Origin of the sequence: Acinetobacter sp. CWB-B33 (assembly GCF_039655955.1) — a bacterium.
Lineage (GTDB): Bacteria > Pseudomonadota > Gammaproteobacteria > Pseudomonadales > Moraxellaceae > Acinetobacter > Acinetobacter bouvetii.
Genome location: NZ_JAGFEU010000003.1, coordinates 287151 through 344821 on the forward strand (window position 1 = coordinate 287151; position 57671 = coordinate 344821).

The 57671-nt window shown below is 46.3% G+C and carries 55 protein-coding genes and 4 tRNA genes (2 of these 59 cut by a window edge); 27 read left to right on the top strand and 32 right to left on the bottom strand.

Annotation, left to right across the window (positions count from 1 at the left end; all coding sequences use genetic code 11):
• The 7 genes from JZ784_RS10695 to JZ784_RS10725 all read right to left on the bottom strand — a co-directional run.
• On the bottom strand, positions 1-37 hold the start of the coding sequence (locus JZ784_RS10695; RefSeq protein WP_346314861.1) for a DnaJ C-terminal domain-containing protein. The gene continues 938 nt to the left of window position 1, outside the view; the window shows 37 of its 975 coding nt (coding positions 1-37); its start codon is at positions 35-37; its stop codon lies off the left edge, out of view.
• 160 nt (positions 38-197) lie between these two features.
• Positions 198-662, bottom strand: coding sequence for a DUF2147 domain-containing protein (locus JZ784_RS10700; protein ID WP_005007069.1), 465 nt, complete (start codon positions 660-662; stop codon positions 198-200).
• A 174-nt stretch (positions 663-836) separates the two neighbouring features.
• Entirely contained in the window at positions 837-1295 is a 459-nt protein-coding gene (locus JZ784_RS10705; protein WP_346314862.1) for a DUF2147 domain-containing protein, read from the bottom strand.
• Between the two features lie 284 nt (positions 1296-1579).
• Positions 1580-2032: a DUF2147 domain-containing protein gene (locus JZ784_RS10710; protein ID WP_346314863.1), complete on the bottom strand. Its 453-nt coding sequence runs from the start codon at positions 2030-2032 to the stop codon at positions 1580-1582.
• A gap of 225 nt (positions 2033-2257) precedes the next feature.
• The gene (locus tag JZ784_RS10715; protein WP_346314864.1) at positions 2258-3133 is read right to left on the bottom strand and encodes an Hsp33 family molecular chaperone HslO; all 876 of its coding nucleotides are present in this window, start codon (positions 3131-3133) and stop codon (positions 2258-2260) included.
• 50 nt (positions 3134-3183) lie between these two features.
• The gene (locus tag JZ784_RS10720) at positions 3184-5028 is read right to left on the bottom strand and encodes a monovalent cation:proton antiporter-2 (CPA2) family protein (RefSeq protein WP_346314865.1); all 1845 of its coding nucleotides are present in this window, start codon (positions 5026-5028) and stop codon (positions 3184-3186) included.
• A 67-nt stretch (positions 5029-5095) separates the two neighbouring features.
• Positions 5096-7318: a primosomal protein N' gene (locus tag JZ784_RS10725; RefSeq protein WP_346314866.1), complete on the bottom strand. Its 2223-nt coding sequence runs from the start codon at positions 7316-7318 to the stop codon at positions 5096-5098.
• Between the two features lie 151 nt (positions 7319-7469).
• Between JZ784_RS10725 and gspF the strand changes: the two genes are divergently transcribed.
• The 4 genes from gspF (at position 7470) to JZ784_RS10745 (ending at position 10467) form a co-directional block, all read left to right on the top strand.
• Positions 7470-8675, top strand: a complete 1206-nt coding sequence (gene gspF / locus JZ784_RS10730; RefSeq protein ID WP_346314867.1) for a type II secretion system inner membrane protein GspF — start codon at positions 7470-7472, stop codon at positions 8673-8675.
• Positions 8676-8757: 82 nt separating this feature from the next.
• Positions 8758-9261, top strand: coding sequence for a type II secretion system major pseudopilin GspG (gspG, locus tag JZ784_RS10735; RefSeq protein ID WP_130143811.1), 504 nt, complete (start codon positions 8758-8760; stop codon positions 9259-9261).
• A gap of 283 nt (positions 9262-9544) precedes the next feature.
• Complete coding sequence (locus JZ784_RS10740; protein ID WP_005007086.1) at positions 9545-9880, top strand: hypothetical protein; 336 nt, start codon at positions 9545-9547, stop codon at positions 9878-9880.
• Positions 9881-10128: 248 nt separating this feature from the next.
• On the top strand, positions 10129-10467 hold the full coding sequence (locus JZ784_RS10745; protein ID WP_346314868.1) for a tRNA-binding protein: 339 nt from the start codon (positions 10129-10131) through the stop codon (positions 10465-10467).
• Between the two features lie 81 nt (positions 10468-10548).
• Here the strand turns inward: JZ784_RS10745 and lnt are convergent, their stop codons facing one another.
• Positions 10549-12108: an apolipoprotein N-acyltransferase gene (gene lnt / locus JZ784_RS10750; RefSeq protein WP_346314869.1), complete on the bottom strand. Its 1560-nt coding sequence runs from the start codon at positions 12106-12108 to the stop codon at positions 10549-10551.
• Positions 12105-12944 (bottom strand): CBS domain-containing protein, encoded by an 840-nt coding sequence (locus tag JZ784_RS10755; RefSeq protein ID WP_005007094.1) that lies wholly within the window; start codon positions 12942-12944, stop codon positions 12105-12107. The genes lnt and JZ784_RS10755 overlap by 4 nt, the downstream gene beginning before the upstream one ends.
• A 276-nt stretch (positions 12945-13220) precedes the next feature.
• Between JZ784_RS10755 and tusA the strand changes: the two genes are divergently transcribed.
• Entirely contained in the window at positions 13221-13478 is a 258-nt protein-coding gene (gene tusA, locus JZ784_RS10760; protein WP_005007096.1) for a sulfurtransferase TusA, read from the top strand.
• Positions 13479-13580: 102 nt separating this feature from the next.
• Here tusA and JZ784_RS10765 read toward each other — a convergent pair whose 3' ends face one another.
• Positions 13581-15293, bottom strand: coding sequence for an electron transfer flavoprotein-ubiquinone oxidoreductase (locus tag JZ784_RS10765; RefSeq protein ID WP_346314870.1), 1713 nt, complete (start codon positions 15291-15293; stop codon positions 13581-13583).
• A 191-nt stretch (positions 15294-15484) separates the two neighbouring features.
• Between JZ784_RS10765 and JZ784_RS10770 the strand changes: the two genes are divergently transcribed.
• The 5 genes from JZ784_RS10770 to JZ784_RS10790 all read left to right on the top strand — a co-directional run bounded on the left by JZ784_RS10770 (position 15485) and on the right by JZ784_RS10790 (position 19950).
• Positions 15485-16096, top strand: coding sequence for a DUF1285 domain-containing protein (locus JZ784_RS10770; protein ID WP_346314871.1), 612 nt, complete (start codon positions 15485-15487; stop codon positions 16094-16096).
• Positions 16097-16144: 48 nt separating this feature from the next.
• Positions 16145-17014, top strand: coding sequence for a glutamate racemase (murI, locus tag JZ784_RS10775; protein WP_005007103.1), 870 nt, complete (start codon positions 16145-16147; stop codon positions 17012-17014).
• A gap of 166 nt (positions 17015-17180) precedes the next feature.
• A complete protein-coding gene (locus JZ784_RS10780) occupies positions 17181-18209 on the top strand; it encodes a DUF4062 domain-containing protein (protein WP_346314872.1) in 1029 nt (342 codons plus the stop codon).
• A 64-nt stretch (positions 18210-18273) separates the two neighbouring features.
• The gene (hemH, locus tag JZ784_RS10785) at positions 18274-19287 is read left to right on the top strand and encodes a ferrochelatase (protein WP_346314873.1); all 1014 of its coding nucleotides are present in this window, start codon (positions 18274-18276) and stop codon (positions 19285-19287) included.
• An 18-nt stretch (positions 19288-19305) separates the two neighbouring features.
• On the top strand, positions 19306-19950 hold the full coding sequence (locus JZ784_RS10790; RefSeq protein ID WP_346314874.1) for an MBL fold metallo-hydrolase: 645 nt from the start codon (positions 19306-19308) through the stop codon (positions 19948-19950).
• A 365-nt stretch (positions 19951-20315) separates the two neighbouring features.
• Here the strand turns inward: JZ784_RS10790 and JZ784_RS10795 are convergent, their stop codons facing one another.
• The gene (locus JZ784_RS10795) at positions 20316-20489 is read right to left on the bottom strand and encodes a DNA gyrase inhibitor YacG (protein ID WP_346314875.1); all 174 of its coding nucleotides are present in this window, start codon (positions 20487-20489) and stop codon (positions 20316-20318) included.
• A gap of 84 nt (positions 20490-20573) precedes the next feature.
• Here JZ784_RS10795 and JZ784_RS10800 point away from each other — a divergent pair, with 84 nt between their 5' ends.
• The 3 genes from JZ784_RS10800 (at position 20574) to JZ784_RS10810 (ending at position 22916) form a co-directional block, all read left to right on the top strand.
• Positions 20574-21218 (top strand): SAM-dependent methyltransferase, encoded by a 645-nt coding sequence (locus JZ784_RS10800; RefSeq protein ID WP_346315041.1) that lies wholly within the window; start codon positions 20574-20576, stop codon positions 21216-21218.
• Positions 21219-21223: 5 nt separating this feature from the next.
• Positions 21224-22423, top strand: a complete 1200-nt coding sequence (locus tag JZ784_RS10805) for a TIGR03862 family flavoprotein (protein WP_346314876.1) — start codon at positions 21224-21226, stop codon at positions 22421-22423.
• 79 nt (positions 22424-22502) lie between these two features.
• Entirely contained in the window at positions 22503-22916 is a 414-nt protein-coding gene (locus tag JZ784_RS10810; RefSeq protein ID WP_346314877.1) for a GFA family protein, read from the top strand.
• A gap of 55 nt (positions 22917-22971) precedes the next feature.
• Here JZ784_RS10810 and JZ784_RS10815 read toward each other — a convergent pair whose 3' ends face one another.
• Together JZ784_RS10815 and JZ784_RS10820 are read right to left on the bottom strand one after the other, a co-directional pair.
• A complete protein-coding gene (locus tag JZ784_RS10815) occupies positions 22972-23553 on the bottom strand; it encodes a hypothetical protein (protein WP_346314878.1) in 582 nt (193 codons plus the stop codon).
• A gap of 7 nt (positions 23554-23560) precedes the next feature.
• Positions 23561-24343 carry a class I SAM-dependent methyltransferase gene (locus tag JZ784_RS10820; RefSeq protein WP_346314879.1) on the bottom strand — a complete coding sequence of 261 codons (783 nt, stop codon included), beginning with the start codon at positions 24341-24343 and terminating at the stop codon, positions 23561-23563.
• A 119-nt stretch (positions 24344-24462) separates the two neighbouring features.
• Here JZ784_RS10820 and JZ784_RS10825 point away from each other — a divergent pair, with 119 nt between their 5' ends.
• The 3 genes from JZ784_RS10825 to JZ784_RS10835 all read left to right on the top strand — a co-directional run bounded on the left by JZ784_RS10825 (position 24463) and on the right by JZ784_RS10835 (position 27159).
• Positions 24463-25734 (top strand): hypothetical protein, encoded by a 1272-nt coding sequence (locus JZ784_RS10825; protein ID WP_346315042.1) that lies wholly within the window; start codon positions 24463-24465, stop codon positions 25732-25734.
• A 120-nt stretch (positions 25735-25854) separates the two neighbouring features.
• The gene (locus JZ784_RS10830) at positions 25855-26046 is read left to right on the top strand and encodes a hypothetical protein (protein WP_346314880.1); all 192 of its coding nucleotides are present in this window, start codon (positions 25855-25857) and stop codon (positions 26044-26046) included.
• Positions 26047-26205: 159 nt separating this feature from the next.
• Entirely contained in the window at positions 26206-27159 is a 954-nt protein-coding gene (locus JZ784_RS10835) for a 2-hydroxyacid dehydrogenase (RefSeq protein WP_346314881.1), read from the top strand.
• Positions 27160-27189: 30 nt separating this feature from the next.
• Here JZ784_RS10835 and JZ784_RS10840 read toward each other — a convergent pair whose 3' ends face one another.
• The 9 genes from JZ784_RS10840 to JZ784_RS10880 form a co-directional block, all read right to left on the bottom strand.
• Positions 27190-27684, bottom strand: coding sequence for a hypothetical protein (locus JZ784_RS10840; protein WP_346314882.1), 495 nt, complete (start codon positions 27682-27684; stop codon positions 27190-27192).
• A 211-nt stretch (positions 27685-27895) separates the two neighbouring features.
• On the bottom strand, positions 27896-28462 hold the full coding sequence (locus JZ784_RS10845) for a hypothetical protein (RefSeq protein WP_346314883.1): 567 nt from the start codon (positions 28460-28462) through the stop codon (positions 27896-27898).
• A gap of 263 nt (positions 28463-28725) precedes the next feature.
• Positions 28726-29268, bottom strand: coding sequence for a hypothetical protein (locus JZ784_RS10850; protein ID WP_346314884.1), 543 nt, complete (start codon positions 29266-29268; stop codon positions 28726-28728).
• 290 nt (positions 29269-29558) lie between these two features.
• Positions 29559-29948, bottom strand: coding sequence for a hypothetical protein (locus JZ784_RS10855; RefSeq protein ID WP_346314885.1), 390 nt, complete (start codon positions 29946-29948; stop codon positions 29559-29561).
• A 79-nt stretch (positions 29949-30027) separates the two neighbouring features.
• On the bottom strand, positions 30028-31014 hold the full coding sequence (locus tag JZ784_RS10860; RefSeq protein ID WP_346314886.1) for a DUF4062 domain-containing protein: 987 nt from the start codon (positions 31012-31014) through the stop codon (positions 30028-30030).
• Positions 31015-31096: 82 nt separating this feature from the next.
• Positions 31097-31570: a hypothetical protein gene (locus JZ784_RS10865; protein ID WP_346314887.1), complete on the bottom strand. Its 474-nt coding sequence runs from the start codon at positions 31568-31570 to the stop codon at positions 31097-31099.
• A 106-nt stretch (positions 31571-31676) separates the two neighbouring features.
• Positions 31677-33746, bottom strand: a complete 2070-nt coding sequence (gene glyS, locus JZ784_RS10870) for a glycine--tRNA ligase subunit beta (protein WP_346314888.1) — start codon at positions 33744-33746, stop codon at positions 31677-31679.
• Positions 33746-34720 (bottom strand): glycine--tRNA ligase subunit alpha, encoded by a 975-nt coding sequence (glyQ, locus tag JZ784_RS10875; RefSeq protein ID WP_005007135.1) that lies wholly within the window; start codon positions 34718-34720, stop codon positions 33746-33748. The genes glyS and glyQ overlap by 1 nt, the downstream gene beginning before the upstream one ends.
• A gap of 69 nt (positions 34721-34789) precedes the next feature.
• Positions 34790-36145 carry a hypothetical protein gene (locus JZ784_RS10880; RefSeq protein ID WP_346314889.1) on the bottom strand — a complete coding sequence of 452 codons (1356 nt, stop codon included), beginning with the start codon at positions 36143-36145 and terminating at the stop codon, positions 34790-34792.
• Positions 36146-36322: 177 nt separating this feature from the next.
• Between JZ784_RS10880 and JZ784_RS10885 the strand changes: the two genes are divergently transcribed.
• The gene (locus JZ784_RS10885; protein WP_346314890.1) at positions 36323-37435 is read left to right on the top strand and encodes an HPP family protein; all 1113 of its coding nucleotides are present in this window, start codon (positions 36323-36325) and stop codon (positions 37433-37435) included.
• An 89-nt stretch (positions 37436-37524) separates the two neighbouring features.
• Here JZ784_RS10885 and JZ784_RS10890 read toward each other — a convergent pair whose 3' ends face one another.
• Positions 37525-37785 carry a PspC domain-containing protein gene (locus JZ784_RS10890; protein ID WP_005007143.1) on the bottom strand — a complete coding sequence of 87 codons (261 nt, stop codon included), beginning with the start codon at positions 37783-37785 and terminating at the stop codon, positions 37525-37527.
• Positions 37786-38085: 300 nt separating this feature from the next.
• On the opposite strand from JZ784_RS10890, the gene JZ784_RS10895 reads away from it, so the two are divergent.
• Complete coding sequence (locus JZ784_RS10895; RefSeq protein WP_346314891.1) at positions 38086-38760, top strand: hypothetical protein; 675 nt, start codon at positions 38086-38088, stop codon at positions 38758-38760.
• Between the two features lie 51 nt (positions 38761-38811).
• Here the strand turns inward: JZ784_RS10895 and JZ784_RS10900 are convergent.
• The 6 genes from JZ784_RS10900 to JZ784_RS10925 all read right to left on the bottom strand — a co-directional run bounded on the left by JZ784_RS10900 (position 38812) and on the right by JZ784_RS10925 (position 44873).
• Positions 38812-38887 (bottom strand) — tRNA-Lys (locus JZ784_RS10900).
• 227 nt (positions 38888-39114) lie between these two features.
• A tRNA-Lys gene (locus JZ784_RS10905) sits at positions 39115-39190 on the bottom strand.
• 49 nt (positions 39191-39239) lie between these two features.
• A tRNA-Lys gene (locus tag JZ784_RS10910) sits at positions 39240-39315 on the bottom strand.
• 20 nt (positions 39316-39335) lie between these two features.
• Positions 39336-39411 (bottom strand) — tRNA-Lys (locus JZ784_RS10915).
• Positions 39412-39542: 131 nt separating this feature from the next.
• Positions 39543-41384 (bottom strand): long-chain-acyl-CoA synthetase, encoded by a 1842-nt coding sequence (locus JZ784_RS10920; protein ID WP_346314892.1) that lies wholly within the window; start codon positions 41382-41384, stop codon positions 39543-39545.
• Between the two features lie 189 nt (positions 41385-41573).
• Entirely contained in the window at positions 41574-44873 is a 3300-nt protein-coding gene (locus tag JZ784_RS10925; RefSeq protein ID WP_346314893.1) for an Rne/Rng family ribonuclease, read from the bottom strand.
• A 759-nt stretch (positions 44874-45632) separates the two neighbouring features.
• Between JZ784_RS10925 and JZ784_RS10930 the strand changes: the two genes are divergently transcribed.
• The gene (locus JZ784_RS10930; protein ID WP_346314894.1) at positions 45633-46601 is read left to right on the top strand and encodes an RluA family pseudouridine synthase; all 969 of its coding nucleotides are present in this window, start codon (positions 45633-45635) and stop codon (positions 46599-46601) included.
• 232 nt (positions 46602-46833) lie between these two features.
• The gene (locus JZ784_RS10935; protein WP_346314895.1) at positions 46834-47502 is read left to right on the top strand and encodes an HAD-IA family hydrolase; all 669 of its coding nucleotides are present in this window, start codon (positions 46834-46836) and stop codon (positions 47500-47502) included.
• 49 nt (positions 47503-47551) lie between these two features.
• On the opposite strand, the gene JZ784_RS10940 is transcribed toward JZ784_RS10935, so the two are convergent.
• Positions 47552-47776: a hypothetical protein gene (locus tag JZ784_RS10940; protein WP_346314896.1), complete on the bottom strand. Its 225-nt coding sequence runs from the start codon at positions 47774-47776 to the stop codon at positions 47552-47554.
• Positions 47777-48376: 600 nt separating this feature from the next.
• Between JZ784_RS10940 and mhpD the strand changes: the two genes are divergently transcribed.
• From mhpD to JZ784_RS10965, 5 genes are all read left to right on the top strand, one after another.
• The gene (gene mhpD / locus JZ784_RS10945) at positions 48377-49174 is read left to right on the top strand and encodes a 2-keto-4-pentenoate hydratase (protein WP_346314897.1); all 798 of its coding nucleotides are present in this window, start codon (positions 48377-48379) and stop codon (positions 49172-49174) included.
• A gap of 37 nt (positions 49175-49211) precedes the next feature.
• The gene (locus JZ784_RS10950) at positions 49212-50114 is read left to right on the top strand and encodes an acetaldehyde dehydrogenase (acetylating) (protein WP_346314898.1); all 903 of its coding nucleotides are present in this window, start codon (positions 49212-49214) and stop codon (positions 50112-50114) included.
• An 11-nt stretch (positions 50115-50125) separates the two neighbouring features.
• Entirely contained in the window at positions 50126-51145 is a 1020-nt protein-coding gene (gene dmpG / locus JZ784_RS10955; protein ID WP_346314899.1) for a 4-hydroxy-2-oxovalerate aldolase, read from the top strand.
• A 516-nt stretch (positions 51146-51661) separates the two neighbouring features.
• A complete protein-coding gene (locus JZ784_RS10960) occupies positions 51662-52903 on the top strand; it encodes an OprD family outer membrane porin (protein ID WP_346314900.1) in 1242 nt (413 codons plus the stop codon).
• A 290-nt stretch (positions 52904-53193) separates the two neighbouring features.
• On the top strand, positions 53194-54051 hold the full coding sequence (locus JZ784_RS10965; RefSeq protein ID WP_005007156.1) for an alpha/beta hydrolase: 858 nt from the start codon (positions 53194-53196) through the stop codon (positions 54049-54051).
• A 74-nt stretch (positions 54052-54125) separates the two neighbouring features.
• On the opposite strand, the gene JZ784_RS10970 is transcribed toward JZ784_RS10965, so the two are convergent.
• Positions 54126-54803, bottom strand: coding sequence for a DUF1345 domain-containing protein (locus JZ784_RS10970; protein WP_346314901.1), 678 nt, complete (start codon positions 54801-54803; stop codon positions 54126-54128).
• A 303-nt stretch (positions 54804-55106) separates the two neighbouring features.
• On the bottom strand, positions 55107-56012 hold the full coding sequence (gene hcaR, locus JZ784_RS10975) for a DNA-binding transcriptional regulator HcaR (RefSeq protein WP_005007160.1): 906 nt from the start codon (positions 56010-56012) through the stop codon (positions 55107-55109).
• Between the two features lie 280 nt (positions 56013-56292).
• Between hcaR and hcaE the strand changes: the two genes are divergently transcribed.
• Positions 56293-57660 carry a 3-phenylpropionate/cinnamic acid dioxygenase subunit alpha gene (hcaE, locus tag JZ784_RS10980; RefSeq protein ID WP_005007162.1) on the top strand — a complete coding sequence of 456 codons (1368 nt, stop codon included), beginning with the start codon at positions 56293-56295 and terminating at the stop codon, positions 57658-57660.
• Positions 57657-57671, top strand: the 5' end (the start) of a protein-coding gene (gene hcaF, locus JZ784_RS10985) for a 3-phenylpropionate/cinnamic acid dioxygenase subunit beta (RefSeq protein WP_346314902.1). The gene runs 504 nt beyond the window's last position; only the first 15 of its 519 coding nucleotides appear in the window; it begins with the start codon at positions 57657-57659; its stop codon lies off the right edge, out of view. The genes hcaE and hcaF overlap by 4 nt, the downstream gene beginning before the upstream one ends.

The window sequence follows — 57671 nt, forward strand, 5'->3', positions numbered from 1 at the left end:
GCGATACGCCAAGCACCTCATAATAATTTTTTGCCATATTCTCTACTATGAACTCTGCTTAATATTGATAATCTTTTAATCAATATATGGGCCTTCATAGAAATGAAACAGTGTTTATTTGATGCATATTGTTTCAAAGTATAACAATAAAAAAAGGCCTCTAATTTTGAGGCCTTTTTTTAAATGCTGTTAAAGTATTAATATTTAACCCATGTCACGCTGCGGCCAATAACAGAAATGCCAATATAGCCGCGCAATGTCAGGCGCTTTCCTGTTGCGTTCAGTTTTGCCTTGCCTTTATAAATTTTGCCGCCGATCGGATCCAGTACTTTTCCATCTACAAATTCATTTGGATTATTTTCACTGGCTTTAAATCCCCATACGAACGGCAGGCCGATAAATGGCTTGCCTTTCAGAGCGCCAGGGCAATTTGAGCAATAGACTGCTTTTTCAGCGCCAGGCAGACTGCGGGTTTCAACAATAACGCCTTCATAAGTTCCATCCGGTTTTTTGCGTATTTCTACATCAGCCCGGGAATATCCTGAACGGTCATCAATGGTTTTCCATTTGCCGATCAGCGGATCATGAGTGACAGCCATGCTGAACATAGAAACTGAAGATAAAAATAATCCAGTCAGTAGACTTTTATAAAGACCCTGCATGCTTTTCCCCATAACAAATTTATAATTGATTTTAGAGCAGATGCACTAATCTATAGTAATTTTTTTAAAAATCAAATGGATAAATTGATAATTTCATCACGGTCCTGGCATTTTTGTGATTTTTTCCTCAATCCGGCAGGCTTTTATCTAAAAATCTGGCGCATTCAATCCGGTTCAGTATTTGACCCACGTTAAATTGCGGCCAACTGCAGCGCCATCAGCCCGGCTATGGATCAGCAAATGTTTGCCGCTGTTCATGAGGCGGGCGCGGGCTGCAGAGTGCTGGCCGGAATTCAGATCCAGCATTTTTCCGCCGGTATATTCATGCTGATGCGCTGGATCGGCGCTTAAACCTGACAGCATGGTCATGCCAATCACGGGCATATTTTTCTGAGCGCCTGCGCATTTGATACAGGTGTCCTGCGCAGCGGTTCCAGGAACTGAACGAGTACTGATAATTTTGGCGGAATACTGATTATTTTTATCCTTGCTGATCACGACATCGGATAGCGAGTAGCCTGTACGGTCATCAATCGTTTTCCATGTTCCGAGCAAAGGGTCGGTTGCAGCCCATGCAGCAAAGCTGAAGCTGTAAAGACTGAGAAAGAGGGCAGTAATTAAATTAAATTTCATGAAAATGAGCTCAAACAATAAACCGTTAAAATTAAAGGCATAAAAAAAATAAGGATTTAATATATAGTGAAATATAATTTGAACACCAGCGTTATTTATCAATAAAGCTAAATTATTTCAATGAATTGCGAAATTTGTATGGCTGGAGGTGTTTGCCTAAATCAAAATTGCATAGCGCAAAAATGAGGACGGAGGAAGGCCATTGTGGCCTGATATTGAATAATAGGTTTTTGAGCTAAGCGCTGCATCAAATGCAGCAGCTTAAACGAAAATAAAAGCTTTGATTAGTCGATACGAATCCAAGAAACTGTTCGGCCCAGTAAGGTGGTGCCGACATAGCCACGAATGGTCAAGACATTGCCGCGCGCATTGAGCTGGCCTTTGCTTTGATAGGTATTGCCTGAAAGTGGATCAATAATTTTTCCATTGATGTATTCATTGGTCCTTGATGCATTTTTTTCAAAACCTGAAAGAATGGCTAAGCCCAGTAGAGGCGCATTTTTTAAATTGCCTTCGCATTTTTCACACTTAGAAATGGCTGGACGGTTGGGGATGGCGTGAATTTTAATAATTTTTCCTGCGTAGCTGCCATCTTTGAGTTTGCTGATTTTGACTTCGGCGCGGGCATAGCCAGTTTTGTCATCAATTGTTTTCCATGTGCCGGCAATATCTGCGGCATAGGCTTGAAAACTGAGGGCAAAAAAGGCGAATAGGCTGAAGATAACGGTCTTATTCATTTGGAGGATCCATATATTTTTAATTTTTTGTATTGTTAAAAACAAAGCTGTTTTTACTGTTGTTGCTTTATTTCCGCGCAGAGTTTACAAGATCAATTTGAGATAGCAAGTTTATTCATCGAATTGTTAAGTGCTCATTTATGTGAAATTCAGATGGTTTTTCTTTGGGCTTTTCCCGTGCATAAAAAAAGCATCCCGAAGGATGCTTTTTAAAGTGTAATGTGCTTAGCTGAGATGCTCACCAAACAAGCCCAATGCTTCTTCTGCGGTGAAGGTGTATTGGGTATTGCAGAATTGGCAATCCATGGTAATTGGATTTTGATGTTCCAGCGTCTCACGGACTGCAGGCGCACCAATTTGAATCAAAGCAGTGGCACAGCGTTCTTTAGAACAGGTACAGCCAAAATGCAGTTTTTCAACTTCTGGCAGACGAACTTCTTCTTCATTATATAAACGGTAAAGAATTTCATTGCTGTCCAGCTCTGTGAGTTCTTCTGTTTTTAAAGTTTCAGTCAGCATGGTGATACGTGGCCATAGGTCTTCATCAACCATGCGCTGTTCATCTTCGCTATTACGCGGCAGCAGCTGAATCAGCAGACCGCCCGCGCGCTGTGCTGTACTTGCCAAGACAATACGTGTTGGAATTTGTGCAGAAAGATCATAGTACTGCATTAAACAGCCTGCCAAAGTTGGCTGATCCAAAGGCACGATACCTTGATAGCGTTCGCCGTGTTCTGGTTCAATATTAATAAACAGTACAGGATTTTGCAGTGTTTTCAACACGGTGCTACTATCTTCGGCTTGAAGAAAATGCGGATCTTCTTCATAGTCCGCCAAAGCGCGTACTTCACCTAAGTGATTGCACTCCGCCATACCCCATTTAAAAGTACCTGATGCCTGAATTTGCAAGCTGATACGGCCTTTGATTTTTAATGTGCTGGCCAGCAGCGCAGTTGCGCTCAGCATTTCGCCTAATAAAATCTGCACTGCAGGAGCATAGCTGCGCTGTGCAAGAATAGTCTGAAGGGCTTCTTCAAGGTGAACAATCTCACCGCGCACAGGGCTATTTTCAATAAAAAAACGTTGGCGTAAATCAGACATAAAATTCTCCATAACCCTGCATTAATGGTGACACTATTGTAAAACACAAGTCATTCAAGATCATCTCTTGTGACATCAATGCGGCTGCGTTCTAAACCGCGCTGTAAATCAACGCCTGTTGTCGATTGGCGGATTTGCGTATCACTGGCAAATAAATGTTCCAGCTCGGCTAAAGCGTTACGATGTGTTTCATACACTTTTTGTTCATCGGTATAAATGTGCTGCTGCTGCGCCAGCAATTCTTCATCAAAATTACGGAAAAGCTCAATGCTTTTATAGGCATCATCTTCATTTACGCCCACATCGCGCAGCAGATGATAAGCCATGCCCAGTGATGATAAATAGGTTTCACGCCAAATATGCTCTACACCAATATCCCGCAGCAGATGCACATGATGGCGGTCGCGTGCGCGTACCAGCAGTTTTAGATTGGGATAATTCAGGCGGATATGACGCGCAATATTCATTGAATCTTCAATATCATCAATCGCCAAAACAAAGGCTTTGGCATGTTCAATACCTGCCGCCCGCAGTATGTCAGGCTGTGCTGCATCGCCATAATAAAGCTGACCGCCATACGTTCGGACAAAATCAACCTTATCTAAATTGCTGTCAATTGCGGTAAAAGGCTGATGCTGAATATGCGCAACACGGGCAATGATTTGTCCAAAGCGGCCAAAGCCTGCAATGATAATGGGAGGGTGCTGGTCTGGAATATCATCATACTGCGGCGCGCTTTCTTCCTTATCAAAATAAGGCAGAATCACCGACTGCATGAGCCAGTAAATGACGGGTGTCAGCACCATAGACAAAGTTACCATCAGTGTTAGCGGTTCCATCATGGCTTGAGTCAGCACGTGTTCACTGACCGCTACGCTGAACACCACAAAGGCAAATTCACCGCCTTGCGCCAGACAGGCGCCAAGCATCAGGCTATTGCGCCATGACTGCTGAAAATAGCGGGCTATGGCGGTTAATGTCAGTAATTTCACCAGCAGCAGCGTTAACGCACCGCCAATAATCAGCGCAGGCATATCAATGAAGAGTGACAGCTTGGTGGTCATACCTACTGTCATAAAGAAGAGGCCCAGCAATAGCCCTTTAAAGGGTGCAATACTGGCTTCCAATTCATGGCGGAATTCAGAATCTGCCAGCAGGACGCCTGTTAAGAAAGCGCCTAATGTGGTGCTGATTCCAAGCACATCCATCAGCCCTACGACGCCCAAAATAATGAATAGGCCAACAGCCGTGATCAGTTCATGCGCGCCGCTTTTGGCGACAAAACGGAAAAAGGGCCGCATCAGGTAGCGGCTGAACAGAAACAGCCCGGTAAATGTAGCAACTATCGCAGCAAAGTAGGCAACGCCGTGATGGGTGGATTCTGTGCCGGCGAGCAGCGGAATAATGGCAATTAATGGAATGGCCGCCATATCCTGAAACAGCAGAATGGAAAAAGACTGCTGGCCAAAAGTGGTGTTCAGCTGCTGTTTTTCCGTCAATAGCTGCAGGATAAATGCAGTGGATGATAATGCCAGCGCAAAGCCAATCACAGTGCTGGCGGCAATGCTTTGCTGCAGGGTAAAGAAACAGATGACTGCCAGCAGGATGCCTGAAATGCCGACCTGCAGGCTGCCCATGACAAAGATGGAGTGGCGCATTTCCCACAGGCGCTGCGGACGCAGTTCCAGTCCAATAATAAACATCAGCAGAATCACGCCGAAATCGCCCAGTTCCTGAATCGCCACGGCATCGCTGGCAATATTCAGAACATTCGGTCCCAGCAGCATGCCGGTAAATAAATAGCCCAATACGGTTGCGATGCCAAAACGCTTCAGCAAGGGCACCAGCAGCAGCGATGCGCCTAAAAAAATGGTGATTTGCAGCAGTAGTGGCATGTGTCCATCCTAGTTCTGTTTCTTTCTGTACAGTATGCAGCGAAAGGGCTGAGGGGTTAAAACAGCTTTAACTCAGCTCCTGCGGGTCAATGTCTAAACTCAGTTTCATAGTGGAAGGCTTCTGATGAAGCATATTCAGCCACCAGTGCCGGATATAGAAATGCAGTCTGGCGCGGTCTGCAGACAGCAGCACCATATGGGACTGATAGCGTCCGGCCTTGCGTTCCATCGGCGCTGGAATCGGGCCCCAGATGTCTACGCTATGTTCCGAATTTTGCCTTAAAAGCTGGGCATGCTGCTGTAAAAAATCTGTGTTCAGTTTTTGATCTTTCGATTCGCAGCGGATCAGCGCGGCATAACGGAACGGCGGCATCAGCGCAGCTTGGCGCTCTTTCAGCGTCTGCTTGGCAAACTGGCGGTAGTCTTCCTGCACCAGCGTATTCAGCAGCGGATGCTCTGGACGCAGGGTCTGCAGATAGACATCGCCTTTGCGCTCACCGCGCCCCGCGCGTCCCGCCACTTGCACCACCAGCTGCGCGGTGCGTTCCGTCGCGCGGAAGTCGACGCTCAGCAGCCCGGAGTCGATGTCTAAAATCGCCACCAAAGTCACATACGGGAAGTGATGGCCTTTGGCCAGCATTTGCGTTCCCAGTAAAATTGCAGGCTCGCTCTTTTGAATTTTATCGTAAATCTTCTGCCAGCTGCCGACACGGCTGGTCGAATCCCGGTCAACCCGGATTACATCATAATCGGGAAACAGTTCATTCAGGCTGTCTTCAACCTTGGCGGTGCCCATGCCAATTGATTTTAATTCTGTATGGCTGCACTGCGGGCAATGGCTGGGCATGCGGTGAATGGTACCGCAGTGGTGGCAGTGCAAATGCTGATAAGGCGTGCGGTGCACGGTAAAGTTGGCATCGCAGTGCGGGCATTTGGCCTGCCAGGCGCAGCTTTCGCAAATCAGCACCGGCGCATAGCCGCGCCGGTTTAAAAACACCAGCACCTGTTCTTTTTTGTCGAGGCGCTTTTTCATTTCATCCAGCAGCATTTGGCTGATGCCGTGCTGCTTCTGCGCCACTTTTAAATCCAGAATATGAATCTTCGGCATCAGTGCGGAGCCTGCGCGCTGATTCAGCTCCAAACAGCTCATTTTGCCATTCTGCACCAGCGCGTAGCTGTCGATGCTGGGCGTAGCCGATCCCAGCACCACGGGGCACTGTTCCAGATGGCCGCGGTACAGTGCAATATCCCGCGCATGGTAGCGGAAGCCTTCCTGCTGCTTAAAGGACAGGTCATGCTCCTCATCTAAAATGATCAGTCCTAAATTCGGCAGCGGGGTAAAGATGGCTGAGCGGGTGCCTAAAATAATCGAGGCTTTGCCCGTTTGCGCCGCTTGCCAGGCCTGCAGCCGCTTGGAGTCATTTAAGCCGGAATGCAGCAGGGCGATATTGCAGTGAAAGCGGGACTGAAAGCGGCTGATGGTTTGCGGCGTCAGGCCAATTTCAGGCACCAGAACCAGCACCTGCTTGCCTTGCTTCAGCACGTCCTGCATCACTTGCAGATAGACTTCGGTTTTGCCGCTGCCGGTTAAGCCATCCAGCAGAAAGGCTTGATATTTTTTACGCGCTTTCAGGATGCTTTCAATGGCTTTTTTCTGGTCTGGATTTGCGGTCAGGGGCATCTGCGCCATACTGACCGGCATGGGGCTGAAATCCTGCGCGTCCAGTACGCATTCGCAAATGCCTTTTTTCTCCAGCGCTTTTAATGTTGCTGTTTCAACACCGGCTAAATTCAGCAAATTTTCTGCCGTGCCTGAAGGATGCAGCTTTAATACTTTATAGGCTTCCTGCTGCCGTTCTGAGCGCTTAATTTTGCTCTCGGCATCATCATCCAGCAGTTTCCATGTGCGCGCCAATAAATTATAGGGCTTGCCTTGGCGCAGCAGCGCAGGCAATGCGCTTTGAATGACTTCGCCAATGGGAAATTGATAATATTGCGAAGCCCATGTCAGCAAACTTAAAACTTTGCCGTCTAAAATGGCCTGATCATCCAGCAATTCAGTAATGGCTTTGAGTCTGATTGAGGGGTCCAGCGGCGCATCCGGCGCCAGCTTATCTGTGATCACCCCGATTAAATTCTGCCGGCCAAATGATATGGCCACCCGTGCGCCAATTTGCGCCTGCTGGTATTGTTCGCAGCTCAGGCTATAGTCAAAACAGTCATACAGATAGACTGGAACGGCAACGCGGACCCGGTAAACCGTGTTTGGGGCAGGGGCTGAAACTTGCATAAAAAGCTGATGTCATCCTATTTTAAATTTCGTCGTGATCGAAGCAGAGTTATGTTAGAGTGAGCAAATAATTTATATCTAAGAATATGAATGATTTTAAGGGTTGGGCGCAACTGCGCTGCCCAAATTTTTGGAAAATTAGAGCATTGCAATGCCAGCATATCAGTTTACCGCCATTGATGCTTCAGGGAAGCAGCAGAAGGGTGTGCTAGAAGGCGATTCAGCACGCCAAATCCGCCAGCAGCTGCGCGATAAAGCGCTGATTCCGGTAGCAGTCGATCCTGTCGAGCAAAAAGAGAAACGCGCGCAAAACCGCTGGTTTCAAAAAAGCATAACGTCTTATGATTTAGCGCTGTTGACCCGCCAGCTGTCTGTGCTGGTGGCTGCTTCGATTCCATTGGAAGAAGCGATCCGCGCAGTGGGCAAGCAAAATGAAAAAGCCCATGTGCAGAGCTTATTGATGTCTGTCCGCTCTAAAGTGCTGGAAGGGCACTCTTTAGCGAATGCGCTCAGTCAAGCGGGGCGGTTTCCCGAATTATATATTGCGACGATTGCCGCCGGTGAGCGTTCAGGCCATCTGGATCTGATTCTGGATCAGCTGGCGGATTACACCGAAAACCGTTTTGCCATGCAGAAGAAAGTGCAGGGCGCAATGATTTACCCGGTCATTCTGATGCTGATGTCCTTCGCTATTGTGATGGGGCTGATGACGTATGTGGTGCCGGATATTGTCAAAACCTTTGATCAGGACAAAGGCGCGCTGCCATGGATTACGGTTGCATTAATGAATGCCAGTGATTTTATCCGCGCGGCATGGCCATTCCTGCTGACAGGCGCGGCGCTGGTTTTTTTCCTGCTGGCGCGTTTTTTGCGGACGGCTGCAGGGCACTATGCTTTTGACCGGTTGACGCTGCGGCTTCCCTTATTCAGCAAGCTGTCTAAAGGCATTAATGCTGCGCGCTTTGCCAGCACGCTGTCCATTTTAACCAAGTCCGGTGTGCCGCTGGTCGATGCGCTGAAAATTGGCGCCGCGGTCAGCAATAACTGGGTGATCCGGGATTCCGTCAATTTAGCCGCCGAAAAAGTCACCGAAGGCGGCAACTTAGCGACGCAGCTGGAGCGCAGTGGTTATTTCCCGCCAATGATGGTACAAATGATTCGAAGCGGCGAAGCTTCAGGGGAGCTGGACCGGATGCTGGAGCGCGCATCGGCCATGCAGGACCGGGAAGTCTCTACGCTGATTTCAACCTTGCTGGCTTTACTGGAACCGCTGATGCTGGTGCTGATGGCCAGCATTGTTTTGGTGATTGTGATTGCAGTCATGCTGCCGATCGTGAATATGAATAATATGATTTAAATAAATTTTGAGTAAAATTTCAGATAATTGAAAGCCAAACCGGCATTTCTGCGACATGCAATATATCAATGAGAGACATGGAATGAAAAGGACTGAACTTGCTGTGAATCAAATCCACAGCGGAAGCGCAGCATGCGGACTTGCGGCACGTCAGAACGGCGCTCGAGTGAACCGCGCTTCAGGCTTTACACTGATTGAGGTGATGGTGGTGATTGTGATCCTCGGTGTTTTGGCCGCTTTGATTGTGCCGAACGTGATGGGGCGCGGTGAAAAGGCTAAAGTGGATACCACTGAAATTACTTTAAAAAGCGTGGCTGGCGCTTTAGATCAGTACAAAATGGACAATGGCAAATACCCATCTATGCAGGATGGCGGCTTAGGCGCCTTGGTGAATAAGCCAGAATCGGCAAAAAACTGGCTGCCGGGCGGCTATGTGAAAGGCGGCTATCCGAAAGACAGCTGGGAAAATGATATTCAGTATGTGATTCCAGGCGCGGAAGGCCGTCCGTATGACTTGTATTCATTTGGCGCAGACGGGCAGTCTGGCGGAGAGGACAATGATGCGGATCTTTTTTATAAAAATTAATTGAGAATCATTATTTATTCAGATTTTATGGAATAAAGCACTTCACTTAATAGGTTATTTCAATGTTGAGTGAAGTGATAATCAATGTTAATTAAATTAAATAATATAAGTTGCTGTAAAATAAAAATATTATATAATAATTCTATTTGATATTTATAATAAGAATTATTCCCAAAATTATTGATTACAATAATCGTAAAATATGGAGAAATATAAGCTTTTAATTTAAATAAAACCTTGCATAATATCTCTAATGGCACTTTTTCAGCCAAGGGAGGATAGAATGAAAGCATTAATCTTAGAAGATGAAATCAGTCAATTTCATTGGGCGATGCTGAAATCTGTTCTTTTAGTTCTCAGCATTCTTCCTGTCAGTCAAGGCATTTTGCATTTGTGGCAAAATACTGAAGGCAGCAGCCAGATTATGGTTGGCTTCTTTGCGATCAGCATGATGAGCAGCCTGCTGGTTTTGAGTTTCTGGTCCGCACTGCAGGCCACTGTTGCAAAATTAAAGCAAGATCAGCAATCCGTGTTTGAACATGCGGTTGTGCAGATGTACCGTTATGTTCCAATGCTGTCATTGGCTGCGATGATTTCATATATTGCCGTGCAATTTTAAATCAAGGCGCCGTCATTAATATGGCGTTGAAGGACGCGTTTGAAATTTTGAAGCATTCTAAAAAAACCAGAGCGATGACTCTGGTTTTTTTATGGAAAATTGGCGGACTCTATTTTTTGAATGGTCTGCTTTTAATCCTGTCGAAATTGTCCAGATTGCGGGATGCCTTGTCTGTTTCAGCACAGGGCAATGCGCCAAGGCTTGCTTATACTGTGGATGAATAAAAACATGCAGGAGCAATGCAAAGAATGCAGCAGATTGAATGGAATGATTTTTTGAAAGTGGAGATCCGTGCCGGAAGAGTTATTCAGGCGGAGGTCTTTGAGCAGGCGCGCAAGCCAGCCTATATTTTGCATGTGGATTTTGGCGCAGAGCTGGGCATCAAAAAATCCAGTGCGCAAATTACGCAGCTGTATCAGCCTGAGCAGCTGGTGGGCAAGCTGGTCGCTGCAGTGGTGAATTTCCCGAAAAAGCAGATTGGTCCTATTCAGTCCGAATGCCTGGTCACGGGTTTTCATAATGCAGATGGATATGTTGCATTGTGCGTGCCGGATGCTGAGGTGCCTTTGGGCACAAAACTGCTTTGAATTCTAGATCTGTAAAAAAACCGAGCTGAAGCTCGGTTTTTAATTTTTCTGATTCAATTTTATTTTCAGGCTGGCAGGCAATTATCGGCGTGATTTAAACGATACATCGACTTTGCGCGGACGGTAAATCCAGCCCATAATCAGCAGCAGGAGTGAGAAAGCCAAAATTGGCCAATCGCTGAGGCGCATATACAGGGTTTCACCTTGCATTGCCGGCAGATCGCCGCGCAGCACGGCTTCTTTATCCATCGGCGCCTGTTTCACAATATGTCCATGATGGTCAATAAACGCGGTCACGCCGGTATTGGTGGCGCGGATAAACCAGCGGCCGTTTTCCTTCGCGCGCATTTGCACCATTTGCAGATGCTGCAATGGGCCTGCTGTGCCGGTAAACCAAGCGTCGTTGGATACGGTCACCAGAAAATCACTCTGCTGCGCATTGCGCCGGGTCAGGTTCGGGTAAGCCACTTCGTAGCAGATGGCCGCGCCTAAATCATGATGCTTCACAGACAAGGGCTTTTGATCACTGGCGCCGCGGGAAAATCCGCTCATGGATGGGTCATTCTGCAGGGCAGGCAGCACCCAGCTGAGCAGGCCGGACAGCGGAATATATTCACCAAACGGCACTAAGCGCTGTTTTTTGTATAGTCCTTCAGATTCGTCACCGGTTGCCATGATGCTGTTGTAGTACATCGGCTGGCCTTCGCGCTTCGATTCAGGCAGATCCCAGTAAGGAATGCCCGTAACCCATGCTGTGCCGGTTTTTTTTGCCTGCGCATTCATGGCGTCTAAAAACGGCTCAATGTCGGTTTGGAACAGCGGAATGGACGATTCAGGCCAAACGATGAGATCGCGGCCCCATTCAGTCCGGCTCAGCTGGGCATAAATCATTAAGGTTTTGGTTTGATATTCGGTCAGCCATTTTAAGTCCTGCGGAATATTGCCCTGTATCAGTGAAACCGATAATGGCTTTTCAGCTTTCTGCTCGACAAAGGTGAGCTGGGATGCTCCCCATGCGCCGAGGAGTAAAACAGCAGCGGGCACAATCCAAAACATTTTTCTATTCAGAATCTCAACCAGCGCGCAGGCGAGAACAATCACTGCGAAAGATACGCCAAATACCCCAAACAATGGCGCATAGCTGTCGAGATAGCGTTCCGTAAACGCATAACCGGCAAACAGCCACGGGAAGCCAGTAAAGACCCAGGTTTTGGCCCATTCAAACAGCACCCACAGCGGCGCAAAGGTTAAGGGGGTTTCTGGGAAAAAGCGCCGGTATAGCCATGTCTGCACCGCAGTGAACAGCCCCATCACTAAGGCCATAATGGCAATCATCAAGACGCTTAAAAAAGAATTGGTGTCGCCGTAGACATGAATGGAGGTATACAGCCAGAATGCGCCGACAAACCATAAGCCAATGCCATACGACCAGCCAATGGCAAAAGCTTGCTTGGCTGGTCGTTTACGCAGGCAGGCATACAGCAGTGCCGGAGATAGAATCGCCAGCCACCAGTAATAATAGGGCGCCAGCGCAAAGCTGAAGACTGCGCCGGAAAACAGCGCAATCAGCAAAGGGTAAATTAACGGGAGCTGTTTTTGTTGTTCTGCAGGATTTAACAGTTTGTCAAAATAGGTTCTCATTTACGGACAGCTCGAATCAGATGGATAGTGCGCGCATCTGCCTCCAGAATGGTAAATTCCCAATTTTCAAGTTCAATGACCTGACCTTGCAAATCGCTCACTAGACCAATTTCCTGAAGCAAAAGACCGCCGACAGTTTCTACTTCATCGTCAGAAAAATCTGCATCTAAAACATTGTTGAAATGTTCAATTGGTGTAAGCGCTTGAACCAGCCAGGTATTGGCTGTTTTCGGATCTGCGTCGGGGATGATGAATTCAGCTTCTTCATCAATGTTGTCGTGCTCATCTTCAATTTCACCGACAATTTCTTCTAAAATGTCTTCAAGGGTGACTAAGCCTGAAGTTGTGCCGTACTCATCAATCACCACGGCAATATGTGTTTGCGTATTTTTCAGCATGCGCAAGACTTGATCTGAGCGGGCGCTTTCGGGAACAAACAGCGGCTGGCGCATCAGCGCGCGGACATCGACTTTAGAACTGCGGTCCGTTAAGAATGGCAGCAGGTCTTTGGCCAGCAAAATGCCCACGACATTATCGGGCTGATCTGATGAAAATACCGGAAAGCGTGAATGCGCCGATTCAATCAGCACATGCAGAATATCCAGCAGTTCATCATCTTCCTGAAGGCTGATCATCGCTGTGCGCGGGGTCATGACCTCTCGGATTTTTGTTGCAGGAAGGTCAAGCACGCCTTCAAGCATGGCAACAGTATCGGGTTCTAAAAAACGACGTGAATCTTGTACTAATTTTAACAGTTCATCGCGGGTTTCCGGCGCAGTGCCTAGCCATTTACGTAAGCCGCGCATGCCCCACGACGGGCCTGATTCATCGTTCATGATCTTTCCTGAAGACGCTTAATATCTAAAAAATGTGATTTTATCATACCGCAGAAAATACAGTTGTCTATGCCTATTCCAAAGGGAAATCTGAATGTTCAGATCAAAATCCTGCAAGCGGCGGATGCCTGCCTGCAGCGCATAAGAATAGGCTCATTGAGCGCTTTACGCCCTGTCTGTGCGGATGACTTGGATGCCCAGGGGATAAGCCGCGGCATACTGAATTTGGCGCAGGCTATGCTAAACTAGCTGGGTTTTCTTTTTTTGAGCTGTGCGATGTCTGAACCTGCAATTATCCCGAGCATTCAGTTAAATACCCGTGGCCTGCGCTGTCCGGAGCCCGTCATGATGCTGCATCAGGCAATCCGCAAGTCAAAGTCTGGAGATGTGGTGGAAGTATTTGCGACGGATAATTCTACTTCTTGGGATATCCCAAAATTCTGCATGCATTTAGGGCATGAACTGCTGCTGCAGGAAGAGCGCTTGGATGAAAACGGCAATAAGGAATTTCATTATTTAGTTCAAAAGGGCTAACGCTTTTTGAAGTATTGGAATATTTTGATTCTTATCATTTTAAATTCATTTTTAAAAATTAAACCCGCATAATGCGGGTTTAATTTATTAATCTGAAATAGATTACATGTTCGGGTAGTTCGGACCGCCGCCGCCCTCAGGCGTTACCCAAGTGATGTTTTGAGAAGGGTCTTTAATATCACAGGTTTTACAGTGCACACAGTTGGCTGCATTGATTTGGAAACGCTTCGAACCGTCATCATTTTCCATGATTTCGTAAACACCGGCAGGGCAGTAGCGCTGAGCAGGCTCATCCCATTTTGGCAAGTTTACATTCACAGGAATAGAGGCATCAGTCAGCTTCAAGTGAGCAGGCTGATTTTCTTCATGTACAGTGTTGGATACGAATACTGAAGACAAGCGGTCAAAGGTCAGCTTGCCATCCGGTTTTGGATAGTTCGGCTTCACATTGTTGGCATCCACTGTTTTCAGCGCGCTGAAGTCAGGCTGCAAGTCATGCAGCGTGAATGGCACTTTAAAGACGTTTTGATCAATAAAGTTGAACGCGCCGCCTGCAAACGTACCAAACTTATGCATGGCTGGGCCAAAATTGCGCGCGTTATAAAGCTCTTCTTTCAGCCAGCTGCTGTTGAACTTCTCGGTATAAGCCGTCAATTCTTTCGCGAAGAAATCTTCACCTTCAGTGACGCGGGCAATGGCAAGATCACCGCCTTTTTCTACACCGGCTGCAATTGCTTCAAATACCGCTTCACCGCACAGCATGCCGGATTTCATCGCCGTATGAGAGCCTTTAATTTTTGCAAAGTTCAGGAAGCCTGCATCATCACCAATCAAAGAACCGCCTGGGAAAGTAAACTTCGGCAGAGAGTTGAAGCCGCCTTTTACGACTGCACGCGCGCCATAAGAAATGCGTTTGCCGCCTTCAAGATACTGCTTAATCAGCGGGTGGGTTTTCCAGCGCTGCATTTCCATGAATGGATACATGTGCGGGTTGGTGTATGACAGATCGACAATCATACCCAAAGTCACTTGGTTGTTTTCCGCATGGTACAGCCACCAGCCGCCTGAAGAACCAGTTTCAGTCAATGGCCAGCCAGCACCGTGCATCACTGTGCCGGCTTTATGTTTAGCCGGGTCAATTTCCCAAAGCTCTTTAATGCCGATGCCGTAATGCTGCGGATCTGCGTCTTTGTCTAAATCAAACTTCGCAATGAGGCGCTTGCCCAAGTGGCCGCGGCAGCCTTCAGCAAAAATGGTGTATTTTGCATGCAGCTCATAGCCAGGGGTAAAGTTGTGCGTCGGTTCGCCGTCTTTGCCAATGCCCATGTCGCCGGTTTGAATGCCTTTGACAGAACCATCTTCATGGTAAAGGATTTCAGACGCCGCAAAACCCGGGAAGATCGATACTTCAAGCTCTTCCGCTTTTGCGCCTAACCAGCGCACTACGTTGCCGAGAGAAATGACATAGTTGCCATCATTGTGCATGGTTTTCGGCACCATCCAATACGGCATTTCCTGTGATTTTTCATCAGACAGCAAGAAGTAGGTTTTGTCTTCAGTCACTGGAACATTCAAAGGCGCGCCTTCTTCTTTCCAGTTCGGGAACAATTCATTGATTGCGCGCGGTTCAAGCACAGCGCCAGAGAGGATGTGCGCACCGACTTCGGAGCCCTTTTCCACGACACAAACGGACAGATCGTTCAGGTTATTTTCAATTGCAAGTTGACGGATTTTAATCGCAGCAGAAAGGCCAGCAGGGCCTGCGCCAACGATGACTACGTCAAACTCCATCGATTCACGTTCGATGTGTTCCATGTAGGACTCCTCATCTGGTTTAAAGGTGGCTACCGCTTTTGACTCTAAAAACGGCGCTGCCATGAGTGTTCTTTGCTTCCAGACACAAATAAATTATCGTGTCATTTATATTGTGGGCTAGTATAGTTTTAAACATTGGTCTAGCCAATTGGCTGAATCATCATATTTTGCCGTCATTAGGGTCTTCTGCTATGAATAATCAAGAAAAAACACCAAATCCGACGAAAACAGCAGCTCTTGGCGATAATAAAAATTTAATGGGTATTGCACAATACTTAAAAGATGGACAGTCCGGTCACAAAAAGTCAATTCCGCCTTTGGATCAATGGCACCCAAAGCACTGCGGTGCCATGGATTTAGAGGTTAAGGCAAATGGAGAATGGTGGCACGAAGGTCAATTGATCAAGCGGAAGGCGCTGATTGACCTGTTCTCTGCGGTGCTGTGGAAAGAAGAGGGAAAATTCTATTTAAAAACGCCAGCCGAGCAGATTGAAATACGGGTAGAAGACGAACCTTTATTTGTTAACCAGGCCAATCAAATTGAATTGCAGGGCAAATGCTATATTCAGCTGATCACAAGCACGCAGGACGAAATTATTGTCGATGCGCAGCATCCGATTTTCATGCGTGAATTTGCTGGAGAAATGCGCCCTTATGTTGCTGTGCGTTTTGGGCTGAATGCAGTCATTCAGCGGGCGGCTTTTTTTCATTTAATTGAAATGGGCGAGATGCTTGAAAATGCGCAAGGCGAAACCATATTAAGCCTGAAAAGCGGCGATTTTCACTTGCAATTAGGCGCCTGAGGTTTAAGCTTTTCATCATCTCAAACTGCAACTTCTGAATTTGAAGCTATGACCGCTATTCATCCTATTTATCCGCTGAATGATCCAATGCCGAAAGCTGCTGCTGATGCGCCAATTGGGATTTTTGATTCGGGCATTGGCGGCTTGTCGGTGGCTCAGGAAATTGCGCGGCATTTGCCGAATGAGCACATTGTCTATTATGCCGATACTGCGCATGTGCCGTATGGCCCCAGAGATGATCAGGAAATCCGGGAACTCACTGCGCACGCTATTGAGTGGCTGTACAGAAAAGGATGCAAAGTTGCAGTCGTGGCTTGCAATACCGCATCCGCGTTCAGTTTGGATTATCTGCGCGCGCACTATGGCGAAAATTTTCCGATTATCGGCTTAGTGCCCGCCTTAAAGCCTGCCGTGCTGCAAAGCAAAACCAAAACGGTCGCCGTGCTGGCCACTCCGGCAACCTTCAGAGGCCAGCTGATTAAAGAAATTGTGGAGCGTTTTGCCAAACCTGCCCAAGTGCAGGTCATGTCTGTGACCAATTTGGATTTGGTGCCATTTGTGGAAGCCGGCGCGCAAATGAGCGCGGCTTGCCTGCAGACGCTGCAGGAGATTTTGCAGCCTGCTGTTGATCAAGGTGCTGACTTTTTAGTTTTAGGCTGTACCCATTATCCTTTCTTAAAACCCGCCATTCAGCATATTTTTGGTCAGAAACTGACATTAATTGACTCTGGATTTGCCGTTGCGCGTCAAACAGCCCGCATTTTAATAAAAAATGAGTTATTATTTGAGCAAGATCGAAAAGATGCTGTCCGCATCGAGTGCTACGTCAGTGGGCGAAATGCGGAAAATTTAAAGCCAATTTTAAGCCGCCTGATTTCAGAAGATTTGACTTGGACGGTGGAGAATATTAGCAATTAAAGGCTGAATAAATTAATGCAGCTTTTTTATTGTTTTAGTAATAATTATTTATAGATTAAGCATTTAGAAATTAAGTGTTTATATTGGGGTAGTCATATTAGCAGCCAGAGCATGCGGGATATTAACTGCTTCGCACTGCGGTATGCAATTGGAATGAGGATAACCAATGCTCGATAAGCGTTATCAGGTTTTTATTTCAACTTCTGGCGCTGAAATGCAGCCAGAACGGATGGTTTTAGCTCAAACATTGGTGGGAATGGGGTTCTTTTCCTGGGGGTTGGAGCAGCGTACACCGCTAAGCACTGCATTTGCGCGGCGTCAAATTGATGATTGCGATTATGTTGTGGTGCTGTTGGGCAGTTCCTACGGCGAACAGTCTGTTTCCGGCGTGGGCTATATGCATTTAGAATATATTTATGCAGTGACCAAGCAAAAACCGATTATTGTGTTTATGCATGATGAGCCTGCAGCCCGGGAAGCTGCCTTGCATGATGATAAGCCTGAATTGCGCGATAAGTTCCAAGAGTTCCGTAAGCTGCTTCAAAATGAGGTAGATCAAGTGTTTACCTATCGAAGCTTGCGTGATTTAGAAATGGCAGTGCGTTTTAATCTGCCGCAAATGCTGGAGCGCTACCCCGTGCTGGGCTGGGTGCGTCCGCAGAATACGCAAGTCTTGCAGGATGAAATTGACCAGCTGAAAAACAAGCTGGAGCAGCTGGAAACCGAGTCAGGCAAGCGGGAAGTCGATCCTTTCCTGAGTTTGCCTAAAGTATCGATGCATGAGTTTTTTTCGTTTGAATACCGCATGCATGCTTATCAGGACGGCAACTTCAAAGAGCTGAAAATTCAGAAAAAAATGACTTGGGCGCAGCTGCTGTCTGTATTGGGCTCAACCTTTGTTCATCCGACGCCGGAAGAGTTTTTTTCCAAGCGGATGAATGAATATCTAAATGAAACAGGCCTGCAGGATGCCCGCATGGACATGCCGCGCGCGCATGCAGTCGCCCGCGCGCAAGTCAATATCCGCGCATTGCACAGTATTAAAATGCAGATGCGCCAAAACGAATGGATTATTCAGTCTGGACGTGATGACCGCCAGCGCATGCTGTGGCAGGTGACGCCAAAAGCGCAAAAGCTGATGGAAAGCAATTTATTGGATAATGATCGGGTTTTTCAATTTAAAACTCAGTATTAATCCATTTATGAAGTTTTTAGAAAGCTGATAGAGTAGTCGTGTTCATTTAGATTGGAATGGTTTGATGTCTGCTGCAGCGAAAGCGAAAATCACAATTATTTTGGCAAATCTGGGTACTCCGGATTCGCCAGCAGTTCCTGCAGTGCGCCAATTTTTGAAGCAGTTTTTATCCGATCAGCGTGTGATCGAAATTCCGAAGCCGGTTTGGCAGCTGATATTGCGGCTGTTTATTTTGCCGTTCCGCCCTAAGCGTGTAGCGCATGCCTATAAAACCGTGTGGAATCTTGATTCGCCGATGCGTGAAATTTTACTGCAGCAAGTGCAGGCGGTAAAAGCGCATCTGCTTCCGCTGTATCCTGAATTTGAATTGAATATTGTTCCTGCCATGACCTATGGCAATCCCGGCATTGATGCATTGCTGCAGCAGCTGTCAAAACAGCAGCAGGATCATTTGATTTTATTGCCCTTGTTTCCGCAGTATTCCGCGACATCTACCGCACCGCTGTATGATGCCTTGGCAAAGTGGATTCCGCAGCAGCGCAGCCTGCCCGGCCTGTCGATTATTCGGGATTACTATCAGCATCCGCTATTTATTCAGTCACTGGCGCAGAGCGTGCGTGAATATCAGGCTATGCACGGCCAGCCGGAAAAATTGCTGATGTCATTTCATGGCATTCCTCAGCCGTATGCTGACAAAGGGGACCCTTATGCTGACCGCTGCCGTGTTACAGCGCAGCTGCTGGCAGAGGCCTTGGGTTTGAGGGCAGATCAATGGGCCATCAGCTTCCAGTCGCGTTTTGGCAAGCAGGAATGGGTCAAGCCTTATACCGATGCTTTGCTGCATGAGTGGGCGAGCCAAGGCGTCAACTCTGTACAGGTGATGAGCCCTGCATTTTCGGCAGACTGCTTGGAAACGCTGGAAGAGCTGGCAGTTGAAAATGCCGCGCTGTTTGCAGAAGCTGGCGGCGGCAGCTACAGCTATATTCCAGCTTTAAATGCCCGCGCAGATCATTTGCAATTGCTCAATGCTTTGCTTCAAGCTAATCTTGACGCCTTAAAGCACACATTAGCCCACTGATATTTGAGGTTTAGCCAAATGCTGCAAGTCAAAATTGTGCCGGTCACGGCATTCCAGCAAAACTGTTCCATTGTCTGGGATTCTGAAAGCAAAGAAGCGGTTTTGATTGATGCCGGCGGTGAGCCTGAAAAGCTGCAGGCGGAAGTGGAAGCGCTGGGCTTAAAGGTGAAGGCGCTGTGGCTGACGCATGGCCATTTGGATCATGCGGGCGCCGTAGGCGCCTTGAAAAAAGTCTGGAATGTGCCCGTCATCGGCCCGCATAAAGAAGATGCGTTTTGGCTGGATATGATTCAGGAGGTCTCTGCGCGCTACGGTTTTCCGATTCCCGAAAAAGTCGACGTGACGACGTGGCTGGAGGGCGGTGAAGTGCTCAAACTGGGGGAGGAAGAGTTTGAGGTGCGTTTTGCACCGGGCCATACGCCAGGCCATGTGATGTTCTATAACCCAAATTATGGCCTGCTTTGGACAGGAGATGTACTGTTTAAGGGTTCAATTGGCCGTACCGATTTCCCGCGTGGCAATCATCAGCAGCTGCTGGACTCGATTCAGCGTGAATGCTTCAGCCTGCCGGATGAAACGCAGTTTATTTCAGGCCATGGCCCCATCAGCACCATTGGCTTTGAAAAACAGCATAATCCTTTTGTTGCAGGCAAAGCGGGTTAAAAGACACAGGCTGGAGCAGGCGCTTCAGCCTTTTTCAAAGGGATTAGATAATATCTTTTTCATTTCCAAAAAAAGTAAGCCTGAAGCAGAGCTTAAGAGCACGCCGGCAGCAATAAAAATAAGGTCAGCGTTGTAAAACCCCAATATCAAACAGCTGATACTGAATAAAGTGAATATGCCTAATATGGCGTAAAGCAGTTTTATTTTCATGCTTGAGACTCCCCTGAAGCACTTTTGTGGTCAGTTTTTATTAATTTGTGGTCAATTTTTATTATTTATCTCTACAGCGTAGCTTTTATACGCTACAGAGATGACATTATTCTTAATTTTTTAAAAAACAAGCCCTAAAGCGGCCTAAAATTGAATTATTCTTCTGAGCCTTCCGCTTGAGGGGCATCTTGTGTTGACAATTTATAGTCTTCATTGGCCCATGCGCCTAAATCAATCATTTTGCAGCGTTCAGAACAAAAAGGGCGGTATTCATTGTCTTCCCAGGTGGTCAGCTCAGCGCATCGCGGGCAGTTTAGAAGGGTCGGCATGGCGAGACTCCAGCAAAAATAGAGGATTCGATTAGGCAAATACAGTCACAATTGTTAGACTTATGCCGTTTTCATTAGTTTGATCTGATTATGCCGATTCGTCAATTTCAAGCGCAGCGCATGCATGCTCCCCGTGATTTTCAAGCGATTGCCAATCAGCCGGTTTGTGTCGAAATCGGCGCAGGCAAAGGCAAGCACGCTTTGCTGTTCAGCGGCCAAAATCCAGAAAAACAGCTGATCGCAGTGGAGCGCACCCGCGAAAAATTTCTATCGATGCAAAAACAGCATGGCTTAGAAGGTCAACAGAATTTACAGCCAATCCATGCCGATGCTTTGCCATGGGTTGTGCATGCGTTATTTCCAGCGCAAGTGGAACAGTTTTTTATTCTGTACCCGAATCCGGAACCGCATAACCCTGCGCAGCGCTGGCTGAATATGCCGTTTTTTGAATTTTTACTGTCGCGTTTAAAAACGGGCGGTCAGATCACACTCGCCAGCAATATTCCGGATTATATTGAAGAAGCGCAGCAGCAGCTGATTGAGGTCTGGAAATTGCCTTTTGTTAAAGAAGTCATTCCCGCAGATTCAGCGCGAACGCATTTTGAAATTAAGTATTTAGAGCGCGGTGAATTGTGCCAGCAGCTGATCATCACCAAGCCGGAAGGCTGTACAACACGTTTTGATGATTTTCAGCCTTTGCAGGGGCAAACTGCAGCGGCAGCGGAATAAACAGCATGAGCAAACGCATCGCGATTATTGGCGCAGGCCCGGCAGGGCTGATGGCGGCGGAGGTGCTGAGCCAGTATGGCTATGATGTGCATGTCTATGAGCAAAAGCCGACGGCTGCCCGCAAATTTTTAATGGCGGGCAAAACCGGGCTGAATATTTCGCATGCAGAGCCTGCAGCGCAGTTTATTCAGCGCTACGATCAGGCAGATTGGCTGGCGCCGTGGGTTAAACAGTGGGATGCCGCCTGGATTCAAAACTGGATGAAGGGCCTAGGCATAGATTCCTATATTGGTTCATCCGGCCGTGTATTTCCGATTGAAATGAAAGCCGCGCCGCTTTTGCGCGCTTGGCTGAAACGCTTGGCGGAAGAGGGCGTAAAATTTCATTACCGCCATCAAGTCTTGCAGGTACAGCCGCAGGCCGTGCAGTTCAAAGACTTGCTGCAGGAAGCGGTGCGTACCGAAGCATTTGACGCTGTCGTCTTGGCCTGCGGCGCAGTGTCGTGGCCTCAGCTGGGCAGTGACGGAGCATGGCAGGCATGGCTGAAGGCCGAAGAAATTGAACCCTTTCAAGCCAGCAATGCTGGGGTAGAAATTGCTTGGTCTAAATTTATGCAGCCCGTATTCGGTCAGCCGTTAAAGCGCGTAAACGCGTGGGCGGGGGAGAGCGCGAAATCAACAGGCGATATTGTCATTTCACATTATGGCTTAGAAAGCGGACTGATTTACAAACAAGGGCGCGAACTGCGCCATTTAGTCAGACAGCAGAAACCGATGGTTTTGCAGCTGGATTTGCTGCCTGATCAAAGTGTTGAACAGCTGGCAGCGAAACTGCAGCCCAGCAAAAAGCAGTCATTGAGCAATGTCTGGCGCAAAGCTGGCTTAGACAGCGCTAAAGCCAATCTGGTGCGTGAGCTGGTGGATAAGGCATTATGGACACAGCCCGAGGCTTTAGCTGGGCAGATTAAATCTTTAAAGATCGCCCTGAGCGGTTTCCGCCCGATTGAAGAAGCGATCAGCTGCGCCGGCGGCATTAAACGCGAAATGCTGACCGAACAGCTGCAGCTGAAATCCAATCCTGCGGTATTTTGCGCAGGTGAAATGCTGGACTGGGATGCGCCGACCGGCGGCTATTTGCTGACCGCATGCTTTGCGACTGGGCGGGCCGCTGGTGAAGGCGTGCATCAATTTTTGAGTGCGCAATAAAGCAGCATGTTCAGCGGTATGGAAACTCGCAGGACTGTGTTAACTTGTTCAGCAAAGATCTGACGGGAAGCAGTGAGTGATGCAAGAGAACTTCTATACAGGCAGCTGCTTATGTGGCGGCATTCAATATGAAATTCACGGTGAAATTGGCGAAATTGTGCAGTGCCACTGTCAGCGCTGCCGCAAAGCCAATGGCGCCGCTTATGCCGTGAATGCGCCAATCCGCAAAGCCGATTTCAAGCTTGTTCAAGGCGAGCACCTGTTCAAAAAATTTCAGTCGACTGAAACCACGCAGCGCTGCTTTTGCGGCGCCTGCGGTTCGCCGATCATCAGCATTAAAGCGGAGACTCCGGATTTCTACCGCTTGCGCATTGGCACTTTAGATACGCCCTTGGCGCAGAAGCCCGTCATGCACATTTTTGCAGCGTCCAAAGCGGAATGGGATGACATCTGCGATCATTTGCCGCAGTATGCCGAACGGCCTTCAGCTTAAAAATGCGGCTGCTGTTAAAAAGGGTTCCTATGAACCCTTTTTTATTTTGAGAGGCTTACTGCTTTTCTGCCGGTGATGGAATGGCAGGATATTGCTGCTGCCAATGTTCCAGCTGTTCCTGCGCATGGATAAACTGGCCTAAGCCTTTCACATTTTCACTGGGCTGTTGATTACCGGCGGCCTTGCTGTTTTGATCCGCAGGCGGCTGCCGCAGCAGTTTGCCCTGATTGTCCCAGTATTGATACATCAGGCCCTGAATATAGCGGCCTTGCTCCGTTTTTAAATCCAAGGCTTTGAGCATGGTCAGCGCAGAGTTGATATTGTCCTGCTTGCGGCTTAAGGCGAATTCTGGCGTTAAAGAGCCATCCTCTTTCATGCGCATCAGCTCATCTTCCATTTCATCGCTGACTGCGGTAAAGCGCGCGTCAAAATCAGTCAGGGCCTGAATGTCCTGCACATCATTGGCGGTCTTGGCAAAAGGCTTAACCGGTTCTGAAGCCAGTTCACGCATAATCTGATCATCTTGTGACAGATCTGCGGACGGCTTTTCCGCCTCTTTGCTGCGGTCACAGCCTGTGGCCAGCAGCGCGGCGCTGATCAGCAGCGGCAGACCTAAAACTTTAAATGCATGTGGCATAAGGCACCTATTTTCCTGCAGTTTTTTTAAAGACATACACATGGGTGGTATAGGGAAACTCAATGTCATCTTGCGCCTGTTTGCTGGTCAATTCAAATACAGTTTGTTCAAATTGCAGTTTCAGCGCCTGCTGCTGCGCTTCAGGCATGGCCGCGATAAAACTGGTGGACAACAGGCGTTTAGAAACGACCTGTTCAACCGTGCCGCAGTGCAGCTGGCGGAAGGCGGTTTCCTGATCCAGCTTAAACCATGGCTGCTGTTCAAAGGCTTTTTGCCACAGGCCGCTGTGGTAGCGTGGCGTGCCGCCTTCCAGCGGCAGCAGAATCTCAGCTAAGGCTTTCACCCAATCCGTGTTAATATCGCGCTGATTCCAAATCAGTACCAGATCGCCGTCCGGCTGTAAAATGCGCTCAATTTCAGCCAGCGTGGCTTGGTCGGCAAACCAATGAAAGGATTGCGCGCAAAAGACCGCGCGGATGGAGTGATCCGGTACTGGAATTTCACTGCTGAAAGCCTGTACAGTACTGATATCAGGATGCGCTTGGCGCAGCTGCTGCAGCATGGCGGCAACCGGGTCGACCGCGGTAATTTTTGAGCTGATGGATTTTAAATAAGGCAGAAACTTGCCGGTGCCCGCTCCCAGATCCAATAATGCATCTTGGCCGCTGAGCTTGAGATGCGATTTCAGCCAGGTGCTGATTTCGGCCGGATAACCGGGGCGCACTTGCTGATACAGCGCCGCAGCTGCGCCAAAGCCTTTTTCTGCGGCAGGATGTAGTGATTGTGTCATATTCTGCAATTTTTAATCCCTGACTCCATTATAAAATAGCATATTCCTATGAACTGCAAATTTGACTGTGTGTTGAATATTCGATGAATGAAGCAAAAGGACTTGATAACGGTGTGATGATGGATAAACAGATTATTTTTGAAGATGAACAGATCCGGGTCATTTTCCTCAAAGGTTCATCGGCAGAATTGATTTTTTCCTTTGGCGATTTAATTACGCGGGCCAAAGGCCTGAGCGTGAATGCTGAAAAATCCCTGCACAAATTCGATTTTAATGTGATCGGCATTATGCCGAAGCAAAAATCATGGTTTCCTGAAAGCTCTATTTTAGCCATGATGGACAGCATTCAGCCGGTGATTGCGCCGTTTAAAACCCGGATTGCCTATGGCGGTTCGATGGGCGGCTATGCCGCCATTAAATATTCCAATCTGCTGGATGTGCAGCGTGTCGTCGCGATGGTGCCGCAGTACTCGATTAACCCCGAAGATGTGGAAGATACGCGCTACAACATGTTCTATCAGCCCGAACTGAATGGGCGCATGTTTGTGCGGGCGGAAGATGTTTCGCCAGCGCGTGAATATATCGTGATTTTTGACCCGTATTATGCCGCGGACCGCGTGCATATTGAGCATTTGAAGCCGCTGATTCCGCATGCGCATTATCTGCATTTGCCCTATACCGATCATGACGCGATTGCCGTTTTGGCCAGCTCCGCGCTGGTGCATGACTTTTTGCGCCACCCTTTTGACGCCAGCTATTTCTACAAAAAGATGCGCGAGGTCAAAAAGAACAGCAAATTCTATTACCGTAAAGTGATTGAAAATCTGCTGCCGCGCCATCGCGCGGCGCTGGGGCATATTTTAAAGAGCAATGCGCTGGCGCTGGATGATCAGTTTTTTGATGCCAAACAGAAGCAGGCCCTGCTGCGTGAACTGTTCAGCAATAAGCAGGTGGATCAGCAGGATTTAGCCAAACTTGGCATACAGGTCAGCATGCCGCAGGAAAAACGCAGCCTGCTGCAGGATGCCTATGGGCATGGCTTGGTATTTAATGTCATCAGCCAAAAAATTGAAAGCTATGCCGCGGGCGCGATTGCGCTGAATCATAAATTCCTGATTCCGATATATGCCAAAGGCAATGCCTTGGTGCAGATCAGCTGGAATGATCAGCCTTATATGATTGTCATGAATGACCGCCAAATGATGAAGCTGGTGCTGCTGCAGGATGAACTGTCTTTAGGCATGCATCCGCTGATGATGAAGAAGTATGCCGGTTACTATGTGCTGAGCTACAAAAATCTGAATTTAAGCACCGATGAGCTGGGCGCGGCGCACTTTGCTGATGTATTGGATGATTCCAGCAAATTTGTGCCGCAGCTGGAAAAAGCTTAGTTTAAAAAACAGCCCGTTGCTTTATGTCGCATTCAGGCTAAGATTTGAATTGAGCACGGCTTCATTGCGTGCATTCAACGGATTTTAAACTTGAAGATCAGTATGAGCGGGGTCATCAGTATGCAATCTCATCAGATGCTGGCTGTAGGGTGTTTGATCTTGATAGCAATGTTTCCGGGCAGCGCTTTTGCGCAGGGTTTCAGCGCCCATGCCGCCGTTTTCAGTCTCGGACTGTTGGTGGTGGGCGCATTGGCGGTGTATGTGGTGATTCAAATCCGCAATGCATTGCGCAGCGATTTAGGCAAGCGCTGAACATCATTTTCTGGATGGATCCGCCAGCATGGCAAACCCGCAGCATTGCGGGTTTTTCGTTTTTATGTGCTGCAAAATGGGCTTGAAATGCCTGCTGGACTTAGCTTTAATGCCTTAAACACATGCAATCTGCATGCATAATGACTGAAGGACATACAGATGAAAGCCGTATATTTAGATTTTGAATCATTGGATAAAAACGATTTGGATTTCAGCGGTTTGCATGCTGTATTTGATGAGCTGGTGTTGTATCCCGGCACTCTGCCTGAACAAGTGCTGGAGCGTGTGCAGCGGACCGAGGTTATTATCAGCAATAAGGTGGTGCTGAATGCTGAAACCCTGCAGCAGTGCCCGCAGCTGAAACTGATTTTAATTTCCGCTACCGGCACCAATAATGTGGATTTGCAGCAGGCCAGACAGCAGGGGATTACTGTTTGCAATTGCCAAGGCTATGGCACATCCGCCGTTGCGCAGCACACGTTGATGCTGATGCTGAACTTAGCCACATCGTTCCGCCAGTATGACCGCGCAGTGCAGCAAGGCGAGTGGAATAAAGCCAGCCAGTTCTGTCTGCTGGACTTCCCCATTATTGAACTTTCAGGCAAAACTTTAGGGCTGGTGGGCTATGGGGAGCTGGGCAAGGAAGTTGCGAAGCTGGCGCATGCTTTCGGCATGAAAATCATGATTGCATCTTTGCCGAAACGCCCATCCGCTACAGAGCGGGTGCCTTTTGCAGAACTGCTGCCGCAAGTGGATTTTTTAAGCCTGCACTGCCCTTTAACGGAAGATACCCGTGATTTGCTGGACAGCGCTGCCTTTGCGCAAATGAAGCCAAGCGCATTTTTAATCAACTGCGCGCGCGGCGGGGTGGTGAATGAGCAGGCGCTGGCGGATGCGCTGCGTTCAGGCCAGATTGCGGGAGCAGCCACAGATGTGCTGACGGCTGAACCGCCAAAAGACGGCAATGTGCTGCTGGACAGCAGCCTTCCAAACTTAATTGTAACGCCGCACAGCGCATGGGGCAGTGTCGATGCGCGTCAGCGCATTGTGCAGCAGCTGATTGAAAATACCGAAGCGTTTAAAGCGGGTTTGGTGATTCGTAAAGTGAATTAATGCCGTGCGATGATCAAAGCGTGCTGTTAATCAGCATGCTTTGATGAGCGCGGGCTTAAATTGGGAAGCGATTTTGTCAAATAAGCTCAGGGTTTGAGTATTTAATGGATTCATAATTTTTAAATACTGTTGCTGTGTTTCAAATGCCTGCTCCGTTGCATTTTCTGCATAAAAACCGCCATTCGGGTAGCTATACGAGGTTTCAAAAGCAGACAGAATTTTACCTTGCTGGACATAAAAGCTGATTTCGTATTGATACGATTCACCAAAGACACTTAGTGTGAGTTTGCATTGATCCTTCAGCTGATACAGCACAGCGCTATTGCCTTCAGTGGATTTGAAGTCTTCACCTGCAACATAGTCTAGTGACTGCAATATTTTTCCCTCAGGTTCATGTGAGTAGGTGTTCTGCTGCTGTATGTTCGGCAGAGGCGCATTGGGGAAATAGCGGTGCAATTTTGGCAGGCAGTACCATACTGCATAGGCGAAGAGCAGTCCTAAAATAAATCCAGTCAGTATTTTCATTATTATCCGTGGGCGGTGATGAGGTTTTGCATGATATGAGTTGTTTTTAGTAATAATTGGAAGCAGGCGTTATATTTTTAATCAGGCTGCATTCTGTTCTGAGATATATTTTAATTGCAAAGTCAGTGTAAAAAAAAGCCCATTACTTGATGGGCTTTTTTTACTGCATGCGTTTTTTACAGTGACGTGCTTGGATGGTGCTGTATTTAATTTATAAATCCGTCACAGGATAAGCAGCAGCGCCCGAACTGCCCGGTACTGTATTCGGTGCAGCTTGATTGACGCTAGGTGCTGCAGGAGCGCTATGGTAGCTGCTTGGCGATGTAGACGGCTCGCTCAATGAACGCCGTTCGATCGGCGCCGATTGGCTCGGCTTGCCGCCCAGCGCTGCTTTGGTTTCCTGAATTTTAGTATTTACGCCTTGAGTCGCTTTCTGTGCGCCTTCATCGACCTTTTGCACGGTATTGCCAGCAATGTCTTTGGTATTGTCCCAGGCCTGATCGACTGATGGCTTAATTTTACCGATGCCGCGTTCAGCCGCATTGCCCACTTTAGCCGCGGTATTCAATACCCCTTCCTGCGCTTTATAGGCCCAGACATGGAGAATATTCGGGTTATCGCCATAAGGCTTCACCGGTTTTTCTGCCGGCTGCTGTGTTTGCGCGGCCACTGGTGCGGGTTCTTGCGCCCACAGTGAAGAAGCTGCCGCTAAAGCCAGACCCGTGCAGAACACAGTTTTTATGGCATTTTTGATGAAAGCGGTTTGAATATATTGCATGGTGCAGGCACCTCTATTGATTGGCTGAGCTTAGAGGCTGTAGAGCCCATTTCTGTTGCTCATTATATGCAAGCAGGCTGAAGTTGCATGCATAGGCTGCGAAATTCATACAGCTTTTAAAATGAGGGTATCGGATGAGCTGTACTGTCCTATAAAGCATCCAGAACTGATCTGTCCGGCATAAAAAAAGACCCACCAAAATGGGCCTTCTTTTTAGATATCTCTGGAGGAGAATACCGTTTTTAACGCTGAATCATGCAGCGCTATTTAATGCCAATCTCGGCATCCGTTTCTGACGAAATATGCGCTTTGCCGGCTGGCGTATTGAGATCTGCCTGCACATTGCCCTTCAAGCCCGTGTTGGGTGCTTGGTCTGGATTGGTTTTTTTCGATAGGAATTTTTTGGTTTTTTCAGGCTTTTCATGCAGAGGCTGTTTTGCCTTCGCGCTAGTTTCAGCACTGGATTGCTTGATTTCAGCTGTTTTTTCTCTGGCGGTCTGCGCTTTATCGGCAGCAGCGGCTTTAGTGCCCTGCCATTGCTCTTGTGTAAATGCTTGGGTTTTTGCAGCGCCGTGTTTGACGCCTTGCTCCGTTTTAGAGGCAGCTGCTTTAACGGCATCGCCGGTTTTATTCACAGCGTTTTTAACGTTTTGGCCTAAGCTGCTCAGCACGCTTGTATCTGCATTTGCTTGTACATTGACTTGGGCATTTGCATCAGCCTGGGCGGTATTTGCGAGAACGAGAGGCGAGGCTGCACACAGCGCTGCAGTCATTACTGTTGTTAGTGTTGTTTTAAAAAGATTCATTCTGAATTTATACCTCGTTTGGTGAAAAAAATTCACCTTGCGGATGGGATCGGAAATCATCTTAGAGGTATTTTTTTGAAAAAAACGGATTTGTGATCAAAGCTGCACAAGGGCTTACACGGAAAATACGTTGAGCCGTTTTATGTAAGAAGCGGGTAAAAAAATGTGATGAAAGTTAAGTCTGTGAAAATAATTTTATTCTCTGTAACTTCAGTTTTGTATTTATGGATTGCTGGATTTAACGCATCATCTGTTAAAAATGCATTTAACAGATGATGAAAAGTGCTGGATTAGTCACATTGCGCTAAAGCGTCTTTATGGAAGTTGTGGCGCAGCGCAAGGAAGTTTTTCTGTACGTCTGGCGCGTGCAGGTCAAAAGTGTTGGCGGTGCTGGTACCGTCTTTGGCAAAAGTTGCAGAACCGCCGCTGATGAGTGTAAAGCCCCTGAATGACCACTGTTCAATGACTTTGCCGGCTTCCAGATTGCCAGTAAATTCAATCACGCATTTGTCATCAAATTTGGTGAGTTTGGCTTTGTTGTTGGTTGTATTTGGATAGACATCTAAATTGCTGACTTCTTGCAGAACCCCAAAGTCCAGCGTTGGAATTTTTGGCGCTGTTGCACATGCTGTAAGTGCGATACCCGCAAGACCTGTCAAAATGAGCGTTTTCAGTTTCATATGGTTCTTTCTTGTTGAGTGTTGTTGTCTTTGAGTATAGGGAAATGTGAATAAGAATCCAAAATATTTTTAGACATTATCAATATTCCCATAACTTCAGCGATAGCAAACTTCTTAATTCATTTAAGTCATTCAATAAAGAGATATTTTCGTTATTAATGTGATTTAAGGCTAAACTATAGATTTGGTCTTGAATTGGTAGTCCGCTTTGAATCAACCGATTAATAAATTCGCTAGGTGTGTCTGAGATTCTGATAATATTAATGAAAGTTTCCATTTCTTTATAGCTGAGGCTTGCGCCATTAAAAATATAGCTAAAAATGAATAATGTATTTATTTTTTCTAAAACTTTTGCTTTAGTAATTTTTTCATTTTCGGCTTTAATAATTTCGTCATTTTCAAGTTTTTTGTCAGCATTTATTAGTATTTCTAAATAATTTTTTAAAGTTAAGTTCAAAGTTTCTAAATGTCTGATTTGGCTTTGAAGAGACTCAAATTTTTTTGAATTTCCGCGCTTAACAAGGAAATCTTTGAATAACCCAGACCACTGATCTTTTAACCAATCCTCGATTTCATTATATTTTTCAAAAGAAAAAATTGGATTGTTATTAGGCTTAGTATGAATATCATCTATTAATTTAAAAATATTAATATTGTCTACATGAGCATATTTTATATCATGATTATCACGGTTGTTTTTATAAGTTTGATATTCAGCATATACACCTTTTTCAATTAAGATATAAGTAGGAATGTGATTACGGCTGGCAGTATCATATTCTTGGCGTGTGATACTATTATAATCAGTATATTGATTTTTATTTTTGATCTGAACTTCGCTTGTTTCAGAACCATAACGTCCACCGATGATAAGCACGAAAATATCAGCAGATTCAGCTTCACGATAGCAAGATATATCTAAAGGGTCATCACTGACAAAAGCAATTTGCCCTTTCTCAAATAAAATAGATTCATAACCTAGTGAATCAATAAATAAGCTCAAAGAAGCTCTTATATGTTTTAAATCATAATATGTTGAACTAACAAAAATACGTGGCTTTGCCATGATTTTTCTCAAGTAAAATTTTAAAAAGTTATACCTAAAAATTTTATGTTTTACAATGCCTTGAGGTTTTTTAGAAAGCTTTTTAAATCGTTGGCAAAAAGAACAACAACACAAGCGAACCTAAAATCCCGCCTAAAATGAGCCAGTCTTTTTTGCGCATATCGGCAACATGAATAATTGAAAAATACAGGGTGCTCAAAAACAGAAAAACAAAGACAAAAAAAACAAGCGGGCTGTTGTTGAAAAACTTAGTGATGCCAAACAGCACGAAAATGACCGTACTGGACAGCCAATAAATAATGCTTAAAACAAATTTAGATAGCATTAAGTGTCTAATTGTACGATCTAAGCGCGGTAAACATACAGCAATAATAATGATTCCAATAAATCCCCCCACAACAGAAATGATCATAAAGAATAGGCCGCTCATATCCCGCTTGTTTGGAATGTATGGATAAAGCTTCCAAAGGATGAAACTAAACACGAGCAACAATGTGTGAGCGATAAAAAGATACACATCTGGGCGGTAATGACGCTGAACTTTAATATTTGGCATCTATTATTCTTGTAAAAAATCCAGCTATTTTTAGCAGGATTTCAGATGTGTTTCAAACTGCATAAAAAACCCGCTCTAAAGCGGGTTTTAAATATCAAATCAGAACTTAGTGTTGAAGCACTGAAATATCCGCCACTTTCGTAAACAAGTCACGAAGCTGAGCAAGCATACGTAAACGGTTAGCTTTCAAGTCTGCATCTTCAGCCATTACCATCACGCCATCAAAGAACGCATCGACTGGCGCACGCAGCGCAGCAAGCGCAGACAATGCAGCCGTGTAGTCTTTGGCAGCAAATAATGGCTCAACGACAGGAGTCACTTTAGCAAGTTCAGCGAACAATGCTTTTTCAGCATCTTCAACTAAGTTTGCTTCAATCACAGCGCCTTCAGGCGCAGCTTCTTTCGCAAGAATGTTAGCAACACGCTTGTTGGCAGCAGCCAGCGCAGCCGCTTCAGGCAAGTCACGGAAGTGATTTACTGCATTTACACGCTTATCAAAATCAAGCGGTGATTTTGGAGAAAGCGCTTGAACCGCTTGAATCACGTCAACCGCAACACCTTGGTCTTCATACTTGGCACGGTAACGGCCTTCAAGGAATGCAACAGCATCCGCCAAAGTCTTAGCGTGATCTTTTAATACATCGCCATAAGCAGCCAAAGCTAATTTGATCAGTTCTTCAATCGAAACATCAAGATTGTTTTCAGTCACTAGACGAAGGATACCAATTGCAGAACGGCGCAGTGCAAACGGGTCTTTAGAACCTGTAGGCGCTTGACCGATACCAAAAATACCTGTCAGCGTATCTAAACGGTCTGCAAGGGCAATCGTTGTACCTGTTTTAGTCTTCGGTAAAACATCGCCAGCGAATTTAGGAAGATATTGCTCGCCTAAAGCTTCTGCAACTTCGTCATTTTCGCCTTCAATACGCGCGTAGTATGTACCCGCAATCCCTTGCAGCTCAGGGAATTCACCCACAAGTTCAGAGGTTAAGTCACATTTTGCAAGCAGGGCAGCTTTTTCAGCATCAGCTGGGTTTGCGCCAGTAATCGGCGCAAGAGCCACAGCCAATTTTGCAATACGTTCAGATTTGTTCCACAGCGTACCCAATTCTGCTTGGAACACCATGTTCGCCAATTTCTCTTTGCGAGACGCAAGCGGCTGCTTTTGATCTTGCAGGAAGAAGAATTCAGCATCCGACAAACGCGGACGAACAACTTTCTCATTTCCTTCAATAATTTGAGCCGGATCTTTAGACTCAATATTTGAAACGGTAATAAAATACGGCTGCAATTTATTATCGCTATTCACTAGGCAGAAATACTTTTGGTTATCCTGCATCGTAGTGATCAAGGCTTCTTGCGGCACAGCAAGGAAGCGTTCTTCAAAGCTTGCACGCAGCGCAACAGGCCATTCAACCAATGCGGTTACTTCATCACGTAAGTCTGCAGGGACAATAGCAATCGCATTCACTTCATCCGCAAGCGCTTTCACTTGCTGATCGATAATGGCTTGACGCTCTTCAAAGTTCGCAACCACATACGCTGCTTTTAGCTTCGCAAGATATTCATCCGCATTGGCTAAAGTAATCGCTTCAGGCGCATGGAAACGGTGACCATAGGTCACATTGCCTGCTTGATGATCCTGAATGGTTGCATCAACCACATCGTTGTCTTTTAACAACACCACCCATTTTACCGGACGGACGAATTCAGTACGGCTAGCCGCAGAACGCATGCGTTTTGCAATTGGAAGATTGTCCAACGCAGTTTGTAAAATTTGCGGCAGTAAAACGTCAAGGCTTTGACCTTTCACATCTTTTAGGTAGCAGACTTTTTCAACTTTACCCGCTTGGAAGGTTGATACTTGATCAACCGTAATGCCTTGACCGCGCATAAAGCCTTCAAGCGCTTTAGTCGGGTTGCCTTCGGCATCAAAAGCGGCTTGTTTGGCAGGGCCGTCAAAACGCTTTTGCGTGTCTGCTTGCGCGCCATCGACATTGACAATTTTAAGTGCCAAACGGCGCGGCGCTGCATAGGCTTCGATAGAATCGAATGCAAGGCCTGCATCTTTTAAGCCTTTTACTGTTTCTGCTTGCAGCGCATCACGTAATTTTTTTAAGCTTTTTGGCGGAAGTTCTTCACAGCCGAGTTCGAATAAAACGGTATGTTTAGACATTATTTATTCTCCTCTTTTGCTGCTTCTTCAACTTGCGCTTTTAACTGAGCTAATACTTCATCGCGTAAATGCGGTTCTGCCATTGGGAAGCCAAGCTTCGCACGTGCAGCCACATAGCTTTGCGCAATAGAGCGCGCCAAAGTACGCACACGTAAAATGTAGCGCTGACGTTCAGTTACAGAGATCGCGCCGCGCGCGTCTAACAAGTTAAAGCTGTGAGAAGCCTTAATCACTTGTTCATACGCAGGAAGCGGCAATTCTGCTTCCATTAGGCGGGTTGCTTCAGCTTCGTAGAAGTCAAACAGCTCAAACATTTTTTCAACGTTGGCATATTCAAAGTTATAGGTCGATTGTTCCACTTCGTTTTGATGGAATACATCGCCATAGGTGACAGTACCAAACTGGCCTTTGGTCCAAACCAGATCGTAAACTGAATCTACGCCTTGCAAGTACATTGCCAAACGCTCTAAACCGTAAGTGATTTCACCAGTCACTGGATAGCACTCAACACCGCCGACTTGCTGGAAGTAAGTGAACTGAGTCACTTCCATGCCGTTGAGCCAAACTTCCCAGCCTAAGCCCCATGCGCCTAGTGTTGGCGATTCCCAGTTGTCTTCGACAAAACGGATGTCGTGAGTGAGGGTGTCAATACCAATGGCTTTTAAAGAGTCCAGGTATAACTGCTGGATGTTGTCTGGGTTTGGCTTAAGGACTACTTGGAATTGGTAATAGTGCTGTAAACGGTTTGGGTTTTCGCCATAACGGCCGTCTTTCGGGCGGCGTGATGGCTGCACATAAGCGGCGTTCCAAGTTTCAGGGCCTAAAGCGCGCAGGAATGTTGCAGTGTGGAATGTACCAGCGCCCATTTCCATGTCGTAAGGCTGTAGAATCACACAGCCTTGCTCAGCCCAATAGTTTTGTAAGGCAAGAATTAAGCCTTGGAAGGTATCAATATGCGATATGGCGCGACTCATGGTCATCCACTTAAAATTAGAGAAAAATTGTGCTCAATTATAAGGGCTTTGGGTGTGTGTGGCAAAGGTTTAAATATTGATGCATTTTTTTAAATCGTTAATGCGGTTTCTAATTTCCATGGCGCAATTTGGTTGTATATTTTCTGCCACTTCGCAAAACATCCATGCAAATTCTAATAAACTAATATCGGTTAATGGTTTTGGATCAATAGAAATATTTTTTTCATATGCAAGAATGAACATGTTTGCAAAAAGCATTGGGATTTTTTGAAAGTGTTGAAATTGAATATCATCTAACTTTATTTGTTTTTTAAAAGTATCACCAATTTTTACAAGTTCAAGCATTTGTTCTTCATCAGAAGATTGACAAAGATGAATTATTTTTTGTGTTATTCCTTGTAAAATTAAAGAAGTATTGAAATCTTCGACTTCATCGAGAAGATTAATGAGCTCTGGCTGTGATAGCAGTTGCTTATAAAGCTTAATTTTCTTAGTAAAGTAATTTTGTTTACTTCCAGCTGTTTGGAAATTAATTTCTCGTTCGTATAGGGCTAATTCAACATTCGGACTTTCTATAAAGTCTAGATTACATTTGAGTGAATCAGCAATTTGCATAAAGATGTTGTCTGCATCTGCTCGATAAATGACTTTGCACTCTTCATCATTTTCTAGAAAATGGTGGCTTTCTTTTTGTAAAACTTGCTCACTATACTCAAGCCAATACAGCCAATTATTGTAAGGACGCAATTCATTCAATGCATCCATTAATGGGTCGTTTTCGCCGCTGTAGCCAGCAACCACCCAAGTTTTATTACATCCAGTCGATCGTACAATTTGAGAGAGTGTTTCTTTATGCGCTTCAAGTTGATCAGTGGTATTACGTTGAACAAAACCCACATGCTGACCGTTGAGATAAACAATACTCGGGTCATGAAGAAGTTCTGCATTTACTTTACCCATTGCACCTAAGTCATAAATGGCTGGGAAAGGATACATGCCGACCATGAAGCATGCGTGGATGAGTAAAGGGTCAAAGTTAACAGTGAGAATTCGACTGAAATAACCTTGTTTTAAAAGTTCAGCTATCGCGATATGGGCAAAATTGAGTTTGGCTTTCTTAATCCCTTTTTCTTTATTTCCCTCAATAAACCATTTGAAAAGTTCTTTTCGTTTAACATTTGACAGTTTAGTCATAATGTCATTGTATTGAAGTTTGTTTAAGTCGGCTTGGGCCAGCTTTTGCTCTTCTTCAGTGAAGTAATTGGGAAAATTTTCAATCGCGATTTTCATCAATTTTTGCGCTGGGGGAATCCCAGCTGAAACGGAAATTCCTGCTCCGACGAGTAAAATTGCTCCTCCATCCTCTTTAGCATCTTTTAAAGAGGCAGCTAAGTGTTTTAAAAGTTCTTCGCGATTTTGGTTCATTATTTTTTATAAAGTCATAAATTTCTTTTTATATTATGGCTAAGTTTATGTTTTTCAAATTTTATTTATTTTTTTTGAAAATAGCTGACATCCATTAAACATATAAAATAAATACACCTTATAAAATGCTTCGATCTATAATTGCAGCATCCGTTAAAACAACCAATTAGGCATCCCGTGTTTCACTCCAAAGCAGACTGGCTGAATACGCTAAAACCCAACTTTAAAGTCTTGCCCTTAAAAGACCGCTTGCTGTGCGGGCTGGGCGCACTGATTGGCCTGGCATTGTCATCTTTTATCAGCTGGCTGGCGCTGGGCGACTTAAACGCATGGTATATCGCCCCGATGGGCGCTTCTTCTGTTTTGCTGTTTGCGGTTCCCGCCAGCCCGCTGGCGCAGCCGTGGAATATGGTTATCGGCAACAGTCTTGCGGCTTTGATTGGCGTAACCTGCGCCATGTTCATTCCAAATTTGACGGAAGCGTTCAGTGTTTCGGTCGCGCTGGCGATCATTTTGATGATGACCACAGACTCATTGCATCCGCCCAGCGGCGCAGTGGCGATTACTGCTGTTTTAGGCGGCGATGCAGTACATCAGCTGGGTTACAGCTTTTTACTTTACCCAGTGCTGCTGAATTCAGTGCTGCTGATGCTGATTGCGATTATGTATAACCGCCTGCTCGGCAAGCAATATCCGCAAAAAGCGCAGCTCAATACGCGAACTGCAGCGCCGACGCCGACGCAAAAAGTGACCATTCAGCCGGCGGATATTCAAAATGCGCTAGAACAGCGCACTGAGCTGCTGGATATCAGCGAATACGATTTACAGAAAATCATTTTAGAAGCGCAGGAACTGGCGAATGCCCGGGCGGTGAATCAATTTACCTGCCAGGATATTATGACCAAACAGGTGATTTCACTGCGTGCCGAAGATGATATTCAGTCTGCGCTGGATAAATTCAAACAGATTAATTTAATGAGCCTGCCGGTGGTGACAGATTTGGATCGGCTGGTGGGCACGCTCGCGCTGTATGATGTGGTGGAATGGTTTAAGCGGGCGGCCGATCCTAAAGCGTCTTGGGAAGAGCATGTTTATCAGATTATGAATCCGCAGGTGGTGACGGCACAGCCTCAGCAGCCAATTCAAGATCTGGTGCCTTACTTTGTCGAACGCTCTTTTAACTATATTCCTGTGGTCGAACATCAGCGCTTAGTGGGCATTATCAGCCGCGCCGATATGATTGCCGTCTTAAACCAGCAGCTGAATCATCTGCGCCAGCAGGCCGAGTAGCGCAAGCGAGGCAAAAAAAAGCTGCAGCATTTTGGGGAAAAGCTGCAGCGACCAAAAGAGCAGGTCTAAGGGATCAGTACATCAGGTTTTTAGCTTAAAGGGTCATCGTTGACTGTGCGCACAGGGTTTTTATAGCCCTGCATATTTTTGTATGCAACACTTTGCTTTGGCATGACCAGCCATAGCACCAGGTACACTAAAATGCCTGGAAAGGCTGCACTCATGCAGGAAATGATGACAAAAATAATGCGCAGTAAAGTCACATTCCAACCAAAACGTTCAGCAATACCGCCCATTACTCCCGCAATCATATTTGAGCGGTTCGAACGGTATAAACCAACATTGGCCATTTAAGCCTCCTTAAAAACGAACAAAATAGGGCAGAGGTAAAAATTTGCCTCTTGTATAAAGAATGGTGACGCACTGCATGTTTTAAAGGGGGAAATGCCAATAAAAAGTAAAAATATGTAAAGCTGGATGATAAAAACAGGCGGACATTATTAAAATGAGGACCATGGCATGGTGTGAAAATATTTTTATTTATAGAACAATTAGATATACAACATGCTGTTCACAGGGATATGAGTATTTTTATGATGTGCTGATTCTATGCTCAGCACCTCGCTCAGCAGTCAAGCGGTAATGGTTAAATGATGGGATATGCAGAAAGAAAGTCTTTATTCGCTTCAATGCGCTGCTTATCGCTGAGCGCAGCCAGCCTGTTTTTAGGCTGCGAGCAGCCGCCAGAGCCGCAGAATCATTCCGCCTCACAGCCTGTCTCTGCAGCAGATGCCAATGAACATATTGCTTTGGAAAAGCAAGCAGAAGCGCAGGGTGGAAAATTGACCGATGTTGCGGGCCAGGCCACGCTGAATGCGGATCAGCCTAAGTTGAAAAATATTAGCGTGCCTGAATATGCCAAAGTTTTTATTGGGCGCTTTCATGCCAGTATTCCATGCGATGACGGATTTATTCCCTGCAAACAGGGTACGGCTGAATATATTCTGAATTTATTGCCGGATGGGACGGTACACCGCAGTATTATTCATTATGGCAAAGTCTTTGCCGATAAACCGAGGACAGAAGACGGCAATACCACCTATCGAAAAGATAGATGGACGCTGGATGAAGAACTGCAGGAAATTATTGTTCACCGCAAAGAAGGGGTGAATTTTTATTACAGTATTCAAGACCGTGATCATTTGGTGATGAATGTAGAGAAAATCAGCAGTGACCGTGAAGGGCGGAATCAGGAATTATTTAATAAAGGCTATCCGCAGCCGGCAAAAGCCTATGTGCTGACGCGTGATCAAAACAGCCAATAATTTAAAATAAAGATCATTTGAACTTTAATTTATGCTGAAGCATGAAGAATCTGGTGGGTTGTGTGGGGTTCGAACCCACGACCAATAGATTAAGAGTCTACTGCTCTGCCAACTGAGCTAACAACCCTGAGCGAGGATCAGTGAACTTAAAGCATCGCTTTAAGGGTTCACCCGAGTGCTACAAGAAAAAATCTATGATTTTTAAAGGTGCATTAAAGCACTGCATTTTGCAGCATCGGTATAGCAAAATTTCGAGAATGGCGAATCAAAACCGTTACGGTAATGGTTTGTCTTGGTCGGAACCTGCAGGTTTCATTTCTTTAACTGACGAAAGAAAGAAGCCCTAAGAAAGAATGGTGGGTCGTCCGCGACTCGAACGCGGGACCAATAGATTAAAAGTCTACTGCTCTACCAACTGAGCTAACGACCCATATAGGGGTATTTCTAAATTGTATTCTAAAACTGATGTTTTAGAAAGATGGTGGGTCGTCCGCGACTCGAACGCGGGACCAATAGATTAAAAGTCTACTGCTCTACCAACTGAGCTAACGACCCATCAGGGATATCAGAGAAAATGGTGGGTCGTCCGCGACTCGAACGCGGGACCAATAGATTAAAAGTCTACTGCTCTACCAACTGAGCTAACGACCCATCTCTCTTGATGGAGCGTATTGTAGCAAGATCTCATCCAAGCGCAAGTAAAAAAACATAAACTTGCTTTTGTTTGATTATAAAAAAAACAAAATGGCCTGCCTTATTGATAAAACAGGCAATTATCTGTTTTAGAAACGGTATTTATACGCTTGAATATTTTTTAAAATATCTGCCGTTAAATCGCAATACGCCTCACTGTTGGGTAGCAGCACTAAGATGCGCTCATCCGTCTGACTTGGATCATAAGCCTGTTCTTTCAGCTTATTTTTTTGATATTTAAACGTGCCCGTGGTTTCAACTTTCTGCTGTACACGCAAAAAGACGGGAACGGCATAAGCGGGCAGATGCTTTTTGAATTCGGCCGCCATGTATTTGCAATCCGCTGCATCCAGCGCGGCTTGATCTGTCAATGTGATGGCTGCCATGCCCGCACGGCCATTGGTATTGGGAATCTCTACACCATAAACTACGGCTTCGGCAATTTTAGCGTATTCGCTGACGATGTTTTCGACTTCAGTGGTCGAGACGTTTTCACCTTTCCAGCGGAAAGTATCGCCTAAACGGTCGACAAACTGCGCATGGCGGAAGCCGATGTCGCGCACTAAGTCGCCTGTATTGAAATATGAATCGCCATGTTTAAACATGTCTTTGATGATCACGGACTTGTTTTTTTCTGCATCGGTATAGCCGTCAAAAGGAGAGCGCCGGGTGATTTTTCCCACCAGCAGGCCGACTTCGCCTTTTTTCACTTTCATGCACCAGCCTTTTTTATCCCGGATGGGCTCATTTTTTTCTTTATCAAACTGAATAATGGCATACGGCGTTGGCGAGAAGCCCACGGTATTGTCAAAATTGAAGACATTGCTGAAGCCGACGTTGCCTTCGCTCGATGCATACAGCTCAAGGACTTCTTCTACGCCAAAGCGCTCCTTGAATTTATCCCAGATATTGGGGCGCATGCCGTTGCCGATCATTTTTTTGACGCGGTGGCCTTTTTCCAGTTCGGAAGGCGGCGCATCCATCAAGTAGCGGCAAAGCTCGCCTACGTAGCCAATCGCCGAAGCATCAAACTTTTTCACATCTTTCCAGAAAGATGATGTAGAGAATTTACGGCGCAAAGCCAGTGTTGCAGCTCCTGCAATGACGCCGCACCAGCAGACGACAGTGCCGGTCGCGTGATACAGCGGCAGCGTCACGTACATGACGTCTTGCTCATTTAGATTCAGCACATGGCCATAAGTGCCGTAGGCCAGTGTCCAGCGGCTGTTGGTGAAAATCACCGCTTTGGGCAAGCCGGTTGTGCCTGATGTGTAAATATAGAACAGCCCATCTTTGCCTTTTACGCTGTGGGTCGTTGCTGGATTGAAGGTCGGGAATTCATCAATAACGCTGGCTAAATTGATGAAGCCTTGCGGTGCGGTTCCGGCATTTTGGCGTGTCGCCTGATCAGCGAACCAATGAAAGCGCTCGGCAGGCAAGTCAAGCTCATTGCGGACATCATCTACTGCGGCACGGCATTCGTCACCTGCAATCAGTGCAATCGGTTTGACCAGGTTAATGCTGTGAACCAGCACTTTGCCTGTTTGCGCTGTATTGACCAGCGCCGCTGTCACGCCTATTTTTGCCAGCGCGATAATAGACGCTACCAATTCAGGGCGGTTTTCCACCATGACGGCAATGACATCGCCCTTTTGCGCGCCGATCGACAGGCAGTAATGCGCAATCTGGTTGGCCCATGCATTGAGCTCATTATATGTATATTTTTGATCTTCAAACAGCAGGGCATTGCCGTTTGGGTTGCGTTTGACGGCCCGTTCAAAAGCAATGCCTAAACCGGCAGGAGTATTGGGCGTGCGTAAATAGGCTTGCTTGAGGCCGCTCAACAAGTTGGGAACTTTGCTGATAAAGCCTGGAATTTTTGCTGCGACATCAGCAATCCCAATTAGATCGTGTTGTGTAGTTTGACTCATAATAATCCTATTTATTTTTCGCCGTCCAATGCGGTTTCTTTCTCTGCAAAAAAACTTTTGCGTTAATTTCACACTTGTCTTTTAATCGTTTCGTTCTAGTGCAATCAACCTAATCTGACAAAAGTAACAAAAAAAATCCAGTCACCGAAATGACTGGATTTTTTTAATCACCTGCAATTGAGCAAATGCTTACTCTGCTGCGGTGTTTGCTTTTTTCGGCGGACGGCCGCGCGGACGGCGTGGACGGGCTGGCTTGTCCTTTTCCGCTTTCGCCTCTTCAGCTTCAGAAGTTTCTGTATTTTCAAGCTTTTGAGCTTCTGCTTGCACTTGTTCAGTTTCAGCAGGCGCTTCAGCTTTCACGTCTTCTACAGGCAGTTCGGCTTGAACAGGTTCTGGAGCGGCTTCGGCTTGAACTGCCGGTTTGCTTTTTTGTGCAGGCGCCGCTGCTTCTGCAGCAGGCTCAACAGCAGCTTCAGCTTTTACCGGCTCTTCGGCATGCGTTTGTTTCGCCTGTTCCAGCGCTTGCTTGGCCAAACGGCGGCGTTCGCGCGGGTCATTGGCAACGCGGCTTTCAGACGCAGGTTTTGGCGGGATCAAGTCCAGCACAGCAGCAGGTTCAGCTTCAGGTGCGGCTTTTGCAATTGCCACATCACGCGTTACCGGCTTTTTCTCAGCAGGCGCAGCTGCTGGAGCGGTCAGCGTTGCTGCATATTCTTCCGTGAACTTTTGCAGAGCGCGGTTGAATGTTGGAATTAAGCCAAATTGCTCAATCAGCACCGAACAGTCAGCACCATACACATGGCTGATCAGGCTGCCGACAGTGTATTGGCTCAATGTAGGCACTTGCGACGGCGCAATTTTTGGCGCTGCGGCTTGACGGACTTGGCCTTCACGCTGTTGACGGCGGCGTTGACGCGGATCATTGCTGGCGCGTTTCACAGACTCTTGAGGCTTTTGTTCTTCCTGTTTTGGCGCAGGCTCTGCTGCAGGTGCTTTCGCTTCCTGAGCTGTTGCCGCACGCGCTTTAGCAGGTTTTTCAGCTTTCGCTGGCGCTGCAGCTGGCTGTGTTTCAGAAGCTAAAGCAATGATTTCACTTTGCGCTTGATCAACATTTACCACTAAAGCAGTCGGCATGATGTCCTGGCGTGGCGCATCAACCGTTTCTACTTTTGGCTGACGAGAAGGTGCAGCTTGTTGAGCTGGTGCTTCTTGCGGCGCTGCAGCTTGCTCGTTCAGAACGCTTTGATCGCGGTGGCGATTTGGGCGGTTTGGACGCTGGCTGTTGCGGTCACGGCGCGGCACTGCATTTTGCTGCTGTTCATTGTTTTGAACATCTTGCGGCTGCTGCTCATTGCTGTGCTGACGGCGTGAGTTGCGTTTATTGTCACGCGCTTCTTGACGCTGTTCTTGGCGAGATACCTGAACAACTTCTTCATGCACGTGATGCTGCGCTTCGCGCTGCTCTTGAGGCGCTTGTTCACGCGGCTCTTTGTGCTTAGTGCGCTGTGGCTTTTTATTGCCATTATTGTTGTGACGTGGCGCTTTTTCGTCTTTTTCAGCAGGTTTGTCCGTATCACGGCCATCTGCTTTTTGCGCTACAGTCGATGGTGTCAAATAAGCATTGTTCGCAGGAACAATGGCAGCAGGCGCTGGCGCTGCTGAAACTTGACCCATTTGACCGCGGCTTACGGCACCGCCATTCACCATTTGCTCAATGGCTGCAGCTGCATTGTTGGCAGTGCGTGATTGGTCAATGGTTGCTGCTTGTTTTTGAACAAACAGGTTTTCTAACCAAGCGCATGGGCTAGCAGAAGCTTGTGCAGGCGCAGCTTGTACTGCTTGCTGCTGAGGCGCTGCTGCAGCTGTATGCTTATTGTTGTTGTGCTTACGCTGGCCCTTTTCTTGCTGCTGGGCAGGTGCTTGAGCTGGCTGTTCACCATCTAAATGCCATTCAGCAGACTCGTAGCCCAGTTCTTTTTCGCTAGAGCGAGTTGCTTCTGTACGCTCGTAACTTGTTGGCGCAAAGCCTTCTGGGTTATACGAAATTTCGTAGTGAGGCGTTTCTAAATGCGGGTGAGGCAATACAGTCACACGTACATTAGATGTTTGCTCAAGGTAAACCAAGCTGTGGCGCTTTTCGTTGAGTAAGAAAGCAGCAATTTCAACTGGTACTTCAACTTGAACTTCACCATGACGTTCACGCAGGGCAATCTCTTCCACTTTACGCATAATAGAAAGTGAAAGTGAGCGCAGGTCACGCACCATGCCTGTACCGTGGCAACGTGGGCAAACATAGCCAGTCGCTTCTTCAAGAGAAGGACGTAAACGTTGACGGCTCATTTCCATCAAGCCGAAGCGAGATAATTGACCGAATTGGATACGTGCGCGGTCGCTTTGCGTTGCTTCGCGAAGTTTCGCTTCAACCATGCGCTGGTTACGGTCTTTGGTCATGTCGATAAAGTCGATTACAACCAAGCCGCCTATGTCGCGTAAACGCAATTGACGGGCAATTTCTTCAGCTGCTTCTAAGTTGGTGTTGAGCGCTGTTTCTTCAACGTCATGACCGCGGGTAGATTTTGCAGAGTTAATATCGATAGAAACCAAAGCTTCAGTTTGGTCAATGACGATTGAACCGCCAGAAGGAAGTTTCACCTCACGTTCATAGGCAGTTTGAATTTGGCTTTCAATACCAAAGTGAGCAAACAAAGGCTCATTTAAAGTATAGGTTTTAAGCTTGTCAATTTGACGCGGCATCACAGCTTTAACAAAGTTATACGCTTCGTTATATGCTTGTTCTGAGTCAATTAAGATTTCAGCAACATCGTCACGCAGGTAATCGCGGATTGCGCGAGTCACTACGCCAGCTTCTTGATGCACCAGCATAGGCGATGGGCCTGAGCTTGAAGTGCTTTGGATTTGCGCCCAAAGATCCAGCAAGTGCTGAAGATCCAGCTGCAGTTCTTCTTGAGAACGGCCGATACCCGCAGTACGTACAATCACGCTCATGCCACGAGGTACGCTTAAAGACGCCAGCATTTCTTTCAATTCGTCACGAACTGAACCTGAAATCTGACGGCTGATACCGCCGCCTTTCGGGTTATTTGGCATTAATACTAAATAACGGCCAGCCAGTGAAATGAATGTAGATAAAGCTGCGCCTTTATTGCCGCGTTCTTCTTTTTCCACTTGAACCAAAAGCTCTGTGCCTTCAGTGATCAATTCGCGGATATTTGAAGTTTGGCGAGGATCAGCTTTGAAATATGAATTGGCAATTTCCCGCATAGACAGGAAGCCTTGACGGCCTGCGCCATATTCTACAAAGACTGCTTCTAATGAAGGCTCTACGCGAGTCACGTGGCCTTTATAGATATTTGATTTTTTTTGTTCACGCGTACGATTTTCTAAGTCGAAATCGTAAAGACGCTGACCAGTGACAAGTGCAACGCGAATCTCTTCTGCATGTGTTGCATTAATCAACATACGTTTCATGGGTGTAACACCTAATAGTGATACACAGCAAAACATCGCTATACACGCAGCGGACATCACACATCACGGATCAATTGCTCAGTCCTTAAAGAACACTTTGCGTCCTGAGCTTTACTTACCGGCCTTTTTTGGTGGGCTTCGGTTTATGATTCACGTATTGATGATGGCAATACGGCTTCAATCTTTAAACGATTAAAGTCACCTGTGCGATTCACTGGCGGACGAGCGGTGCATTGGATGTGAGTAACTTTCACTGTCACATTGCTCTAAGAGCATCCCTGTATATTGAGGGAATGTCTTGATACGGAATTATCATCGTATCTTTGCAATTTGTGCAGATCCAATGCATCAAACGCTGTTGCCTGAATGCGGCATCAGGGTGCGACTGATCTGATGTGTATCAGTTTACGTTTAAAAACCAACAAAGTTGGCAGCATATTTTTTTGGAGCAGGCTGCTTTTGCATCTTAAGATGCAATTAAACGCAACAGCTTGCTGTTTTGCCGATATAATAAGCCTTCGGCGTCGGCATAATTCTTTGGGGACCTTCCCGTTTTATGTGAGTTCAGTATAGGGCAGCCATCTTCAGAAAATCTGAAATGAACCAACTTTTACTCACTTACGATGGTTTCCGTGCGCTGACTATATCAAACCTTGCATCATCTGCCTATGGGCTAAGCTTATGTTTCTTGTGTAAAGCATAGCCTAAATGATCAGTTTTTAATCAATTTCGGTATTTTTTTTAGGTCACAGTAACTGTATGAATTCTACACAGCAATGGCAAAGCGTCACTTGGTTTGAAGTGGATGAGCATCAAGCCGGTCAGCGTATTGATAATTTCCTGTTTAGCCGTCTAAAAGGTGTGCCGAAAAGCCGCATTTACCGCTTGATCCGCGAAAGTCAGGTGCGTGTCAATAAAAAGCGTGTAAAAGCGGAAACCAAGCTGAATATTGGCGACCAAGTGCGTGTTGCGCCGATCCGCTATGAGCAAAAAGATGAATCGGCTGTACCTGTTTCGGACAAGGTGGCGCAGAGCCTGCTGAGCCGGGTGGTTTATGAAGATGAAGGCCTCATGGTGGTCAATAAGCCTTCAGGCATTGCCGTGCATGGCGGCAGCGGCGTGGCCTATGGCTTGATTGAAGGCTTGCGTGCAGCAACCGGTAAGAAGTATTTAGAGCTTGTGCACCGTATTGACCGTGACACGTCAGGCCTAGTGATGATCTCTAAAAAGCGCAGCGTTTTGAGAACCTTACAGGATTTACTTCGTGAGCATAAAATTAAGAAAACCTATGCTGCTGTGGTTAAGGGCAAGGTTGCTTTAGATAAGCAATTAATTAATGCGCCTTTACACCGTTATGAACTGGCTAATGGTGAACGTCGTGTCTGTGTATCGCCTAAAGAAGGGAAAGAGTCTAAAACGCAGTGGAATGTCGAAGAACGTTTCATGCATGCCACCTTGGTGTATGCGCAGCCGCTGTCTGGGCGTACGCATCAGATCCGTGTGCACGGCTTAAGTATCGGGCATCCGCTGGTAGGTGATGATAAATATGGCCATGAAACGGATTATAAAGGGCCAAAACCGCGCCGTTTGTGCCTGCATGCGATGCGTTTGGACATTCCAGGCTATCCAGCGATTGAAGCGCCGCTGCCGGAAGATATGCAAAGCCTTGTGGCTCAGCTTCGTGCGCAGAAAGCGGATAAGCCTGCTGTGAAGGAAGATGACGAATAAGTCTTGTTTAATGTGGGTTATGCTTTATTTATAGAGGCTAAAAGCACCTCTCCCTTAAGCAACAGTATTCCCTCATCTCCTTTTAGGAGATGAGGGAATACTCCAATTGATTTATCGAAAAATCTCCCAACTTGTTAAAGGTGAGAAGTACTCCTTCATTAGGGGGGTACTGGTATGTGCTTTGCACATAGCAGTGATTTAAAAATTGAATAAAATATTGGAAAAAATACATATGAAAAAGCCAGTTGAACTCATCATTTTTGACTGGGATGGAACACTATTCGATTCAGTGGGGCAGATTGTCGCGAGTTTGCAATTTGCGGCACAGCAGTTCAATCAGCCGCTTACAGATGCTGCGGCAAAAAGCATTATTGGCCTGGGCTTGCCGGAAGTGGCTCAAGTCTTATTTCCAGCTGTGCCTGAGCTGCATCATGATATTTTGCAGTGCTATGCCACTCATTATGTGGAAAATTCCAAAGGAGATGTCTGGTTTGAAGGTGTTGCAGTGATGCTGCAGGATTTAAAAGCACAGGGCTTAAAACTTGCGGTCGCCACAGGTAAAAGCCGTAAAGGTTTAGACCGGGTGCTGAATCAAACTTCAAGTCAGGAGCTGTTTGATGTGACCCGTGCAGCCAGTGAAACCAAATCCAAGCCTGATCCTTTAATGTTGACTGAAATTTTACAGGCCACAGAGATCCATGTTGAAAATGCCATTATGGTCGGTGATACATCTTATGATCTGGAAATGGCGCAAAATATTGCCATGCCGCGTATCGGCGTAAGTTATGGGGTGCACGCCCCTGAAGTGCTTGCCCGTTATAATCCGTTGGCCATTGCCGATGATGTTGCGGATTTGCATCAACTGTTGTTAAAGCATGTGAATATCAGACAGGCTGTTTGATATAAGCGGGATGCTGAAAATGGTGATTTGAAATCACCATTTTTTATGTTCATTTTATTTTAAATTTTTGCACATCAGGTTTGTGGTTACCCCAGCCCGTCCAGTAATTAGTAACAGTTACCGTTTTATTTTGAATGCTCATGATTTTATAAATTTCATTGCGTGGTGGTGAAATTTCATTGGGACGAATGACCTCAGTCATGACAAAAATTTCTGGTGTAATCCAAGTAATCCGCCATGCATCTTTATTATAATAACCATGGCTGCATTCCATTTCATTTTGTCATGCTGCTGCAGTCGCTTGAGCATTAAATTTTAAGCCAGCACATTCAGCTCCGTCTAAAATGAGGTATCTGCCTTTCAGTGACTCTTGATAATTTTGTGCAAAAGCTGCATTGGAAAGGGTGCACAGCAAGATTGTACTTAAAATAATTTTATGCTTCATGAAGTATATAGCCTATTGATTTTAAAAATATAAATAGCATCGTCGTGAATGATTAAATATGATGCTTGTGCTCAAAATAAGCACTTAATCTAGTCTTTTAGTCGTAGATTGATGGTGATTTTCTGAATCTGACAATTTAGCCCGAAGCTGGAGCAAGAAAGCATTTTTTCATATTTTTTTATATGTTTGTTTTTTAAAAATAAAACCAAGTTAATTTATAGGAATTAGCTATTGTCATAAATAAAATAAGTATTGGCATAAAAACCGCAATTTTCCGATTCTAAAACTGTTTATACATATACACGTTTGCCAAGATGGGCAGCACCCATTTGCTGATAGCTTTGATCAGTTCACAGATTTTTCTCGTTGTTCATCGCATTTCCATCAATAACGGTATAAGTCCAATTTTTGCAGTTTAAGGAAACATTGATGTCGAATTCTGCTGTTGTTGAATCAGTTGCTTTCGCTTTACGCGAAGCTGAATTATCAAAAACTGCGATTGCGCCAATTCGTCCACAGCTTGGCGGTGAAGGTGCTGATGTAGATATCGCTTATGCGGTACAAGAAATCAATACTGAACGTGCGCTTAAAGAAGGCCGCCGTTTAGTGGGTCGTAAAATTGGTTTAACATCAATTGCGGTACAAAAGCAGCTGGGCGTTGACTCTCCAGACTTCGGCATGCTGTTTGCGGACATGGCTTATGGTGATGGCGAAGCGATTCCAGCAGGCCTTTTGATCCAGCCTAAAGTTGAAGCGGAAATCGCTTTAATCATTAATAAAGATTTAACGCAAGAAAAACACACTTACGCAGACATTATCAGCGCGACTGAATATGCATTGCCTGCGGTAGAAGTGGTGGATAGCCGTATCGAAAACTGGAAAATCAGTTTGATTGATACAGTTGCAGACAACGCATCTTCTGCTGCTTATGTATTGGGTTCACGTCCTGTGAAACTTGAAAATCTTGACCTTGTAAATTGCAAAATGACCATGACCCGTGCGGGTGAAGTGGTATCGCAAGGTGTGGGTAAAGCCTGTCTTTCAAATCCATTAAATGCCGCAGTTTGGCTTGCCGATGAAATGGTGCGCCGCGGCCGTCCATTGCTTGCAGGCGACATTATTTTAACAGGCGCGCTTGGTCCAATGGTTGTGGCCAATGCCGGTGATGAATTTGTTGTAGAAATTGAAGGTTTTGGTTCAGTGACTGCAGCATTCGCTGCTGAATAAGCTTGAATTTTATAACGTATTTACAGAGAAATTGTTCATGAAAAAGATTAAATGCGCAATGATCGGTCCAGGGAATATCGGTACTGATTTGCTTTATAAACTTCAGCGCAGCGAATGGCTGGAGCCAGTGTGGATGGTAGGCATTGATCCGACCTCTGAAGGCCTTGCACGCGCTGCGAAAATGGGTTTGAAAACCACGGCGGAAGGCGTAGACGGCTTGCTGCCTCACGTGATTGAAGATGACATCAAAATTGCATTTGATGCAACTTCTGCATACGTTCACGCAGAGAACAGCCGCAAGTTAAACGAACTTGGCGTGCTCATGATTGATTTAACACCTGCTGCCATTGGCCCATTCTGTGTACCACCAGTCAACCTTGAAGCATTGCTTGAGCAAGGTGAAGTGCCAAACGTGAACATGGTGACTTGCGGCGGTCAGGCAACTATTCCAATGGTTGCGGCTATTTCACGTGTACAGCCTGTTGAATATGGCGAAATCATTGCCACAGTATCCACTAAATCTGTGGGTCCGGGTACACGTAAAAACATTGATGAATTCACCCGTACCACTGCCGGCGCAATTGAACAAGTGGGTGGCGCGAAACAAGGTAAAGCAATCATCATCATCAATCCGGCTGAGCCGCCATTGATGATGCGCGACACCGTGCATTGCTTAGTCGAAGGCGAGCCGGATCAAGCGGCGATCACAGAATCTGTGCATGCCATGATTAAGGAAGTTCAAAAATACGTTCCGGGCTACAAGCTTGTGAATGGTCCAGTGTTTGACGGCAGCCGCGTTTCAATCTTCCTGGAAGTGGAAGGTTTGGGGGACTTCCTGCCGAAATACGCAGGCAACCTTGACATTATGACTGCGGCGGCAGCGCGTACTGCAGAAATGTTTGCAGAACGCGTTCTTTCAAAATCAACTGTTGAAGCTTAAGGAGCAGTCACATGTCTAAGATTATTATTAATGATATGACTTTACGTGATGGCATGCACCCAATGCGCCATCAAACCACGCCTGAACAAATGGTTGCAATTGCCACTGCGCTGGATGATGCCGGTGTTCCTTTAATTGAAGTGACCCATGGTGACGGCTTAGGCGGCAACTCGGTGAACTACGGTTTTGCGGCTGCAACCGATGAAGAATATCTCAGCGCGGTGATTCCACAGTTAAAGCAGGCCAAAGTATCGGCGCTGTTAATTCCGGGTATTGGTACGGTTGATCATTTGCAAATGGCATACGATGTGGGTGTTTCCACCATCCGTGTGGCAACGCATTCAACGGAAGCGGATGTGTCTGAACAGCACATTACCGCTGCGCGCAAACTGGGCATGGACACGGTGGGCTTCTTGATGATGGCGCATATGGCATCACCTGAAAAATTGCTTGAAGAAGCGCAAAAGATGGTGTCTTACGGGGCAAACTGCATTTATGTAACGGATTCAGCCGGCTATATGCTGCCGCAAGACGTAACGGACCGTGTGGGGATCTTGCGTGCTACCTTAGGTTCAGACATCGAAATCGGTTTCCATGGCCACCATAACTTAGGGATGGGCGTGGCGAACTCGATTGCAGCGGTTGAAGCCGGTGCAAAACGTGTTGACTTGGCTTCTGGCGGTTTGGGTGCAGGCGCCGGCAATACGCCGCTTGAACTTTTTGTTGCGGTTGCCAACCGGATGCAAATGGAAACAGGCGTGGACTTGTTCAAAGTGCAGGATATTGCTGAAGAATTGGTTGTGCCAATGCTGCAGCAGCCGATCCGTGCCGACCGTGATGCGGCAACTTTGGGTTATGCAGGGGTTTATTCTTCATTCCTATTGTTTGCAAAACGTGCCGAAGCGAAATATGGCGTATCTGCGCGTGAAATCTTAATGGAACTTGGCCGCCGTGGTACGGTAGGCGGTCAGGAAGACATGATTGAAGACTTGGCATTGACCATGTCTAAAGCCAAAGAAGCCAATGCTTAATTTTTAATATACCTGTTGAAAATTTAAGTCAATGAAAGCGTCCGGAAGGGCGCTTTTTTATGGCGGATGGATGCTGCAGCAGGTGCTCCGGCGCGATGCTGCGCTGCAGTTCCGGCAGCAGAGGCCACTGCTTTTAACGGAATCTGCAGAGTTATTTTACATTTATTGATAGTTCTGAAATATCACGTCATACCCGCTTTATATTAATGGATTCATGAGCTTAGAGAGGGGGGAAGCGCACTTAAACTTAAAAGCGATCAATAATATTCATTTGTCTGAAATATTTATTAAATCTTATAAAAAATCTTTTTTTAACAATGTTTTATTGATTAATGGTGAATAAAAAATCAAATCATCTTATTGTTTAAAGGTATTAAGCCTTTGAGCGGGCTTTCCTGCATCGGCATGAATTTTACCGGATGCGGATGAATCTTTAATACTGTGGTCGGATTTCTTGAAAGCAGAGAGTTCTGCATGATAAGGCCATCGCTTAATCTGATTATTAGGAATTCAGCCATGCGTCGTCAAAATTTATGGATAGCAATTTTTGCTGCGACAGCAACGTTAGGGACAGCTGCATCACATGCAGACTTTATTGACGACAGCCAAGTACAGCTAAAATTTAAAAATTTCTATTTAGACCGTCAAATTCAAGAAAACTCCGCTGCCAATTGGGGTTCATGGTCACAAGGCGTGACTTTGGATGCCAAGTCTGGCTATGCGGATATTGGCGGCGGCATTCAAGTCGGCGCCGATCTTTTGGTGCAGCATGCTTTTAAATTGAATGGCCGTGATAAGAATCCAGACTGGGTGCTGCCGCATGACGGCAAAGAATCGAAAGACAACTTTGGCAAAGTGGGTGCAACCTTAAAAGCCAAAGTGTCGCAAACTGAATTAAAAGTGGGTGAGTTATTGCCTGTTTCACCAGTTTTAGTCTTCGATCCGTCTCGTCAGCTGCTCACCACTTACAGCGGCGCTTGGCTGGAATCGAAAGACATTAAAGATACCAAATTGACTTTGGCCTACATTGACGGCATCAACAACCGTTATGACAATCAGTTCCGTGACTTAACCAAATTTGCACCGCCTGCCTATGACAATGGCGCCAAAGCGGACGGCATGTATATTGCGGGCATTGATCACCAGTTTACCCCTGAAATTGGCGGCAGCTACTGGTATGCCGATGTAAAAGACATTTATCAGCAACATTATGTGGGCGCAAGCTACAAAACCAAACTGGGTGAAAAAGCCAAATTGGACAGCCACATCCGGTATTTTGACAACTCGGAGTCTGGCGACAAGCTGTATGGCGACATTGATAATCAGGCCTTATCTGTGGGTGCGAAAGTGAATTATGGCGCGCATACTGTAGGCTTGGGCTATCAGCAGATGTTTGGCGATAGCGCCTTCCCGACGTTGGGCGGCTGGGTGCCGCAGCCGTATTTAGTCAACTGGGGCGTGGCGACATTTACCAATCCGGATGAAAAATCATGGGGTTTTACCTATGGCTATGACTTCTCTGAATTGGGCGCAAAAGGCTTAAATGCCACGGCGGTTTATTTCACGGGTTCAGATGCAAAAGTCGCGGGTAAAACGGATCAGAAGTCAGATGAGCTGAATTTGATTGTGAACTATAGCGTGCCAGAAGGTAAGCTGAAGGGCTTGGGCTTTCAAGCCATGTACATTGATGCCAACTATGATTGGAAATCCGATCTTAAGGAATATCGCGTAGCAACGACTTATACGTATAAATTCTAATAGATTGCGATAAAAAAAGGCGGCTGGAAAAGCCGCCCTTTTTTTGCGCTGAAAAAATTCAATAGCCCGCTGCCGGAAGGTAAATTCAGAGTGGCCTGCATATTAAATCTATATAAAACAAATAGTTAAATAATACCTAAATTGTTGGGTATGATCGGAATTTTGTATCAGTTGACAGCGCGATAGCGGTTAATATGAAGCAGTAAAAAGTCTAAAACTTTAATCCACTAGGCGTTTAAATCGGCATAAAAGATTGAAACGCAGGCGCTTACGCTGTACGAGGAGTATGTATGAGCACAGTTCAAATCCCTGACTACACAACGGATTCATTCTTCGGTTTAGAAGATAAATGGATTGAAACGGCTGAAGGTGAGTTGACTCACTATCACGAAATTGGTGAAGGAACGCCAATCCTGTTTTTGCATGGTTCAGGTACTGGCGTATCTGCGGCGGCAAACTGGTGGCTGAACTTGCCGCAAATCGGCGAGCAGGCGCGCTGCATCGCGATTGATACCATCGGCTACGGCCAAACAGTGGTTGCGCCAAATACCGCTTATGGCATCCGCGCGTGGGTGGACCATGCGGTGCGTACTTTAGATGCGCTGGGCATTGAAAAAACCTGGTTAGTCGGCAACTCATTGGGCGGCTGGCTGGCTTTCCAAATGGCGATTGATTACCCTGAGCGTATTTTGGGCATTGTCTCTATGGGCACAGGCGGCGCGGTTCAAACGGCTGCACTGAAAGCGCATGCGAACCCGGTATTAACAGAAGAAGGCATTAAAAAAACGCTTTCTATGTTTGTGGTGAACAAAGACTTAATTACCGATGAACTGGTGAAAGTCCGTTTTGCATCTGCTGCCAATGACTATGCTTCTAACCGTTTAATGGACGTTGTAGGCGCGCGTGACCGTGACCGTTTCGAATTCCCGTTAGACTTCGACAAAATGAAAGACATCACAGTGCCTGTACTCCTGATTCACGGTACGCAAGACGTGGTGATTCCTGTTTCGCGCACTTGGGACATTTTAAATGTGGTGCCAAATGCGGATGCGCATATTTTCAGCCAGTGCGGCCACTGGTCTCAAGTTGAAAAAGCGGAAGAATTCAACACCGTGATTAAAGATTATTTAACTGCGCGCGGCGTGTAATCCTCTGAATTTCGGCTGGAATAACGAAAAAAGGATGGCGAAAAGCCATCCTTTTTTTATTTTGCCTTGAGCATTTAAGGCTGAATGAAGCTGGCTGCGACATTAATGCAGATGGCCAATATGGTGGTATTGAAGCTGTAAGCCAGCAAAATATGCAGCATGTTCAGCACCCGCATGGGCTGGGAGGTAATCGCAACATCTGCTGTTTGCGCAGAGGTGCCAATCACATAGCTGAAATATAAAAAGTCAGGATAGCTGGGCTGCGGTGTTTTGGGAAAATCCAGGCCGCCGTCTTGAGATTCGGCCAAAGCCAAGTAAAAGTCATGCGCATAATGAATGGCAAAGACCGTGTGCATAAACAGCCATGCGCACAGAATGGTAATGACAGAGAGCGCCAAATGCGAAAGGCGGATGTGCTGATCCTGCGGCAGATGGTTGACTTCAACCACGATCGCAATAAAGCACATCACCAAAGTCAAAAACACTAAAAACAGAATCAGCCATTTGCTGGCGTCCTGCTGCTGCGCGCGCTGTAAAATCTGGGTGTGATCGGCATGCCAGAGCCGCTTCATGGTAAAGATCAGATAGCTTGAAACAGCGATATTCCAGCTGATGAGCAGGCAGGTTGACCATTGCCATGCAGTGCCGTAACGCAGCGCGCCATACAGGATCAGGGTCAATAAAAATGACACAAAGAAATAAGGGCGGTACAGCACGCCGGCTCTGAGGCTGAAAAATGGCTGAAGCTTCATCAGAATTCCTTTATTGTTTTTTATCAATAAGATAAATTTTTAGATGACGACTCAGCGTACTCTAAACTGAATAGCCGGATCTTATTAGACTTAAGTTGTAATTTGCAGGAAAATTAAAGAATTTATGAATCCATCAACTAAAATTTATAAGTTATTTTCCATGAAGCTTGCGCTGCTGATTGATAAATTGTGTAAGACTTAAGTCGAGTGCGGCTGAAAATAAGGCGATTTCAGCCTAAAAAAAGCGCCATTATTTTTAAAATGAATAATGGCGCTTTAATATTTGAAGCTGCGCTGGAAAATTCAGCTCTGTTCACGGGCGATATTTAAATAAAATACCTTGGTCAGCAGTTCAATAAATTTCTGCACTGCCGCCGATGAGCTGTTTTTGCGGTAACTGACATACAGGTCAAGATAAGGCAATTCAATATCCAGCGGGCGGATGACGGTATTGCTCATGGTCAGCGGGGCAATGTAGCCCGGCAGAATCGTACAGCCTAGGCCCATGCCAATCGAGTTGATATTGAACAGAATGTTGTCGGCTTTCTGCACAATATTGAATTCAATATTGTTGGCTTTGGCAAAGTCTAAAATAGCCGTATGCAGCGTCAAGGACTGCTCGGCAGCTGGGATGATAAAATCTATGCCATTCAATGCCTTCACTGGGATGCGTTCGTATTTTGCCAGCGGATGGTCTTTAGGCAACAGAAAAATTAACGGTTCACGCAGCACAAACTGGCTTTCAATTTCGTCGTTGTGGAAGTTATGGCGGGTAAAAGTGACGTCCAATTCGCCTTTTTTCAGCAGTTTCATCTGCTCAACATTATTCAGGCTGAGCAATTCAATCTTCAGGTCTGGATTCTGCACCCGCAAGTTCGGCAAGACATAGGGGAAGATTTTCATTTCCGCCACAGGAACAAAACCAATGCGCAGCATCTGCTGCTTGGCTTGAGAGACCTGACGCGCCATGGCAATAGCTTTGTTGGCCTGTGCGATGGTTAAGCGCGCCTGCTCCAGAAATACAGCACCTTCTTCGGTGAGTTCCACTTTACGTTTTGTGCGGTGCAGTAATTTGACGCCCACATCTTCCTCAAGATCTTTAATTTGCTGACTGAGAGAGGGCTGGGCGGTATAAAGTTTGAGCGCAGCTTTGCTGAAATTGAGTTCTTCAGCAACTGTAATGAAGTAGCGTAGGTGTCGTAATTCCATATATTCTGCCTAGGAGTAATCCAAAAAATGTCTTACTATGAGTTAGGGGCAGTATAATCTATAAACAACTATGGCGTGAAGATGATTTTGCCATTTAGGAAATAAATGGCCTGCGCGCTGATGCGGGTGTTTTAATATAAGTAATAGCTATACTAATAAGTTCTTAAACCTATTAATTGAAACAAAAAAAATATTTCACCAAAACCCATCAAAAATCCATCATCGTTGAAAAGTTGAGTCTATTTGTTTGTGACCCCACGGTTGTCGCAGGAGAGCTTTCATGAGTGGAAAAATTGATGTGCGCGAAATCGACGCTTTAGTTGATGCGCAAAATGGACGTATCTCGCCATCCATCTACACCGACCCGGATCTATATGAATTAGAGCTTGAACGCGTGTTCGGCCGTACTTGGCTGTTCCTTTGCCATGAAAGCCAAATTCCTAAAGCGGGTGATTTCTTCAACACCTATATGGGTGAAGATCCAATCATCGTGGCGCGTCAAAAAGACGGCTCAATCAAAGCATTCTTAAACCAATGCCGTCACCGTTCTATGCGCGTCAGCTTCGCAGACTGCGGCAACACCCGCGCATTCACTTGCCCGTATCACGGCTGGTCTTACGGCATCGACGGTTCTTTAAAAGATATCCCGCTTGAAGAGCGCGCTTTCCCGCATGGCGCTTGCAAAGAGCAATGGGGCTTGGTGGAAGTGAACCGTGTTAAGTCTTATAAAGGCTTAATCTTTGGTTGCTGGGATGAAACCACGCCAGATCTGGAAGAATACATGGGCGATATCGCTTGGTATTTAGATGGCGTTTTAGACCGCCGTCCGGGCGGTACTGAAATCATCGGCGGCGTGCACAAGTGGGAAATCGAGTGCAACTGGAAATTTGCGGCTGAACAGTTCGCATCTGACCAATACCACGCATTGTTCTCGCATGCTTCTGCCATTCAAGTCTTAGGCGCGAAACCGGATGACGAATCTTCTAAAAAATTAGGCGCAGCTCAAACTGCACGCCCAGTGTGGGAAACGGCGAAAGACGCAATCCAGTACGGTTCACGCGGTCACGGTTCAGGCTTCTTCTTCACCGAAAAACCGGATGCGAACGTATGGGTGGATGGTGAAGTTGCCAACTATTTCCGTGAAACATTTGATGAAGTGAAAGAGCGTCTAGGTGAAGTGCGCGCCTTGCGTCTTGCAGGCCACAACACCATGTTCCCGACATTGTCTTGGCTGAACGGCACAGCAACGCTTCGAGTATGGCACCCGCGCGGTCCAAACAAAACTGAAGTATGGGCATTCTGTATTGCAGACGCTGAAGCATCGCAAGAAGTGAAAGAAGCATTTGAACGCTCTGCAACGCGCGCCTTTGGTCCAGCCGGTTTCCTCGAGCAGGATGACTCTGAGAACTGGATTGAAATTCAAAAAGTGCTGCGCGGCTATAAAGCGCGTAAGAACCAGCTGATTATGGAAATGGGCAAAGGCAACGAGAAAGTGCGTGAAGACGGCATTCCGGGCATCACCAACTATATTTTCTCTGAAACTGCAGCGCGCGGCATGTACCGCCGTTGGGCAGATTTATTGATCCATGAAAAATGGGAAGACGTGGAAAAAGCCGCTGACGAATACGAGAAGGAGCTTATGAAATGAGTCAGATCAGT

Coding starts and splice junctions, on each gene's coding strand:
- JZ784_RS10700 (WP_005007069.1), bottom strand. CDS start 662: ATGCAGGGTCTTTATAAAAGTCTACTGACTGGATTATTTTTATCTTCA.
- JZ784_RS10705 (WP_346314862.1), bottom strand. CDS start 1,295: ATGAAATTTAATTTAATTACTGCCCTCTTTCTCAGTCTTTACAGCTTC.
- JZ784_RS10710 (WP_346314863.1), bottom strand. CDS start 2,032: ATGAATAAGACCGTTATCTTCAGCCTATTCGCCTTTTTTGCCCTCAGT.
- JZ784_RS10715 (WP_346314864.1), bottom strand. CDS start 3,133: ATGTCTGATTTACGCCAACGTTTTTTTATTGAAAATAGCCCTGTGCGC.
- JZ784_RS10720 (WP_346314865.1), bottom strand. CDS start 5,028: ATGCCACTACTGCTGCAAATCACCATTTTTTTAGGCGCATCGCTGCTG.
- JZ784_RS10725 (WP_346314866.1), bottom strand. CDS start 7,318: ATGCAAGTTTCAGCCCCTGCCCCAAACACGGTTTACCGGGTCCGCGTT.
- gspF (WP_346314867.1), top strand. CDS start 7,470: ATGCCAGCATATCAGTTTACCGCCATTGATGCTTCAGGGAAGCAGCAG.
- gspG (WP_130143811.1), top strand. CDS start 8,758: ATGAAAAGGACTGAACTTGCTGTGAATCAAATCCACAGCGGAAGCGCA.
- JZ784_RS10740 (WP_005007086.1), top strand. CDS start 9,545: ATGAAAGCATTAATCTTAGAAGATGAAATCAGTCAATTTCATTGGGCG.
- JZ784_RS10745 (WP_346314868.1), top strand. CDS start 10,129: ATGCAGCAGATTGAATGGAATGATTTTTTGAAAGTGGAGATCCGTGCC.
- lnt (WP_346314869.1), bottom strand. CDS start 12,108: ATGAGAACCTATTTTGACAAACTGTTAAATCCTGCAGAACAACAAAAA.
- JZ784_RS10755 (WP_005007094.1), bottom strand. CDS start 12,944: ATGAACGATGAATCAGGCCCGTCGTGGGGCATGCGCGGCTTACGTAAA.
- tusA (WP_005007096.1), top strand. CDS start 13,221: ATGTCTGAACCTGCAATTATCCCGAGCATTCAGTTAAATACCCGTGGC.
- JZ784_RS10765 (WP_346314870.1), bottom strand. CDS start 15,293: ATGGAACACATCGAACGTGAATCGATGGAGTTTGACGTAGTCATCGTT.
- JZ784_RS10770 (WP_346314871.1), top strand. CDS start 15,485: ATGAATAATCAAGAAAAAACACCAAATCCGACGAAAACAGCAGCTCTT.
- murI (WP_005007103.1), top strand. CDS start 16,145: ATGACCGCTATTCATCCTATTTATCCGCTGAATGATCCAATGCCGAAA.
- JZ784_RS10780 (WP_346314872.1), top strand. CDS start 17,181: ATGCTCGATAAGCGTTATCAGGTTTTTATTTCAACTTCTGGCGCTGAA.
- hemH (WP_346314873.1), top strand. CDS start 18,274: ATGTCTGCTGCAGCGAAAGCGAAAATCACAATTATTTTGGCAAATCTG.
- JZ784_RS10790 (WP_346314874.1), top strand. CDS start 19,306: ATGCTGCAAGTCAAAATTGTGCCGGTCACGGCATTCCAGCAAAACTGT.
- JZ784_RS10795 (WP_346314875.1), bottom strand. CDS start 20,489: ATGCCGACCCTTCTAAACTGCCCGCGATGCGCTGAGCTGACCACCTGG.
- JZ784_RS10805 (WP_346314876.1), top strand. CDS start 21,224: ATGAGCAAACGCATCGCGATTATTGGCGCAGGCCCGGCAGGGCTGATG.
- JZ784_RS10810 (WP_346314877.1), top strand. CDS start 22,503: ATGCAAGAGAACTTCTATACAGGCAGCTGCTTATGTGGCGGCATTCAA.
- JZ784_RS10815 (WP_346314878.1), bottom strand. CDS start 23,553: ATGCCACATGCATTTAAAGTTTTAGGTCTGCCGCTGCTGATCAGCGCC.
- JZ784_RS10820 (WP_346314879.1), bottom strand. CDS start 24,343: ATGACACAATCACTACATCCTGCCGCAGAAAAAGGCTTTGGCGCAGCT.
- JZ784_RS10825 (WP_346315042.1), top strand. CDS start 24,463: ATGGATAAACAGATTATTTTTGAAGATGAACAGATCCGGGTCATTTTC.
- JZ784_RS10830 (WP_346314880.1), top strand. CDS start 25,855: ATGCAATCTCATCAGATGCTGGCTGTAGGGTGTTTGATCTTGATAGCA.
- JZ784_RS10835 (WP_346314881.1), top strand. CDS start 26,206: ATGAAAGCCGTATATTTAGATTTTGAATCATTGGATAAAAACGATTTG.
- JZ784_RS10840 (WP_346314882.1), bottom strand. CDS start 27,684: ATGAAAATACTGACTGGATTTATTTTAGGACTGCTCTTCGCCTATGCA.
- JZ784_RS10845 (WP_346314883.1), bottom strand. CDS start 28,462: ATGCAATATATTCAAACCGCTTTCATCAAAAATGCCATAAAAACTGTG.
- JZ784_RS10850 (WP_346314884.1), bottom strand. CDS start 29,268: ATGAATCTTTTTAAAACAACACTAACAACAGTAATGACTGCAGCGCTG.
- JZ784_RS10855 (WP_346314885.1), bottom strand. CDS start 29,948: ATGAAACTGAAAACGCTCATTTTGACAGGTCTTGCGGGTATCGCACTT.
- JZ784_RS10860 (WP_346314886.1), bottom strand. CDS start 31,014: ATGGCAAAGCCACGTATTTTTGTTAGTTCAACATATTATGATTTAAAA.
- JZ784_RS10865 (WP_346314887.1), bottom strand. CDS start 31,570: ATGCCAAATATTAAAGTTCAGCGTCATTACCGCCCAGATGTGTATCTT.
- glyS (WP_346314888.1), bottom strand. CDS start 33,746: ATGTCTAAACATACCGTTTTATTCGAACTCGGCTGTGAAGAACTTCCG.
- glyQ (WP_005007135.1), bottom strand. CDS start 34,720: ATGAGTCGCGCCATATCGCATATTGATACCTTCCAAGGCTTAATTCTT.
- JZ784_RS10880 (WP_346314889.1), bottom strand. CDS start 36,145: ATGAACCAAAATCGCGAAGAACTTTTAAAACACTTAGCTGCCTCTTTA.
- JZ784_RS10890 (WP_005007143.1), bottom strand. CDS start 37,785: ATGGCCAATGTTGGTTTATACCGTTCGAACCGCTCAAATATGATTGCG.
- JZ784_RS10895 (WP_346314891.1), top strand. CDS start 38,086: ATGATGGGATATGCAGAAAGAAAGTCTTTATTCGCTTCAATGCGCTGC.
- JZ784_RS10920 (WP_346314892.1), bottom strand. CDS start 41,384: ATGAGTCAAACTACACAACACGATCTAATTGGGATTGCTGATGTCGCA.
- JZ784_RS10925 (WP_346314893.1), bottom strand. CDS start 44,873: ATGAAACGTATGTTGATTAATGCAACACATGCAGAAGAGATTCGCGTT.
- JZ784_RS10930 (WP_346314894.1), top strand. CDS start 45,633: ATGAATTCTACACAGCAATGGCAAAGCGTCACTTGGTTTGAAGTGGAT.
- JZ784_RS10935 (WP_346314895.1), top strand. CDS start 46,834: ATGAAAAAGCCAGTTGAACTCATCATTTTTGACTGGGATGGAACACTA.
- JZ784_RS10940 (WP_346314896.1), bottom strand. CDS start 47,776: ATGGAATGCAGCCATGGTTATTATAATAAAGATGCATGGCGGATTACT.
- mhpD (WP_346314897.1), top strand. CDS start 48,377: ATGTCGAATTCTGCTGTTGTTGAATCAGTTGCTTTCGCTTTACGCGAA.
- JZ784_RS10950 (WP_346314898.1), top strand. CDS start 49,212: ATGAAAAAGATTAAATGCGCAATGATCGGTCCAGGGAATATCGGTACT.
- dmpG (WP_346314899.1), top strand. CDS start 50,126: ATGTCTAAGATTATTATTAATGATATGACTTTACGTGATGGCATGCAC.
- JZ784_RS10960 (WP_346314900.1), top strand. CDS start 51,662: ATGCGTCGTCAAAATTTATGGATAGCAATTTTTGCTGCGACAGCAACG.
- JZ784_RS10965 (WP_005007156.1), top strand. CDS start 53,194: ATGAGCACAGTTCAAATCCCTGACTACACAACGGATTCATTCTTCGGT.
- JZ784_RS10970 (WP_346314901.1), bottom strand. CDS start 54,803: ATGAAGCTTCAGCCATTTTTCAGCCTCAGAGCCGGCGTGCTGTACCGC.
- hcaR (WP_005007160.1), bottom strand. CDS start 56,012: ATGGAATTACGACACCTACGCTACTTCATTACAGTTGCTGAAGAACTC.
- hcaE (WP_005007162.1), top strand. CDS start 56,293: ATGAGTGGAAAAATTGATGTGCGCGAAATCGACGCTTTAGTTGATGCG.